The sequence below is a fragment of the Streptomyces hazeniae genome, from assembly GCF_031845485.1.
Taxonomy (GTDB): Bacteria; Actinomycetota; Actinomycetes; order Streptomycetales; family Streptomycetaceae; genus Streptomyces; species Streptomyces hazeniae.
This window is the reverse complement of record NZ_JAVREQ010000021.1, coordinates 1-57,186: the sequence shown is the minus strand read 5'-3', so window position 1 is coordinate 57,186 and position 57,186 is coordinate 1. Positions and strand designations below refer to the sequence as shown.

The window sequence follows — 57,186 nt, the reverse complement described above, 5'->3', positions numbered from 1 at the left end:
CCGGTAGGCGGCCGGCGCGGCGCCGTGCACCTTCGCGTCGGCGCTCTCGCGGCCGCGCCGCACCGCTTCGTCCCACGCCGCGCCGCGGTCCGGTTCGGGCCGCTGCACCTGGAGTTCGCCGCGCAGCACGGCGGAGGTCCAGTGCAGGGACTGCTCCAGGAAGTCGGCGCCCTCGAACAGCGCGTCGGCGATGCCCAGCTCGTGCACCTGGGGGCCCTTGAGCTGCTTGTTCTGGTTCAGGGAGTTCTCGATGACGACGCTGATCGCCCGCTCGGGGCCGATCAGGTTCGGCAGCAGCACGCAGCCGCCCCAGCCGGGGACCAGGCCGAGGAACACCTCGGGCAGCGAGAACGCGGGCGTCGCCCGGGAGACGGTGCGGTAGGTGCAGTGCAGGCCGACCTCGACGCCGCCGCCCATGGCCGCGCCGTTGTAGTAGGCGAAGCTGGGCACGCCCAGGTCGCCCAGCCGGCGGAACACCGCGTGCCCGGCCTGGCCGATGGCGAGGGCGTCCGCACGGTCCTTCAGCACCTCGACGCCCTTGAGGTCGGCGCCGACGGCGAAGATGAACGGCTTGCCGGTGAGGCCGACCGCGACGATCTCGCCGGCCTTCGCCTCCGCCTCGACCTGGTCGATCGCGACGTCCAGGTTGGCCAGCGACTGCGGGCCGAAGGTGGTCGGCTTGCTGTGGTCGAAGCCGTTGTCCAGCGTGATGAGCGCGAACCTGCCGCCGTTCGACGGCAGGTCCAGGTGGCGCACGTGCGCCTGGGTGACGACCTCGTCCGGGAAGGACTGGGCCGCGCCCTTCAGCAGCTCGGCGATGTTCGTCACTTGCCCTCCCAGTGCGGGTTCTCCCAGATGACCGTGCCGCCCATGCCGAAGCCCACGCACATGGTCGTGATGCCGTAGCGGACATGGGGCTGTTCCTCGAACTGCCGGGCGAGCTGCGTCATCAGGCGCACGCCGGAGGAGGCGAGGGGGTGGCCGAACGCGATCGCGCCGCCGTACTGGTTGACGCGCGGGTCGTCGTCGGCGATGCCGTAGTGGTCCAGCAGAGCCAGGACCTGCACGGCGAACGCTTCGTTGATCTCGAACAGGCCGATGTCGTCGATGGACAGGCCGGCCTTCTGCAGCGCCTTCTCGGTCGCCGGGACGGGGCCGACGCCCATCACCTCGGGCTCGACGCCGGCGAAGGCGTAGGCGACCAGGCGCATCCGCACCGGCAGGCCCAGCTCGCGGGCGAAGTCCTCGGCGGCGATGATCGACGCGGTGGCGCCGTCGTTGAGGCCCGCCGCGTTGCCCGGGGTGACGCGGCCGTGCGCGCGGAACGGCGTCTTGAGGCCGGCCAGCATCTCCAGCGTGGTGCCGGGCCGCATCGGCTCGTCCTCGGTGGCCAGGCCCCAGCCGGTCTCCCCGGCCTCCTCGTTGGTGCGCCGGATCGAGATCGGCACCAGGTCCTGCTGGATCTTTCCGTCCGCGTAGGCCTTCGCGGCCTTCTCCTGGCTGCGCACGGCGTACTCGTCGGCGCGCTGCTTGGTCAGGTGCGGGAAGCGGTCGTGCAGGTTCTCCGCCGTCATGCCCATGAACAGCGCGGACTCGTCGACCAGCTTCTCCGACACGAAGCGCGGGTTGGGGTCGACGCCCTCGCCCATCGGGTGCCGCCCCATGTGCTCGACGCCGCCGGCGACGACCGCGTCGTAGGCGCCGAAGGAGAGCGAGCCGGCGGTCGTGGTCACGGCGGTCATCGCGCCGGCGCACATCCGGTCGATGGAGTAGCCCGGCACGGACGAGGGCAGCCCGGCGAGGATGCCTGCCGTACGGCCCAGCGTCAGGCCCTGGTCGCCGATCTGGGTGGTCGCGGCGACCGCGACCTCGTCGATCTGCTCCGGCGGCAGATCGGGGTTGCGGCGCAGCAGCTCGCGGATGCACTTCACGACGAGGTCGTCGGCGCGGGTCTCGTGGTAGATGCCCTTCGGGCCCGCCTTGCCGAACGGGGTCCGGACGCCGTCGACGAAGACGACGTCCCTAGCGGTACGAGGCACGTTGGCTCTCCTCCAGGGGTGCGGTGGTACGCCGTGCGGCGCGCTTCCCACGCCCTATGCTACTTGTCGGTAACCGCCTGGCAAGCAGTCGCCGCACCCCGCGAGGCACACGTCACACTCGGGCCGCACGCGAACGGGCCCGCCCGGCGACGCCGGACGGGCCCGCAACGCGTGCGAGGCGCGGGAACACGCCCGCGCTACATCCCGTACGTCCCCTGGAAGACCAGGAAACCGATGATCATGCCGAGGACCAGACCGGCGGCGGAGACCCCGATCGCGACCTTGGCCAGCCGCTCGCCCTTGGAGTTGGCGATCACGCCGCAGACGATGCCTCCGATGCCGAAGAGCGGCGGGCAGAAGAGGAACGCGACGCAGCCCAGCACGATGCCGATGATGCTCAGCGTGTTGGACGGGGTCTGCTGCTTCGGCTCGTAACCGCCCTGCGGATACGGCTGCCCCGGGTAGGGCTGCCCCTGCGGATACTGCCCCTGCTGGTACGGCTGGCCCTGCTGGTACGGCTGCCCCTGCTGGTAGGGCTGGTCGGACGAGTACGGGTCCTGCGGGTACGACATCTGCTCCCCCATGAGAGTGGTGACGGCTGATCACCCTATGTGCCACGAGGCGCGGGGGGAACTGCGAATTCCGAACAGTGGCCGCATCGCAACCGAGGGCCCTCCCGCACGGGCCGAACCGGCGGCCCGGGGCACCCCCTGCTCCTCCTACTCCTCGGCCGGGGTCGCCGCGAGGGCGACCGTGAGCAGCGGGACCGTCTGCTCGATCTGCCACTCGCGCGCGCCGTGCGCGCGCAGCACCTCGCCGACGGCCGCCTCGGAGGTGTCCGCCGGCGGCTCCCAGCAGACCCGCCGCACCGTGTCGGGCGTGATCAGGTTCTCCTGGGGCAGCGACAGCTCCTCCGCCCGCGCGGTCACCGCCGCGCGGGCCGCCGCGAGGCGGGCGGCGGCCACCGGGTCCCGGTCCGCCCAGGCGCGGGGCGGGGGCGGCCCCGTCACGTGCTGGCCCTGCTGCGGCAGCTCGCGGTCCGGCAGCGCCCGCGCCCGCTCCACGGCCGCGAACCACTGGTCGATGCCGCGCTTGCCCATCCGCTGGGCGAAGCCGGGCAGCGCGGCCATCGCCGGCACGTCCGCCGGCATGGCGAGGGCGGCCTCGACGATCGCGGCGTCCCCGAGGATCTTGCCGGGCGAGAGGTCGCGCCGCTGCGCGATCCGGTCCCGGGTGGTCCACAGCTCGCGGACGACGGCCATCTGCCGACGCCGCCGCACCTTGTGCATGCCGGACGTGCGCCGCCAGGGGTCCTTGCGCGGCGGCGGCGGGGGAGCGGCGGCGATCGCCGCGAATTCCTGGAGCGCCCAGTCCAGCTTGCCCTGCGCGGTCAGCTCCTCCTCCAGCGCGTCGCGCAGGTCGACGAGCAGCTCGACGTCCAGCGCGGCGTACCGCAGCCAGGGCTCGGGCAGCGGGCGGGTGGACCAGTCGACGGCCGAGTGGCCCTTCTCCAGCGCGTAGCCGAGGACGTTCTCCGTCATCGGGCCCAGTCCGACCCGGGCGAAACCGGCGAGCCGCCCGGCCAGCTCGGTGTCGAAGAGCCGCTCGGGGATCATGCCTATCTCGCGCAGGCACGGCAGGTCCTGCGTCGCCGCGTGCAGCACCCACTCGGTGTCGCGCAGCGCGTCGCCGAGCACGGTGAGGTCGGGGCAGGCGACGGGGTCGACGAGGGCGCTGCCCGCCCCGCGTCGGCGCAGCTGGATCAGGTACGCCCGCTGGCCGTACCGGTAGCCGGAGGCCCGCTCGGCGTCGACGGCCACCGGGCCGCTGCCGCCCGCGAACCGCTCGACGACCCGGGCCAGCTCCTGTGCGGTGGCGGTGACGGGCGGGATGCCCTCACGCGGCTCGAGGAGCGGGACCGGCGCCGGACCGGAGTCCTGGGAGGAGGGCTGAACTCTGGCCGTGCGGGTTTCGGTCTCCTGTGCGTCGGTCACCGGTCAAGGGTAGCTGTGTGTCCGCCCGGGGAAACGCCCGCCGACGCCGGAGCGGCGTCGGCGGGCGTTTCCCCGGGGCTCGGGGGCCCGGAATCCGGACCGGGGGACCGTCCGGGTCAGTGGATGATGCCGGTGCGCAGCGCCACCGCGACCATGCCGGCCCGGTCGCCGGTGCCCAGCTTCCGCGCGATCCGTGCCAGGTGGCTCTTCACGGTGAGCGCCGACAGGCCCATGGACACGCCGATCGCCTTGTTCGACTGGCCCTCCGCCACCAGCCGCAGCACCTCCACCTCGCGGCCGGACAGCTCGCGCTGCCCGCCGGGGTGGCCGGGGCCGCCGGGCCCGCCGCCGGGACGGCGGTGCATCCGGGCAGCGGCCGCTCCCATGTGGGCTGCGCCGGGACGGGGATGCATGCCGCCGAGGTTGTTGCGGGTGCCCGTGACGACGTAGCCCTTCACGCCGCCGGCCAGGGCGTTGCGGACCGCGCCGATGTCGTCGGCGGCGGACAGGGCCAGGCCGTTCGGCCAGCCCGCCGCGCGGGTCTCGGAGAGCAGGCTCAGTCCGGAGCCGTCGGGCAGGTGGACGTCGGCGACGCAGATGTCGCGGGGGTTGGCGACTCGGGGACGTGCCTCCGCGATCGACGACGCCTCGATGACGTCCCGCACTCCGAGTGCCCACAGGTGACGCGTCACGGTGGAACGGACTCGGGGGTCGGCGACGACGACCATGGCCGTCGGCTTGTTCGGGCGGTAGGCGACCAGGCTTGTGGGGTGCTCGAGGAGAACAGACACCGGGCCTCCTGGGGGAGTGGCTGGGACGGTGCCGGCTCGGGTGCGGCCCCCGTGGGGAGCGGGGTGCGAGCCGGGGCGTGCCCTGGTGGAAGGGGGTCACCTGATGCTTCGGCAGGTCAGGCGCCCGGCTTTAGGGAATGATCACGAATCAGTGATAACAATTGGTGCAATTCGGACAGTCAATCGACTGGTTGCCGACCTGTTGCGGAACCGGCCGCGCCGGCGGGCTGTTCAGTCCGGCTGTTCAGTCCGGCTGTTCAGAGCGGACGGGGTCCGCGTCGCTGAGGGAGTGTCACCACCGCGCCGCCCTCGCCCTCCCGGGGCGGCAGGCCCGCGCTCTGGCAGAGCAGCTCGCACCACGCCACGAGGTGCGCGCCGACGTCCGGCACCCCTCCACCGCCCGCCGGGGCCACCGGAGTCCAGCTCGCCCGGACCTCCAGCTCCGCGTGCGGCGTACGGTCCTCGAGACCGCCGAAGAAGGAGGAGTCGGAGCGCGTCACCGTCCCGCTCGGCGCGGTGTACGCGACGCCGTGCGCCTCCAGTGCGCCGGTCAGCCAGGTCCACGTCACCTCGGGCAGCAGCGGATCGGCGGCCATCTCGGCGTCCAGCTCGGTACGGCCGAGGGTGACGATCCGGAAGTCGCCCTGCCAGGGCTCCTGTCCCTCCGGGTCGTACAGCAGGACGAAGCGGCCGTCGGCCAGTTCCTCGCCGTCCGCCTCCACCACCGCCTCCATGGCGTGCGCGTGCGGCGCGAGTCGTTTCGGCGCGGGCAGACCGCCGAAGTGCACCTCCGGCCGGTGCGGCGCGACCTCCAGCGCGGTCAGCGCCCTGCGGAACGCCGCCGGAGCCTCACCCCCCGCGCCGCGTGAACCTCCGCCTCCGCCGCGCGTACCACCGCCCGAGGAGCCGCCCGCGCCCGCGCCGCCGTTGCCGGGGCCTCCCGCCTCATGTGTTCGAGCCGCTGCCATGGGGCGAGGGTAGGCGCCCGGCCCGGCGGGCGCCGGTAGGGACACGAGGCGCGGGGGAGCGCGTGGGAGACTTCCTCCTGTGAGTGCCTACGACCGCCCCTCCGGCCCCCCGACCGCCACCCAGGACTCGGCCTTCCTCCGGGCCTGCCGCCGTGAGCCCGTGCCGCACACGCCGGTGTGGTTCATGCGGCAGGCGGGGCGCTCGCTGCCCGAGTACCGCAAGGTGCGCGAGGGCATCTCGATGCTCGACTCCTGCATGCGCCCCGACCTGGTCACCGAGATCACGCTGCAGCCGGTCCGCCGGCACGGGGTGGACGCCGCGATCTATTTCAGCGACATCGTCGTGCCGCTCAAGGCGATCGGCCTCGACCTGGACATCCGCCCGGGCGTCGGCCCCGTCGTCGAGCGCCCGGTGCGCACCCGCGCCGACCTGGAGCGGCTGCGGCCCCTGGAGGCGGGCGACGTCTCCTACGTCACCGAGGCCGTACGCCTGCTGGTCGCCGAACTCGGCGCCACTCCGCTGATCGGCTTCGCCGGTGCGCCGTTCACGCTGGCCAGCTACCTGGTCGAGGGCGGCCCGTCCAAGAACCACGAGCACACCAAGGCGATGATGTACGGCGACCCGCAGCTGTGGGCCGACCTGCTCGACCGCCTGGCCGGCATCACCTCCACGTTCCTGCGGGTGCAGATCGAGGCCGGCGCCTCGGCGGTGCAGCTCTTCGACTCCTGGGCCGGGGCGCTGCGTCCCGAGGACTACCGCCGCTCGGTGCTGCCCGCGTCGAAGAAGGTGTTCGACGCGGTCGAGGGCCTCGGCGTGCCGCGCATCCACTTCGGCGTGGGGACCGGCGAGCTGCTCGGTGCGATGTCCGAGGCGGGCGCCGACGTCGTCGGCGCCGACTGGCGGGTGCGGCTGGACGAGGCGGCCCGGCGCATCGGCCCCGGCAAGGCGGTGCAGGGCAACCTCGACCCGGCGGTGCTGTTCGCCCCCCGGGCGGCCGTCGCGGACCAGGCCGACCAGGTGCTGGAGGCCGCCGCGGACCTGGACGGCCACATCTTCAACCTCGGCCACGGCGTCCTGCCCGCCACCGACCCCGACGCCCTGACCCGGCTCGTCGCGCACGTCCACGAACGGACCGCGAAAAGCTGACCGGCCGTGTCAGGTTTCCGCGGGAGCCTGACGCCATGTCTCACCAGGACCACGACGCCACCGAAGCGCACGCACCGGACGACGGCCGGTGCTCCGGCTACCAGCTCGCCCGCCCGCACCGCCCCGCCCGCATCGTCCCCGCGACGACGGCCGAGCAGGTGCGGCAGGCCGTCGTGGACGCGGCCGCCCGCGGCGTCCCGTACGCGGTGCAGGCGACCGGCCACGGGCGCCGCGCTCCGCTCGACGGCGGCGTGCTGATCTCCACGACGCGGATGAACGGCGTCCGCGTCGACGCCTGCACCCGTACGGCCCGGGTGCAGGCCGGCGCCACCTGGGCGCGGGTGATCGAGGCCGCCGCACCGCACGGGCTCGCGCCGCCGAACGGCTCGGCGCCGGGCGTCGGCGTCACCGGCTACCTGCTGGGCGGCGGGCTGGGCATCCTGGCCCGCGAGCAGGGCTGGGCCGCGGACCACGTGCGGGCGCTGGACGTCGTCACCGGCGACGGCGCGGCCCTGCGGGTGACGGCACACTCGGAGCCCGAACTGTTCTGGGCGCTGCGCGGCGGCGGCAGCGGCCTCGGTGTCGCCGTGACCGGCCTGGAGATCGGGCTGGCGTCCGTCGCGCGGGTGTGGGGCGGGCAGCTGGTCTTCGGCGCCGACCGGCTTCCCGACCTGCTGCGGGCCTACCCGGACTGGGCGCGTTCCGTGCCCGACGCGCTCACCTCGTCGCTGGCGCTGCTGGTCTACCCGGACCTGCCCGTCGTTCCCGCGGCGCTGCGCGGGCGGCACGTCGGCCAGGTCCGCCTCGCCTGGACCGGCGCCCCCGAGGAGGGCGAGCGGCTGGTGGCGCCGCTGCGGGCCGTCGGGCCCCGTCTGGCCGACCGCCTCGCCGGCATGCCGTACGCCGCGTCCCACACCGTCCACAGCGACCCGGACCGGCCGCACGCCTACGACGGCGACAACGTGCTGCTCGACGGCCTGGACGCGGACGCCCTCGCGGCCGTCGCCGAGGAGGCGGGACCGGCCGCACCGATGAGGTGCGTGGTGCAGCTCAATCCCCTGGGCGGCGCGCTGTCCCGGCCCCCGCGGGTACCGAACGCCGTCGGGTTCCGTGGCGCCCGCCACCTGCTGCGCCTCCTCTCGCCGCTGGACGGCACGGACACCCGCGCGGTCCGCGCCCTGCACCGGCGGCTGCTCGGCCTGGTCGCGCCGTGGGCGCTCGGCCGCAGCCCGAACTTCGTCTTCGGCGACCACCCCGGCGACCCCGCCCGCCCGGAGCACGAGCCGGACGCCGCAGCGCGCCTGGAACGGCTGCGCCGCGCCCTGCCGTGAGCAGGGCGCGGCGCGTACGACGGCGACGGTCCCGGCGCGCTGCCGGGCCCGGTCAGCCCTCGTTCTTCTTCGGTTCCCCGGTCTCCTTCGGCTCCGCGGCCTGGGACGGCACGCCCGGCGGGGTCGCCGGCCGGGCCGGCACCGCCGCCGTGGGCGCCGCGACCGGGGCACGCCGCGGCAACCGCCCGTGCAGCGTGCGCCACAGCACGTACAGCAGGCCCAGCGCGACCAGGAACGGGAGCGACGCGCCGATCGCCACGGCGATCCAGCGCAGCATGGTGACGAAGGCGTCCCAGCCGCCGCTGAACGCGCCGCCCACCGACGGGTCCTCGTCCTCCTCCTCGACCGGGGCCGCGTCCGGGGTCCGCAGCTCCATTGTCACGGTGGCCATCCCGCTGCGGGCCTCCAGTGACTTCAGCCGCGCCTGCAGCGCCTCCAGGTCCGCCTGACGGGTGCTCAGCTCCGACTCCAGCGAGACCACGTCGGACAGTTCCGTCGCGTCCTCCATCAGCTTCCGCACCCGGTCGACACTGGCCTTCTGCGTCTTGATGCGGCTCTCCACGTCGACGACCTCGCCGGTGACGTCCTGCGCCGACTGCTTGCGGTCCTCCAGCTCGCCGATCCCGGCGAGAGCGTCCAGCAGACCGTCGTACTCCTCCGGCGGCACCTTGAAGGTGATGCGGGAGCGCTCGTCGCCGTCCGCGTCCCGGTCGGTGGTCTCCTCCGAGACGTAACCGCCGGCCGTGTCCACGGCCCGGCGCGCCTCGTCCAGCCCGTCCTGCACGTCCTCGGTCTCCACCGTCAGCGACGCCGTCTTGATGACGTGGCGTTCGGCGGCCCGGGCGGTGTCGGCGGCCGTGTCGCCGTCGGTGGAGCCGTCCGCCGCCGTGTCGCTCCCGGGGCTGCTCCCCGCTTCGGCCGTGGACCCTCCCGGCTCGCTCTGCGCGTTCTCCTCCGACCGGGTCAGGCCGCCGGCGCCGGACTTGCTGTCCGCGCTGACCCCCGAGGCCCCGTCGCTGCCCGAACCGGACGCCCCGCAGCCCGCCACCGCCAGCACACCGGCCAGCAGCGCCGCGCCCAGCGCCGCCCGGACCCGCGCGGGCCGTCCGCCCGCATGCGCACTCCCGTACTTCCCCTGCATTCCGTACCCCCCAAGGCACTTGATCCGTATGCCCGTTGGACGGAACGGCGGGAGAACCGGTTGCCGCCCGCGGTCGCGGTCCGGTCACAGTCGGGACTCGTTCCGGGCGCGCCCGCGCCGTCTGCGAGAGTGGACGCATGCACGTGATCGTCATCGGCGGCGGCATCTCCGGACTGAGCGCGGCCCACCGCCTGCTGGCGGGCGGCGCCACCGTGACCCTGCTGGAGGGCTCCGGCCGGTTCGGCGGCAAGCTCCGCACCGGCGACCTCGCGGGCACCCTCCGCGTCGACCTCGGCGCCGAGTCGATGCTCGCCCGGCGCCCCGAGGGCGTCGACCTCGCCCGGTCCGCCGGACTGGACGACGCGCTGCAGCCGCCCACCACCGCGCGTGCGGCCGTCTGGACCCGCGGAGCGCTGCGGCCGATGCCCACCGGCCACCTGATGGGCGTCCCCCCGGATCCGGCCGTGCTCGGCGACGTGCTCTCCCCGGACGGCCTCGCCCGGGTCGCGGAGGACGCGGTGCTGCCGCGCACCGAGGTCGGCGAGGACATCGCCGTCGGCGCGTACGTCGCCGCCCGCGTCGGCCGCGAGGTGGTCGACCGGATGGTCGAGCCGCTGCTCGGCGGCGTCTACGCGGGCGACCCTTACCGCCTCTCGCTGCGGGCGGCGGTCCCCGCGCTCTACGAGATCGCCCGCACCGAGCGCTCGCTGCTCGCCGGCGTCCGCGCGTACCAGGAACGCGCCGCGGCCGGGCGCGCCGCCGACCGCGCCCCGGAGCCGGTGTTCATGGGCATCGACGGCGGCGTCGGGCGGCTGGCGGCCGCCGTGGCCGATGCGTGCCGCCGCGCCGGCGCGGACCTCCGTACACGCGCCGCCGTACGCCGTGTGCGGGCTGCCGCCGACTCCGGCCCGGCCTCCGCCCCCGTCTCGGGTGAGGGGCGCTGGCGGGTGGAACTCGACGGCGGCGGGACGCTGAGCGCCGACGCCGTGATCGTGGCCACCCCCGCGCCCGCGGCCGCCCGGCTGCTGGGGGACGCCGCGCCCGCGGCGGCCGCCGAGCTGGACGCCGTCGAATACGCCTCGATGGCGCTGATCACCATGGCCTTCCGCCGCTCCGACCTGCCCGCCGTGCCGCCGGGCAGCGGCTTCCTCGTCCCGCCCGTGGACGGCCGCGGCATCAAGGCCGCCACCTTCTCGGCCAACAAGTGGGGCTGGACCGCCGCCCAGGACCCCGGCCTGTTCGTGCTCCGCACCTCCGTCGGACGCCACGGCGAGGACGACTGGCTGCGCCGCGACGACGCCGACCTGGCCGCCCTCTCCCGCCGCGACCTCGCCGACGCCGTCGGTCTCACCGCGGTCCCCGTCGACACCGTCGTCACCCGCTGGGAGAACGGCCTCCCGCAGTACCCCGTCGGCCACCTGGAGCGCGTCGCCCGCGTCCACCGCGACCTCGACACACTCCCCGGACTCGCGGTGTGCGGCGCCGCGTACGGCGGTGTGGGCATCCCCGCCTGCGTCGCCGACGGCCGTCGCGCCGCCGACCGGACCCTGCGTACGGGCCCGGCCGCGCGCGGGGGAGAATGAGCCCATGACTGCTGAACCGGAGAGGGCCGCGAACGCGGGCAAGAAGGCCAAGGACCTCAACGAGGTCATCCGCTACACGCTCTGGTCGGTCTTCCGGCTGCGCGAGGTGCTCCCGGACGACCGCGCCGGCTACGCCGACGAGGTCGAGGAGCTGTACGCGCAGCTCGCCGCGAAGGACGTCGTCGTCCGCGGCACCTACGACGTCTCCGGGCTGCGCGCCGACGCGGACGTCATGATCTGGTGGCACGCCGAGACCGCCGACGCCCTCCAGGACGCCTACAACCGCTTCCGCCGCACGGAGTTGGGACGGGCGCTGGACCCGGTGTGGTCCAACATGGCGCTGCACCGCCCCGCCGAGTTCAACAAGTCGCACATCCCCGCGTTCCTCGCCGACGAGCGGCCGCGCGACTACCTGTGCGTGTACCCCTTCGTGCGCAGCTACGACTGGTACCTGCTGCCCGACGAGGACCGGCGCCGGATGCTCGCCGACCACGGCAAGATGGCCCGCGGCTATCCCGACGTGCGCGCCAACACCGTGGCGTCGTTCGCGCTGGGCGACTACGAGTGGCTGCTCGCTTTCGAGGCGGACGAACTGCACCGCATCGTGGACCTCATGCGCCACCTGCGCGCCTCGGAGGCCCGCCGCCACGTGCGCGAGGAGGTCCCCTTCTACACCGGCCGCCGCAAGCCGGTCTCGGAACTCGTCGCCGGTCTCGCGTAGCCGGCACGGCCCCCGGGCCTCAGCCGCGGAAGTGGTGGAACGGCGGGCGCGCACCGCCCAGCGCGGCCCGCAGCTCGGCCTGCGGGAGCGCCCGCACCCCGCGCAGGGCCAGCTGCGTCAGCACGGAGCCGCCGGGGGCCGGGCCGTCCCGGCCGTTCCGGGTGGCGGCTGCGTCCTGGGCCCGCAGCAGCCGTTCCCCGGCCGGCGAGGCCCAGTGCGCCGGCGGTGCCACCTCCCAGCGCGCGACGGCGAGCGTCCCGAGCGTCAGCACCAGCGGCAGCGCGAACCACGGCCAACGTGCTCCCGGGTTCGCTCCGGCACCGGCCACCAGTTCCGCGCCCACGGCCGCGGCGAGGACGAGCAGCGCCGCCCGCCGCACCTGCCGGGTCGCCGAGGCCAGACCGGTCCGCAGCGTCTCCGGGACCGCGAGTCCGGCGCCTGTCAGCCGCTCCGCCAGCGACGTCACGGCGTCGGCGGCGGCGAGGGCCGCGCGCACCGGCGGTATCCGGGACTGGCCGCCGGGCCCGATGGCGGTGATCAGGGAGCGTTCGATGTCGTCGTGGCCGTCGGGGTCGACCACGGTGGCCCAGCCGGTGTGCGCCAGGAGCATCCGCCGCTCTTCCGACATGGACACCAGCGTGACGTCGGTGAGCCGTGCGGGGCCGCCCGCGAGGAAGGCGGTCTCGTAGAGGGTGAGTCCCCGGTCACGGTCGCCGGTGCGGCACTCCCGGTCGGCACGGGCGGATGTCGCGGCCACCCGGCACAGCCGCGCGCACGCGGCGAAGGCCGCCACCCAGGCGGTGACGAGGAAGAACACCCACATGGGTGAGTTCTACCCGGGGTGACCGGCACGGCGCCAGACATCGCGCACGACGCGGGCAGAAGGCGACTTCCGCCCCAGCTGCGACGGGAGCCTGAAGTGGCGGCGGGGGCCCGGACGACGTCCGGGCCCCCGCCGCCGTCCGGTCAGTGCCGCCGGAACGGCCCGGTCACGGCGAACGTGGTGCCGGGGTCGTAGCAGTTCACGAACATCGTGCGGTTGTCCGGCGTGAAGGTGACACCGGCGAACTCGCCCCACGCGGGCTCCTCCGGGGTGCCGGTGTTCTGCCGGTTGCGCGCCATCGGGTAGACGTCGCCGCGGTGGGTGAGGCCGTAGACGTGCTGGGCGCCCTGCCCGTCCTCGCAGACCATCAGGCCGCCGCTGGGCGCCAGGCAGATGTTGTCCGGCTCCTCGCCGGGCATGTCCAGGTCGCTGTCCGGCCCGAACACCACGACCAGCGTGAGCCGGTTCCGGTGCGGGTCGTAGCGCCACACCTGGCCGTAGTGGTCGCCGGCCGAGCCTTCCGCGCTCTTGGCGTAGGAGGAGACGAAGTAGACGCTGCGGCCGCCCCAGTAGCAGCCCTCCAGCTTCTGCGCGTGTGTGATGCCGCCGCGCCCGAAGTCCTGGTTGCGGATCGGGGTCTCCCGCGCCAGCGGGTCGGGGACGTCGATCCACTCGATGCCGTCGAAGCTCGCCCCCGGCTCGTCGATCGCCGACAGGTCCGGCACGTCCGGCACCCGCATGGCCTGCAGCGTGCCGCCCGCGCGCAGCGAGTCGAAGCCGCCCTTCGGCCGGTGCGGCAGGAAGCGGTAGAAGAGGCCGAAGGGGAAGTCGAACGCGTCCTCGGTCTCGTACACGACGCCGTTGCGCGGGTCCATCGCGATGGCCTCGTGCTGGAAGCGGCCCATCGCGGTGAGCGGCTCCGGGACCGTGCGGTGCTCCCGGCGGAAGCCGACCTCGAAGATGTAGCCGTGGTCCTTGGTGTAGCCCTCCTCGCCGGCCTTGAACTCGGTCTCCTCACAGGTCAGCCAGGTGCCCCAGAGGGACGGGCCGCCCGCGCAGTTGGTCGAGGTGCCGGCGATGCCGACCCGCTCGTCGCGCACGTCGAGGTCGCCGTCCAGCTCCAGCAGCGTGCAGCCGCCCTCCGCGGCGGGGTCGTAGGTGAGCCCCCGCACCGTGGGCACGGCCTGCCGCGACTCCATGCGGTTCTCGTGGTTGCGGACCAGCCAGGTGCGGTCGCGCCGCCCGCCGCCCCGGCGGTCGTGGTCGTCGCGGCGCCCGGCGGCGAAGGCCGCCATGCCGTCCGCGTTGCTCGGCACCTTGCCCTCGCCGGAGCGCATCTCCTCGCCCTCGCGGGAGAGCACCTTGTAACGGAAGCCGCGCGGCAGGTCGAGGAGGCCGTCCGGGTCCGGCACGAGCGGGCCGTAGCCGTCCCGGCCGTGGCCCGCCGCGGAGGCGGTCCCTGCGAAGACCTCGGAGATCGTTCCGGAGAAGGCGATGCCCACTCCCAAGGCACCCGAGCCGGCCAGTACTTGACGTCGTGAGGTGGACATCGGTCACGCTCCCTGTTGGCGGACAGGACACAGACCACGTGTGTCTACCACGTGTACCCCTCCCGGCACACCAGGCACGGCCGATCCGTTCCCGCCCGTCACCGCCGCGCTCGAGGGCAGGTGGGGACGTCTCCGGACATGCGCGTCACGCCGGGCGCAGGTCCGCGGCGTCCCGGGCCAGGGCGGTGAGCCGGGAGATGGCGCGGAAGTACTTCTTCCGGTAGCCGCCCGCCAGCATCTCCTCGCTGAACAGCCGGTCGAACGGCACCCCGGAGGCCAGCACCGGCACCTCGCGGTCGTAGAGGCGGTCGGCGAGCACCACCAGGCGCAGCGCCGTCGACTGGTCGGGCACCGGCTGGACGCCCGTCAGGCACACCGCCGCGACGTCCTCGCACAGCGCGCCGTACCGGCTGGGGTGGACGGAGGAGAGGTGGTCCAGCAGAGCGGAGAAGTCGTCCAGCGTGGCGCCCGGCGTGGCCTGCGCGGCACGCGTGACCTCCTCGTCCCGCGCCGGTGCCGGGGCCTCGGGCAGCCCGCGGTGGCGGTAGTCCTCGCCGTCGATGCGCAGCGGGCGGAAGTGCGCGGAGAGGCCCTGGATCTCGCGCAGGAAGTCCGCGGCGGCGAACCGCCCCTCGCCCAGCCTGCCGGGCAGCGTGTTGGAGGTGGCCGCCAGCGCCACGCCCTGCTCGACGAGCCGGCTGAGCAGGGAGGACACCAGCACCGTGTCGCCCGGGTCGTCGAGTTCGAACTCGTCGATGCACAGCAGCCGGTGGCCGCCCAGCGTGCGCACCGTCTGCTGGAAGCCGAGCGCGCCGACCAGGTTCGTCAGCTCGACGAACGTGCCGAAGGCCTTCTGCTCCGCGGGCGCGGGGGCCGCGTGCCACAGCGAGGCCAGCAGGTGCGTCTTGCCGACGCCGTACCCGCCGTCGAGATAGACGCCGCGCGGGCCCTGCGCGGCCGTCGCGTCGCCGCGGCGCTCGCGGCGGAACCAGCGCCGCTTCCCGCCGCCCGCCCGGTCGGGCCCGCCGATGCCCGCGGCGAAGCCGCTCAGCACCTCGACCGCCTCCCGCTGGCTCGGCTGCGCCGGATCGGGGAGGTAGTTCTCGAACCGCACCGAGTCGAAGCGGGGAGGCGGCACCATCTCGGCCACCAGCCGCTCCGGCGGCACCCGCGGCTCGCGGGAACTCAGGGAGCCGGGCGCGGACCCGTCGGCGGCGCCGTCGGGGACGTGGGCGGGGTCGGTCGGGCGGGAGGGGGAGGTGGACACGCCCTTCATGCTACGAGGTGCGGGTGCGCGGCCCGGTGCCCGGCGGCCCTCGCGTGCGGCATGCCACACTGCCGCTCATGCGACGCCTGTTCCCCGCCGACACGCCCGGGACCGCCGAGTCCGCAACCCGCGACGAGGAGCGGCCGAACACCGAGTGGAGCCTGGACGCGCTCGCGGCGGCCTACGCCTACCCGGACTGGGCCGGACCGTCCGGCGGCGGCCGTTCGTTCCTGCGCGCCAACATGGTGTCCTCGCTGGACGGCGCGGCCCACCACGGCGGGCGTTCGCAGCCGCTGTCCTCCGCGGCCGACATGCGGATCTTCGGCGTGCTCCGCGCCCTGGCGGACGTGGTGGTCGTGGGGGCGGAGACGGTGCGGCAGGAGGGGTACCGCCCGGCACGCCGCCGCGAGGCCTTCGCAGCCCGGCGCGAGGCGGCCGGGCAGGGCCCCGCGCCCGCCCTCGCCGTGGTCAGCGCGAGCCTGGCGCTGGACTTCTCGCTGCCCCTCTTCGCCGAGCCGCTGGTGCCCACGCTGGTGCTCACCGGTGCCAGGGCCCCGGAGGAGCGGATGCGGGCGGCCCGCGACGCGGGGGTGGAGGTCGTGGTGGCGGGCGACAGCGCCCTGGTCGACCCCGCGCTCGTGCCCGGTGCCCTGGCCGAGCGCGGGCTGACCCGCCAGCTCACCGAGGGCGGCCCGACGCTGCTGGGCCGGCTGACCGCCGCCGGCGTGCTGGACGAGCTGTGCCTGGCGGTCTCGCCCCGGGTGGCGCTGGGCTCCGCCGCGCGGGTGATGAACGGTCCGGTCCTCGACACGCCCGCCGACTTCCGCCTCCACTCCCTCCTGGAGGAGGACGGCTTCCTGTTCTCCCGCTACCGCAAGATCGGCGCATCGGCGGAATGAGACGTTCCGCTTAGGCCGCTGGGGGCAGACTGAACACCGAAGGGCCCCGCGCGTGGCCGGGGAGAATGGTTTCTGTCCGGTTGCGGGCCGTGCGCCCGCGTACGGCAGCGGGCCCGCCGGCCCGCGTACGAGGAGGCGCTCGCCGTGTTCACGACCGTGCTGATGATCGAGAAGCCGCTGGTGTCCGACGACGTCGAGATGGTCACCACGCTGCACGGGGACGAGACCGTCTCCTTCGTCGTCCTGATGCAGCCCCGCGGCGATCAGGACCGGCTGCTGCGCGCCCTCGACGACGTCGCGCTCGGCGCACTGGACCAGGCCGTCCACGAGGGGGAGGAGCCGGAGGGCGGAGCGGCGTCGCAGCCCGCGCGGCGCGCGCTGGAGCACTCGCTCAGAGCGCTGCGGGAGACGGGGGCGGAGGCTGTGGGCCGGATCATCGAGCGGCACCCGCTCGACGTGCTCACCTCCGTCGTCGACGAGACCCGCGCCGACGAGGTGATCGTGCTGACCGCACCCCACCTGGTGGAGGAGTTCTTCCACCGGGACTGGGCCTCGCGCGCCCGCCACAAGGTCGGGGTCCCGGTCCTGAAGCTCTTCGCGCACACCACGTAGCGCGTGGCGGAGGGCCGGGCCGTCGTGCGGGCGGCCCGGCCCCCTGCCAGTCGTGCCGGTCAGACCCGGTCGGCGGCGATCAGGAGGTACTGGAAGGAGCCGTCCCGGTAGGAGTTGATGAACGCCTCCTCGATCCCCGTGACCAGGGAGGAGGTGGCCCGCAGCTCCCAGTAGGGCAGGGTCGCCTCCGTCAGGTCCACGACCGCCGCCGGCACGAGACGGTTGTCGGCCATCGCGCGCAGGTACTCGCGGCGGGAGTGGATGTTGCACTCGAAGTGCGCGTTGATCTGGGAGACCCACTTCGAGGGCTGGCCGTGACGCGGGTTCCAGCAGCCGGTGATCGTCACGTAGCGGCCGCCGGTGCCGAGGACCCGGGAGTGCTCCGCGAACAGGTCGTGCAGGTCGACGTACATGCTCGACTCGTTGTTCCACGAGGCCGCGGCCCGGCCCGACTCGAACGGCATGTCGAGCATGTTGCACACCCGGGCCCGTACCCGGTCCGCGACGCCGAGTTCGCGTGCGCGCCGGTTGGCGAAGTCGGCCTGCTTGGCGGACAGGGTGAGGCCCTCGACCCTGCAGGCGAAGCGCTGGTGGGCCATGACCATCGACCCGCCGCGGCCGCAGCCGGCGTCCACGAGCGTGTCGTCACGTCCCACGGGGCCGAGGTGGTCCAGCAGGACCTGCGTCTGCGCCGACTCCAGCCGGTGCAGCTCGGCGATCAGCCGCTTCTCGTACTCGCCGTCGCCGGCGTCTCCCAGGGCGTCGCGGTCGACCTCGCCGACCCCGTAGTGGTGGTGGTAGAGCCCGTCGACGTCACCGAGACGGAGGTTCACCGGCCGGGCCTCCTCGTCCCAGTACCGGGCGATCTCCCCCTGGTAGGGCGACGCGGGCGCGGGGACGAAGGGGGCGGGAACCTTGAGGTCGGTCGACTGGTTGCTCGTCACAGAGCGGTCCTTTCTCACCAGAAATCAGGCAGGCTGTAGCGGTAGGTGTTGGTCCGGTGCCAGTAGTGGTTGCCGTCCACCCACGCGGCCACGCCGCGCAGGAAGCGCAGCAGGGACGGGACGGGGCAGGCGGCGGCCAGGGCGGCGGCCTCCGTCTCGAAGGCGTGCATGAGCTCGTTGTGGATCCCGATCGCCTTCAGGTACGCCTCCCGTTCGGAGAGGCTTTCCCGCTCGGCGATCACCACGGGCAGGTTGAGGTGCGTGCCCGGGCTCTTCAGCTCCTTGGTGTAGGAGTACAGGTCGTTGACGACGGTGGTGGCGTTGCTGCCGAGCGCGATGACCCGCTGGGTGTCGGGCCGCGCGTGCAGATCCGCCGGGAGCTCGTAGCCGCCGACGGTGTCGGTGATCGTCGGGCAGGGGCGGAAGTTGTTGAACTGGCGCATCGCCAGGTACTCCCACACCTCGGGCACCTGCTCGGCCTGGGCCCAGGCGGCCTCCGCGAGGTATCCCAGGTGGAGCCGGCTCATGTCGTGCCGGTACCGGTCCGTCTGGGAGGGGGTGGCCTGCCGCCGGAAGTACTCCATGGCGGAGCGGTAGGCGCGGCGGGGCCCGTCCGAGGCGAGGGACTCGTCCCACGCCGGCTCGTACTCCCGCACGGTGTGCAGGGGGTCGAGCGCCGTGTGCGCCAGCAGCAGCCGGCTTCCCAGGCCGACCGGGGAGCCGCCGTGGTCCTCGCAGTAGCAGTCGTCCACGGCGTTCTCGGCGACCATCAGCCGCGTGGCGATCATCAGATGGTCCACGGTGGGGGCGTCCGGGTGGCAGGCGACCATGTAGCGCCCGACGGCGAAGCCGTCGAACTGGTCCTCCCACTCCGGTGGATACGCCCGGGCCTCGTCCACGGCCCACGCCTTGATCCTGCGGTCCACCTCCGCCACCCGTGCGGGGTCCGGTTCCGGCACGGGATGGTGGTACAGGCCGGGGATCGCCGCGCCCTCCGCCGGCGCCCCCGCGCCCTCGGGCGGGGCCTCCGGCTCGGCGGAGGCCCCGGCGCGGGCCGGGTGCAGCCCCGCGGTGCCCAGGCCCCGCGGGCCGTCCAGCAGTCCCCCGAGCGCGCCGCCGCCTGCGCCGCCCGTGCCCTCGCCCGGCAGGCCGACCGCGCCGTCGCCGGTGCCGCCGCTCCCGCGGGCGTCGGGCACGGGCACGGGCACGGGCCGGACGAGGGTTCTCGCGGCCCCGCCGGGCCCCGGCGGAGGGCCGGGCAGCGGGGGACCGGTGTCGCGGTCGGACATCCGTGGCTCCTCGGTGAGATCGGTTGCGGCCGCCCCGGCTTCCGGGAGGGCGCTGGGCCCCCCGGATCACGGGGCACGGGGACAATCCGCGGGAATCCGTGCAGTTCGCCGCCACCGTACGGCCGGTTCGTCCCGAACAGTGCGGGTGGACGGCGGAGTTACCTCGATGCGGTGTTCTTGCCGCGCGTCGTGTTTGCGACCGCGCAATCCGGGGTTCCTGCCACCGGCCGACTGCGCGCGCCGGGCGCACGCCGCGGTGAGAACGCCAACGAGGCGGGTGTGGGGCGCCCGCATCCCCGTGGTTCCCTCGATCCGGCTCTCCGGTGCTCCGCCGCGCGGCGCGCTGCGCCCCGGCGCGTGCTCGCCGCCACGAGCCCCCGGCGGGCGTGTGGGGCCCGGTGCCCGCAGGGGCTACTAGGCTGAGCCGCAGACACCGACCGGCTCAGCGGCGCGCAGCGCCCGAGCGTACGACCTGGGAGAACCGCCGATGCCGCCGACGCCGACGACCGCCGCCGTGCCGCCCGCCATGGAACGTCCGCACTTCATCGGCATCGGCGGCGCCGGCATGTCCGGCATCGCGCGCATCCTCACCGCCCGCGGAGCGGACGTCGCCGGCAGCGACGCCCGCGAGTCGCCCACCGTCACCGCGCTGCGCCAGGCCGGCGCCACCGTGCACGTCGGCCACGACAGCGCCCACCTGGCCGCCGACGCGACCTGCGTCGTCGTCTCCAGCGCCATCCGCCCCGACAACCCGGAGCTGCGCGCGGCGGCCGAGCGCGGCCTCCCCGTCGTGCACCGTTCCGACGCGCTCGCCGCGCTGATGGAGGGCCGCCGCGCCCTCGCCGTGGCCGGCACCCACGGCAAGACCACCACCACCTCCATGCTGGCCGTCAGCCTCGGTTCCCTCGGCCTGGAGCCGTCGTACGCCATCGGCGGCGACCTCGACGGCCCGGGCACCAACGCCGCCCACGGCGACGGGGACCTCTTCGTGGCCGAGGCCGACGAGAGCGACCGCAGCTTCCACAAGTACGCCCCCGAGGCGGCGATCATCCTCAACGTGGAGCTGGACCACCACGCCAACTACGCGTCGATGGACGAGATCTACGAGTCGTTCGAGACGTTCGTCGGCCGCATCCGCACCGGCGGCACGCTGGTGATCTCCGCCGACCACGAGGGCGCCCGCGAGCTGACCGCCCGGGTCCGCGGCCGCGAGGGCCTGAACGTGGTCACGTACGGCGAGCGCGACGACGCCGACGTCCGTGTCCTCCGCGTCGTCCCGCACGGCCTCACCAGCCGGGTCGCCGTCGCACTGGACGGCGAGGAACTGGACTTCATCGTCTCGGTGCCCGGGCGCCACTACGCGCACAACGCCGTCGCCGCGCTCGCCGCCGGCGTCGCGACGGGCGTTCCCGCCGACGGCCTCGCGGACGCCCTGCGCACGTACACCGGCGTGAACCGGCGCCTCCAGCTCAAGGGGGAGGCCAGGGGCGTGCAGGTCATCGACACCTACGCGCACCACCCCACGGAGATGACCGCCGACCTGGAGGCCATCCGCAGCGGGCTGCCGGAGGACGCGCGGGTCCTGGTCCTCTTCCAGCCGCACCTCTTCAGCCGCACCCAGGAGCTGGCCACCGAGATGGGGGAGGCCCTCACCCTCGCCGACGCCTCCGCCGTCCTCGACGTCTACCCGGCCCGGGAGGACCCGATCCCCGGCGTGACCAGCGCACTGATCATCGACGCGGCTCTCGCCGCCGGGGCCGACGTCCAGCACGCTCCCTTCCGCGACACCGCTCCGGACCTGCTCGCCGGAATGGCCAAGCCCGGCGATGTCGTTCTCACCATGGGAGCGGGGGACGTGACGGACCTCGGTCCGCTGATCCTCGCCCGCCTCGCCGACTGACGCCCGCCCGCGACCTGGGAGGATGCCACCATGGCCTACGAGATCGACAAGCCGGACGAGCAGTGGCGCGCCGAGCTCTCCCCCGAGGAGTACCGGGTGCTGCGCCAGGCAGGGACGGAGCGCCCGTTCACCGGCGCCTACACGGACACCGAGACCACCGGCGTGTACCACTGCCGTGCCTGCGGGGCGGAACTGTTCCGGTCCGGCACGAAGTTCGCGTCGCACTGCGGGTGGCCGTCGTTCTACGACCCGTCGGACAGCGACGCGGTGGAGCTGATCTCCGACCACTCGATGGGCATGACCCGCACCGAGGTGCGCTGTGCCCGCTGCGGCTCCCACCTGGGCCACGTCTTCGAGGGCGAGGGCTACCCCACCCCCACCGACCAGCGCTACTGCATCAACTCCGTCTCCCTCCGCCTCGAGCCGACCGACGACTGACCGCGCGGCGTCAAGCGGGCAGTCCGCGTTTCACCCGGTGAGCCTCCGCGCCCAAACTCGCCCCAGCGGGAACGAGGGGAGCATCTCGCAGGCCCGCGTCTCGCAGGTCGAACGCGGTGAGATCCACAACCTGGAGACCATGCGGTCGTATGCCGCGGCTCTCGGCGCGCGGATCACGGTGTCCATCGAGTACGGCGACCGGAGGCTCGGCGCCGCGTGACCTTCTCCGAGCGCGGCGCGCCTCGGGCTCCCCGTCCGGCGGGCTGACCGCGCGGGCCTCGTGCGGTGGGCTGCTCAGGCGGCGGGGTCGCGGCACAGCACCTCGCCGTGCAGCACGGCGAACCAGCCGTCCTCGCACGCGCCCCACTCCCGCCACGCGTCCGCGATGCGCGCCAGCGCGGCGCTGGTCACGTGGCCGCCGTCGACGGCCCGGCGGGCGTATCCGGACGACACCGTGCGTTCCGCCCACAGCCCGCTCCACCAGGAGCGTTCCTCCGCTCCGGTGAAGCACCAGGCCGACGCGGTGGCGGACACCTCCGCGAAGCCCGCCTCCCGTGCCCAGGCGTACAGGTGCCGCCCGGCGTCCGGCTCGCCGCCGTTGGCCCGGGCGACCCGGCGGTACAGGTCCAGCCACGCGTCCAGGCCGGGCACCCGTGGGTGCCAGGTCATGGCTGCGTAGTCGGAGTCCCGCGCCGCGACGACGCCGCCGGGCCGGCACACCCGCCGCATCGCGCGCAGCGCACCCACCGGGTCGCCCAGGTGCTGGAGGACCTGGTGGGCGTGCACCACGTCGAACGAGGCGTCCGGGTACGCCGGCGCGTACACGTCTCCGACGGCGAACTCCACGTTCGGCACCCCACGTTCGGCCGCCGCCTCCCGTGCCTGCGTCAGCACGCCGGGGGCGGCGTCGATGCCGGTCACGTGTCCTTCCGGCCCCACGGCCGCGGCGAGGTCGGCCGTGATCGTCCCCGGCCCGCACCCCACGTCCAGCACCCGCATGCCCGGCCGCAGCCGCGGCAGCAGGTACCCCGCCGAGTTCTCGGCGGTGCGCCAGCGGTGGGAGCGCAGTACGGAGTCGTGGTGGCCGTGCGTGTAGACGGCGTCGTCCCGTGCCATGCCGGAACCCTAGACCGTGTCCGCATGGTGGTCGACGTCGTTCCGGATCGTGGACGCCGCCGGGTCAGCCCTGCGGGTCGAACGGGATGCCGTCGGGCTTGGCCTTCGACAGTTCGTGGGCGAAGGAGGAGTCCCGGATGCCGAGTTGGGCGCTGCCGAAGTCCGCCTGGGTGAGCCGGTCTCGGAAGTCGGAGGGGTAGCCGTCCCAGCCGACCAGCGGCGGGTACTGCCAGGCGCCCTTGTGGTTCTCCGGCTGCTCGTCGAAGCCCGCGAAGCGGAACGCGTGGGTGGAGATCCCGTCCTTGTGGTAGACGATCTTCGGGTGGGTCGCGCCCTCCCACGCGACGTCGCCGCGCGAGCGGATCTGGTAGTCGCCGTGCGCCGACGCCGACACGTACTGCGGCGCACCGCCGTCCGGGACCCACACCACGACGTGTTCCCAGTCGTGCCGGTGACCGCCGATCCCGGTGCCGGGGAGCGCCTGGTCCTTCTCGAAGTAGAGCGCGTACAGGTAGGCGCACCAGCCGTTGTTGCACGCGGTGCGCGAGTAGGCGTTGGTGTTGTCCAGGTCCCAGGCGTCGCGGCAGTTGCCGTTGACCGCGCCGCCCAGGTCCAGTCCGGGAGCGATCACGCCGTTGCTGCCGATGGCGGGCGTCGGGTAGCAGCCGTCGCCGTCGTAGTCGAGGGCCGGCTGATAGGACCGGTCCGCTGCCGGCGCGTTGCCGGCGAGCGCGGGAGGCGGCGCGGCGAAGGCCACGCCCGAGGTGGCCAGCAGCAGTGCCGCGACGGAACCCGCCGTGACCGACAGTCTCCCGAACCACCTTCGCCGTCCCGGCCGTTGCTCTCGCATGGGTGCCCCTCCAGTGACCTCGTCGGAATGTGGTGCGCAACCGGCCCGTCGGGCGGCTGCCCCATGAAACACCACATTGACTGCACGCGGTCAATGACGCGGGAAAACCGGGAGCGGGCCCCAGCCCCGGGTCCGTAGGCTCGCCGGATGCGGAGCCACGATTCCGGGAGAGACAGGGCGAGCGGTCCGGCCCACACGTCGGGGGCCGTCCGGGACCGGCTGGTCGTGCGGTTCGGTCCGGAAGCGCTCGCCTGGTGCGACGCGCTGCCCGGCCTCGCGGGAGAACTGGCGGCCCGCTGGGACCTCGAACTCCTCGCATCCCACGGCGGAGGCACCTCACGCGTCTTCCGCTGCCGACGAGGTGGCGCCGGGACGACCGTGTGGCTGAAGGTCACGCCCGCGCCCGCGATCGCGCGCGAGGAGGCGGAAGCCCTGCACCGCTGGGCGGGGTCGCCGTCGGTCGTCGGCCTGCTCGCACAGGATCTCCAGGCCGGGGCCCTGCTGCTGGAGGATGTGGCACCGGGTCTCCCCGTGCAGCGACTCGCCGGGCGTCTGCCCGAAGTGGCCGCCCTGCTCCGCGCCTTGCGGGAGCCGTCGCCCGCTCGGGAAGGACCCTCGGCGCTGCGTCCCCTCTCGGAGCGGGTCGACTTCCTCTGCCGTCTCACCGAGCGCAGAGTGGACGCCGCCGCGGCGCCCGGGTGCTTCGACCTCGCGCTCCTCGAACGGGCCAGGGCCAGGTGCCGGGAGCTGTCCGACAGCGGTCCGGTGGGCCTCGTCCACGGAGACCTCCACCCGGCCAACGTGCTGTCCGGTCCGGGCGGGCGCCTCGTGGCGATCGACCCGAGGCCGGCGTGGGGCGACCCCGACTTCGACGCGGTGGACTGGGTGCTCGACGGAGTCTCGGACCTCGCCGCGCTGAAGCGGCGGGCCGCGGAACTCGCCGCCATGGTGCCCGGCCAGTGTCCCGACCGCGTGCTGGGCTGGTGCCGGGTCCAGGCGCCGCTCGCCGCCGTCCCCCGGATCTGCGCCGGGCGGGACGACGAGCAGACCCGTTTCCTCCTGGCCCTCGCGGGGCGCTGAACTCCGGGGCGTCAGGTGACCGTGAGCGCGGGGCGGCAACCTCCTTGCCGCAGCCGCGCACGACGAGCGGCCGCTCAGCGGAGGACGGCCGCGGACTCCGGCGGGAGGAGCAGCATGCCGTCCTCGTGCTGGGAGGCGGTGCTCCAGGTGGCCAGCATCTCCAGGTGCGCGGGCAGTGGTACGGCCGCCGTCTCGCCCGGATGCAGGTTGACCGCGATGCTCAGCGGCCCGCTGCTCAGCGCCAGCCAGCGGGTGTCCTCGTCGTACGTCACACGGGCCGCGCCCAGCGAGGTGTGGGCGAGGCCGGGGTGGGCGCGGCGCAGGGCGATCAGGTCCTGGTGCCAGGCCAGCAGGGCCGCGTGCGGGTCGCGTTCCGGTTCCGACCAGTCCAGGCAGGAACGCTCCCGGGTCTGCGGTGCCTGCGGGTCCGCGACGTCACCGTCCCAGCCGTGCGCGGCGAACTCCGCGCGCCGCCCCTCGCGCACCGCCCGGGCCAGGTCCGGGTCGGTGTGGTCGGTGAAGTACAGCCACGGCGTACGGGCGCCCCACTCCTCGCCCATGAACAGCATCGGCGTGAACGGCGAGAGCAGGACCAGCGCCGCCGCGCAGGCCAGCAGGCCGGGGGGCAGGGATACGGCGAGACGATCCCCGGCCGCCCGGTTGCCGACCTGGTCGTGGTTCTGCGCGAAGCCGACGAGGCGGTGCGTCGGCGTCATCGGATCCAGCGGAGCGCCGTGCCGCCGCCCGCGGAACGACGAGTACGACCCGTCGTGGAAGAAGCCGCCGGTGAGAGTCTTGGCCAGGGCCGCCATCGGCGCGCGGGCGAAGTCCGCGTAGAGGGCCCCCGCCTCACCCGTGAGCGCGACGTGCAGCGCGTGATGGAAGTCGTCGTTCCACTGCGCGTGCAGGCCGTGGCCGTGCACCGTGCGCGGCGTCGTGGTCCGCGGGTCGTTCCGGTCGGACTCGGCGACCAGGAACAGGGGACGGCCGGTCTCGGCGGCGAGGGCGTCGACGGCCGCCGACAGCTCGTCCAGGAAGTGCCGCGCCCGGTCGTCGGCCAGCGTGTGCACGGCGTCCAGCCGCAGACCGTCCAGGCGGAAGTCGCGCAGCAGCGCGAGAGCACTGCCGCCGAAGGAGGCCCGCACCTCGTCCGAGCCGGCGTCGTCGAGGTTGACGGCGTCGCCCCACGGCGTGCGGTGCCGGCCGGTGAAGTACGGGCCGTAGGCGGGGAGGTGGTTGCCGGACGGACCGAGGTGGTTGTGCACCACGTCCAGGACGACGCCCAGGCCCGCGCCGTGCGCGGCGTCCACGAAACGCGCCAGCCCGTCCGGCCCGCCGTACGGCTCGTGCACCGCCCACGGGGCGACGCCGTCGTAGCCCCAGCCGTGTGTCCCCGGAAAGGGTGACACCGGCATCAGCTCCACGTGGGTGACGCCGAGACGCGCGACGTGCGGCAGCCGCGCCGCCGCGGCGTCGAAGGTGCCCTCCGGAGTGAACGTGCCGACGTGCAGCTCGTACAGGACCGCGCCGGCCAGCGGCCTGCCCTGCCACGGATGCCGCCACTCGTACGCGCCCGGGTCGACGACGGCGCTGAGTCCGTCCGGCCCGTCCGGCTGCCGCCGGGACCGCGGGTCGGGCAGTACGGGGCCGCCGTCCAGCGCGAACCCGTACCGCGTGCCCGGCCCGGCCTCGACGCGCAGCGTCCACCAGCCGGGCCGGGCCGGGTCGCGCTCCATCGGAAGCCCGCGGGCCTCCAGCCGGAGCACCACACCCTCCGCCGCGGTGGGCGCCCACACCTCGAACAGCATGGTTCCCATGCTGCGGCAGGGCACCCCGCGCGGCTAGCTCATGCAGTACCGGTGCTGGACCACCGGGTAGCCCGCACGGGCGAAGTGGGCGGCCATCGGGGCGTTGCCCAGGTCGGTGGCCGCCGCGATCTCGCGCGCCCCCTCGCCGACGAGCTGGTGCGTGCACTCGACGAGCAGGTCGTACGCGTAGCCGTGACCACGTTGCCCGGCCACGACGCCGATGAATCCGACGACCGGCCCGTTCGGATTGCGGCCGGGGATCTGCAGGCCGACGGTCTCGCCGTCCGGCGTGCAGGCCACCCGCCACCAGTCGCGGGGCGAGGGCATCCAGTGGAGGAACTCCAGCTCGTCCCGGGCGGCGGCTTCGACGCCGTCGGTGTCGAGCAGGGCACGGGCGTGGGCGTCCAGCGACCCCTGTTCGACGCCGCGCAGCACGTCGAGGATCACCTCGTCGTCCGGTTCCGGCCGGAAGACGAGCCGTCCCGGACGTTCCGGAAGCCCACAGGCGGGCGTCCACAGGTAGCGGAAGCGCTCCACCAGGGGCCGGTAGCCGGCCTCCCGGGCGGCGTCGATGCGCTCCTCGGCGGCGGCGCGCACCGCCGGGTCGTCGCGCCAGCCGGGCGGCAGCATGATCTCGTACTCGCGGTGCGGCATGGCCCGCAGCAGCCGCACGCCGGCCTCGCGCTCGCCGGGGGCGAAGTCGAACCAGTCGAGGACCTTCGGCTCGTCGTCGCCGGGCGCGCCCCACAGGGCGGCGCGGGCGACGACGACGCCGTCCCGCAGGGCGACCCACGTCCAGTCGGGGCGGTACTCGCCCCCCTCGGCGTGCGTCGCGTACGGGCGGCCGAGCAGCGGACGGCCGACCAGCCCGGGGTCGGACAGGGAGGTGAACAGTGCGCGGGCCTCGTCCTCGACGAGCGCGCGGATGACCAGTGCGGTCATGGGGATCCTTCCGGAAGGCGTGTCGCGCTCCCGGTCAGCGGTGAGAGATCGCCCGGTGGCAGGGGCGGGAGCGCATGGTCGTGGTGCGGTGCATCGCGCTCGCCTCCTTCCTGCGGTCTCGCGGGCGTGAGCGGCACGTTAGTCCGCGCGGCCGCCGGGCGTCCACGGGTTTTCCGCACGACCCGGCGGGGCGGCGTGCGGGAGGTCGTTCGGCACGAAGCCGAGGTGCTCCGGCCCGGCGCCCGGGTGTCCGGCGCGGCGGTCGAGCAGCGCCGCGAGCTGCGGCGGCCACAGGGCCTCCTCGGCCGCGGCCAGTTCGGCGGGAGTCCACCACCGCCAGGTGAGGATGCCGTCCGCGCGGTGCGCGGGGGCGAGGTCGCCGATGGGCTGCCTGCGCGGTCCCCGGCCGAGGTAGACGTGCTCGTGCTGCCGCACCGGCACACCCTCCCGGGTGTAGTCGTGCTCCCAGGTGCACAGCAGCCCGCCGGGCTCGACGTCGGTCCAGCCGGTCTCCTCGCGCAGCTCCCGCACCGCCCCCTCGCGCGGGGTCTCGCCGGGGTCGAGGCCGCCGCCGGGCATCGCCCAGTGCACCCCGACCTCCTCGTTGTCGTAACGGAACAGGAACACTGCACCCTGCGGGTCGAGAACCGCGATACGGGCCGCCTGCCTGGGGGTTCGCATGCGCACGACCCTATCCGGAGGGGTGCTGCGGAACGCCCGGATTCTGGACAGGAGTTCACCGCTTCCGGAGAATGGAGGCATGACGTCTCTCGAGTTCAGCGCGTATCCGCCGCGCTTGTCCGACGGCGACCGGGAACGCGCGCTCGAGGTGCTCCGGGAGAGCGCGGCGGACGGCAGGGTGTCGCAGGACACCTTCCTGCGGCGCATGGAAGTCATCCTGCACGCCCAGCGGCACGACGAACTCGACCTGGTCCTGGGCGACCTGCACCACCGCCGGTCCGGCGGCACGCACTGGCTGTACCGGATGGTGGGCAGGGCGTCGGCCTTCCCCGTGCTGCTGCGCCGCGCCTGGCAGCGGGAACGGCTGCCGGAGCTCATGCTGCCCGGGCCGGGCCCGTACCCGTTGTCGATCGGACGCGCGCCGGGTTCGATGCTGCGGCTGACGCACCACACCGTCTCCCGGGCGCACGCCCAGCTCCGGCACACCGGCGCCGGCTGGAGCCTGCGCGACCTGGGTTCCAGCAACGGCACCTGGGTCAACGGGCGGCGTGTCACCGGCAGTGTCGCCGTACGCCCCGGCGATCACGTCCAGTTCGGCCAGGCGGGCTTCCGTCTGACCGCTCCGTGACGCCGTGACGGTCGCGCCGGCGCGCGCGAGCGGCGTGCGCCGGAACGGCGGGGCGCCGGGCGTCTGGGCGCCCGTTCTCGCCAACCTGCTGCTGGGCGTCCTCGCCGTCGCTCCGCTGTGGTGCCTGCAGTGGCTCCTGGTGGTGTACCCGGCGGTGGACTGCGGCGGCGGGGTCGGCTGCGACAAGGAGGCGGGCGGTGACGCGCTCGGGGCGGCGATCGGCGCGCTGGTGGGTGGCGTGATCGTCCTGGGCCTCCTGCTCGTCGTCGACGTGCTGATGCCCCGCCAGGAGCGGTGGCCGGTCCACCACTGGCTCGGCGCGGCGGTCCTGATTCCCCTCCCGTACGTCGCCGGGCAGGCCATGGGCCTGCTCTGAGGCTCCGCGTGTCCGCGTGGCTCAGCCGTCCTCGGGGCCGAGGATGAAGCGCTGGATCGCCGTGGCGGCCGCCCCGCGTGCCCAGAGGGAGAAGTCGATCGGCTGGATCTCGTACGAGGTGGGGGTCGCGGCGGCGTGGCGGTCGGCGCGCATGCCGTCCTCCAGGGCCTCGCGGCCCACCTCGGCGAGGCCGATGCCCTCGCCGGTGAGGACGACGCGGCGCGCCATGGTGAGCGAGGAGACGACGGTGATCAGGCGTCCCAGCGCGTGCGCGGACGCCGCCACCACCGGCGAGGCGACCCGGTCGCCGTCGGCGGCCATCCGCAGGCACTCCTCGTAGGAGACCGGTCGGCGCACCCCGGTGGAGACGGCGGCGGCGATGCTGGGCGCGGCGAGCATCGCGGTGGCGCAGCCGCGGTGTCCGTCCGGGCAGTAGGGGCCGTAGGGGTCCAGCGGCAGGTGCGCGATCAGGCCGAGTCCGGCGTCGGGGCTGTCGACGATGCGGTCGTGCACGACCAGCCCGTAGCCGACGCTGATGCCGGTCGTGAGCACGGCGAACCGGTCGTGGCCGCGGCCGGCGCCGAACCAGTGCTCCGCACGGGTGAGGGCGAGCAGGTCGTTGTCGACCACGCTCGGCACGCCCAGCGCCTCGGTGAGCAGGGCGCCGAGCGGCACCTCGCGCGTCCAGTGCAGGAACGGCGCGGCGGTGACCGTGGCGTGGTCGGCGACCTGTCCGCCGAGGCTGAGCCCCGCCGCGGTCAGCTCCGGTACCCGCCGGGCGAGGGCTTCCGCCTCACGCCGCACGGTCGCCACCACGTCACCGGGGGAGTGCCCGGGCAGTGCGGCGCGGGCGCCGGCCACGATCTGCGCCCGCAGGTCGGTCACCACCAGGTGGGCGTCCTCGTCGGTGACCTTCACGCCCAGGAAGTGGTGGGCGTCGGCCGCGATGTCCAGCGGCCGGGTGGGACGGCCGGCGCCGCTGCGACTGGGGCCGGCCTCGACCAGCAGGCCGCTCTCCAGCAGCGGCGCGGTCAGCCGGGTGAGGCTGCCGGCGGACAGCCCGATCCGCCGGGCGAGTTCGCTGCGCGGGGTCGGGCCGCGCATGAGCACCGCGAGCATGATGGCCCGCGCCGCGTCGGACAGCGGCGCCCAGGGGGGCTGCGGGAGCGCGGTCACCTTCGCGTGCCTCCGGGGGCGGTAGGGGGCGTGTCCGGACGGGGCTCATCCTTGCAGCGGGCCTCCGGGACGGGCTCCGTGCACCCGGCGGCGCCACCCGGCGCGGCACCCCGACTCACCGTGCTTATTTCCATATCAGAACTTACCCCAGGCCCTCCGTGCGCGAAATCGTCACCCGACCCGTCCGGCGCAAGGTGTTGACGCGCCGAAGCTTCTGCGCCAAAACTAACCGCGACATCACGCACCACACCCATCCCGAGGACCGATCGATGCGCGACAGCGGCACCGCCGGCGACGGCACCCCCTCGAACGCCCCCTCGTACGTCCACCTCCGTGCCGGCGGCGTCTCCCTCGTCCTCGACCGCACCGGGGACGGCCTGCCACGGGTGCTGCACTGGGGCGCCGACCTCGGCCCGCTCTCCGACGACGCGCTGACCGCGCTGGCCGTCGCCGCCCGGCCGCAGGTGGTCTCCAGCTCACTGGACGTACGGGTCCCGCTGTCGTCGGTGCCCGAGCAGTCCGCCGGATGGCTCGGCACTCCTGGCCTCACCGGCCACCGCGACGGCGCACACTTCTCCACCGCCTTCACCGTGGCGGACGTCGCCACCCGCGCCGACGGGCTGACCGTCGACGCGGTGGACCCGCAGGCCGGCCTCGCCCTGCGTCTGGAGGTCGAGATGAGCGCGTCCGGCCTGGTCCGGCAGCGCGCCACCGTCACCGACACCTCCGGCGACGGCGCGGCGCCGTACACCGTCGACGGCCTGCTCCTCGCGCTGCCGCTGCCCGCCCGCGCCACGGAACTGCTCGACCTCGCCGGACGCCACCTGCGTGAACGCAGCCCGCAGCGCCACGACTTCACCCTCGGCACCCACCTGCGGGAGAACCGGCGCGGCCGCACCGGCCTGGACGCCACCCTCGTGCACGTCGCCGGGGAGGACGGCTTCGGCTTCCGGCACGGCGAGGTGTGGGGCCTGCACACCGCCTTCAGCGGCAACCACCGCTCCCTCGCGGAGCGGACGGCCGCCGGGGTGCGCATGCTCGGCGGGGGCGAGACCCTGCTGCCCGGGGAGGTGCGCCTCGGGCCCGGCGCGTCGTACACCACGCCCTGGGTGTACGGCTCCTACGGCCGCGGTCTGGACGAGATGGCCGGCCGCTTCCACCGGCACCTGCGGGCCCGGCCGCACCACCCGCGCACCGCCCGCCCGGTCACCCTCAACACCTGGGAGGCCGTCTACTTCCGCCACGACTTCGACAAGCTGTGCGCGCTCGCCGACGCCGCCGCCGAGGTGGGCGCCGAGCGGTTCGTGCTGGACGACGGCTGGTTCCTCGGCCGCCGCGACGACCGGGCCGGCCTCGGCGACTGGTACGTCGACCCGGAGGTGTGGCCCAAGGGCCTGCACCCGCTCGTCGACCACGTCCGGGGCCTGGGTCTGGAGTTCGGCCTGTGGGTCGAACCGGAGATGGTCAACCCGGACTCCGACCTCGCCCGCGCCCACCCAGACTGGGTCCTGGCGGCGGGCGGCCGGACGCCTCCCGAGGCCCGGCACCAGCAGGTTCTGGACCTCGGCCACCCCGACGCGTACGCGTACATCCTCCAGCGGCTCGACGCCCTGATCGCCGAGTACCGGCTCACGTACCTGAAGTGGGACCACAACCGCGACCTGGTCGACGCCGGACACGGTCCCGACGCCCGGGCCGGCGTGCACGCGCAGACCCTCGCCGTGTACCGGCTGCTCGACGCACTGCGGACCCGCCACCCCGGACTGGAGATCGAGTCCTGCTCCTCCGGCGGCGGCCGTGTCGACCTCGGCGTGCTGGAGCGCACCGACCGGGTGTGGACCAGCGACTGCATCGACGCACTGGAACGCCAGGGCATCCAGCGGTGGACCGGCCTCCTGCTGCCCCCCGAACTCCTCGGCGCCCACGTCGGCGGCCCCCGCGCGCACACCACCGGCCGCCGCCACACACTCGCCTTCCGCGCCGGCACCGCCCTCTTCGGCCACTTCGGCATCGAATGGGACCTGACGAAGGCCTCGGACGAGGAACGCACCGCACTCGCCCGCTGGGTCGCCCTGCACAAGGAGCTGCGCGACCTGCTGCACACCGGCGACGTGGTGCGCGGCGACCACCCCGACCCGGCCCTGTGGGTGCACGGCGTCGTCGCCGCCGACCGCTCCCGGGCCGTGTACGCGCTCGTGCAGACCGAGACGTCCGTCCAGTCCGCCGGCGAACGCGTCACCCTGCCCGGACTCGACCCGGACGCGGTGTACCGGCTCGCGCCGCTGCCGCCCGGCGACCGCCCCGAGGGTCCGACCCGCGACGCGCTGCCCTGGTGGCGGGACGGCGTCGAACTGCCCGGCCGCGCGCTGGCCGCCGCCGGCGTCCACGCGCCCACCCTCTACCCCGAACGCCTCGTCCTCCTCGAAGCCCGCCGGGTCGGCTGACCGCGCACCGGACACGCACGCCCCGGGGGTCCCGGAGCCGGTCCACACCCGGAGCCGGCCCACCCGGAGCCGGCCCACACCGGAGACGAGCGCCACCGAGAACGCCCGCGCGCCGCCTCCGCGAAAGGAAGCAGATGATACGCAGCAAAGCCGTCGCCGCCCTCGCGGCCACCACCCTGCTGGTCGGCGGGTGCGCCGGAGCCGAAGGCAGCGAAGCAGGCACCGTCAGCCTGGACTTCTTCCAGTTCAAACCGGAGGCCGTCGGCACCTTCGACCGCCTCATAGCCGACTTCGAGAAGCAGCACCCCCGCATCGACGTGGTCCAGCACCACGTGCCGGACGCCGAGACCGCCCTCCGCACCCGGCTGGTCAAGGACCGGGTCCCCGACGTCATGACCCTCAACGGCAACGGCACCTTCGGCGAACTGGCCTCCGCCGGCGTCTTCCACGACTTCTCCGGCCATCCCGCGGCCGACCGCGTCACCCCCGGTGTCCAGCAGGTGCTGAACGACCTCGGCACCGCCGCCCCCGGCGAGGTCAACGGGCTCCCCTTCGCCTCCAACGCCGGCGGGGTGATCTACAACGAGGACCTGTTCGCACGGCACGACGTGGACGTGCCCCGCACCTGGGACCAACTCCTCACCGCCGCCGACACCTTCGAGAAGGCCGGCGTCACCCCCTTCTACGGCACCCTCGCCGACGCGTGGACGGCGCTCCCGGTCTTCAACCAGTTCGCCGCGAACATCCCCCCGGACGACTTCTGGGACGAGCGCCGCGCCGGCCGCACCAGCTTCGCCGAGGCCTACCCCGACGTCGCCGCCAAGCTCACCGAGGTCTACCGGCACACCCAGAAGACCCGCTTCGCCCGCAACTACGACGCCGGCAACAAGGCGTTCGCCGACGGCGAGGCCGCCATGCTCGTCCAGGGCAGCTACGCGCTCCCCGCCATCCGGGCCCACGAGCCCGCGTTCGAGATGGGCACCTTCCCGATGCCCACCGGCGACGACCCCGGCGCCACCCGCCTGGTCTCCGGCGTCGACGTCGCGCTCACCATGGGCCGCGACACCGAACACCCCGACGAGGTGCTGGAGTTCATCGACTTCCTGATGACCGAGGACGTGGTGACGTCCTACGCCGAGGAACAGAGCGCCGTCCCCACCCTCGACGGGACCGACCCCGCCGACCCCGCCCTCGCGCAGCTGGAGCCGTACTTCGCGCGGGGCCGCGTCACCGGCTTCCCCGACCACCAGATCCCGCTCGCGGCCGGGCTGGAACCGCTGCTCCAGCAGTTCCTCCTGGACGGCCGCACCGACGCCTTCCTGCGCGCCCTCGACGACAGCTACGACCGCGTCCTCGCCCGCACGTCCTGACCGCGCCCCTCATCCGGAAAGGAGGAGACATGACCGTACTCACCGACCCGAAGGCCGCGCCCGAGACCACCCCCGCGCGGGAGGCCGCCCCCGCCCCGCGCCGCCGCCCGCGCACCGAAGCCGCGTACTACTGGATGGTGCTGCCCGCGCTGGCGCTGTTCCTGCTGCTGCACACCACCCCCGTGCTGCGCGGCATCTACTACAGCTTCACCGACTTCGCGGGCTACGGCTCCTACGAGTTCGTCGGCCTCACGAACTACCTCAACCTGTTCGAGGACGCACGGATCGCGGAGAGCTACCTCTTCACGTTCCAGTTCGCCGCCGTCGCGACCGTGCTCACCAACGTCGTGGCCCTGGCCGTCGCCCTCGGACTCCACGCCAGGATCCGGTTCCGCGCCACGCTGCGCGGCGTCTTCTTCACCCCCAACGTGCTGTCGATCCTCATCGTCGGCTACGTCTTCAACTACCTGTTCACCTACTCGCTGCCCGCCATCGGCGAGCACCTCGGCATCGACGCACTCAGCACCAGCATCCTCGCCGACCCCGACCTGGCCTGGGTGGGCGTGGTGATCCTCGCCGTGTGGCAGGCGGCGGCGTTCAACATCATCATCTACCTGGCCGGCCTCCAGACCGTCCCCGAGGACCTGCACGAGGCCGCCACCCTCGACGGCGCCGGGCCCTGGCAGCGCTTCCGTTCCGTCACGCTGCCGCTGATCGCGCCGTTCGTCACCATCAACACCGTGCTCTCGCTGCGCAACTTCCTCCAGGTCTTCGACCACGTCGAAGCGCTCACCGCAGGCGGACCGGGCAGCGCCACCACCTCGGTCTCGTACCTGATCTACAAGGGCGGCTTCAAGGGCGGCGAGTACGCCTACCAGACCGCCAACGCGGTGCTGTTCTTCGCCGTCATCGTCCTGATCTCCGTCTTCCAGATGCGCCTGCTCCAGCGCCGCGAGGTGAACCTGTGATGCCGTCGACCTCCACCCCCGCGCCGATACGCGGGGACGAGCACCCCGCCCGGGCGAAGCGCGCCCGGCCGCGCGTCAACTGGTGGCTCACCGGTGTGATGGCGGCCCTGTCCCTGACGGTGCTCGTCCCGCTGTACTTCACCGTCGTCACCGCACTGAAGACCACCGACCAGCTCGGCGGCTCCGGCTTCGGCCTGCCCGACACCGTGCGCTGGGCCAACTTCGCCGACGCCTGGACCCTGACGAACTTCCCCAGCGCCCTGCTCAACAGCGCGCTCATCACGGTCGGCGCCGTCGCCGTCACACTGCTCACCAACTCGCTGGTGGCGTACGCCATCGCCCGCAACATGCACCGCAGGCTGTTCCGCGGGCTGTACTACTACTTCGTCTCGGCGCTGTTCGTGCCGTTCCCGATCATCATGCTGCCGGTCGTGAAGCAGACCTCGCTGCTGGGCCTCGACAACCAGGCCGGACTTGCCCTGCTCTACGTCGTCTACGGCCTCGCGCTCAACATCTTCCTCTACGTCGGCTACCTGCGGTCCGTGCCCCGCGAACTGGAGGAGGCCGCCCGCACGGACGGCGCCGGCACCTGGACCATCTTCTGGCGCATCATCTTCCCCCTGCTGAAGCCCATGAACGCGACCGTCGGCATCCTCACCTGCCTGTGGGCGTGGAACGACTTCATGCTGCCGCTCGTCGTCCTCTCCGACCCCGCCGAGCAGACGCTCCCGCTCGCCCAGTACGTCTTCCAGAACCAGTTCAACACCGATTACCCGGTGGCCTTCGCGTCCTACCTGATGGCGATGGCACCCGTCCTGCTCGTGTACGTCTTCGCCCAGCGCTGGGTGATCTCCGGAGTCATGCGAGGTTCCGCCAAGTGACCCTGCCCACCGCCGTGTCCCCCTCCGCGCAGCCGTCCGGACCGCCCCCGCCCGGTGACGAGGCCTGGTGGAAGTCGGCCGTCGTCTACCAGATCTACCCCCGCAGCTTCGCCGACAGCGACGGCGACGGCGTCGGCGACCTGCGCGGCATCCTCGGCCGCCTGGACCACCTGCACGACCTCGGCGTCGACGTGCTGTGGCTGTCGCCCGTCTACCCCTCCCCGCAGGACGACAACGGCTACGACGTCGCCGACTACCAGGACATCGAGCCCGTCTTCGGCACCCTGGCCGACTTCGACGAACTGCTGGCCGCCGTGCACGCGCGCGGCATGAAGCTCGTCATGGACCTCGTCGTCAACCACACCTCCGACGAGCACCCCTGGTTCGCCGCCTCGCGCGGCGACGGTCCGGGCGGCCCGAAGCGCGACTGGTACGTCTGGCGCCCCGCCCGCGACGGCATGGAGCCCGGCACCCCCGGCGCCGAGCCCAACAACTGGGGCTCGGCGTTCTCCGGCCCCGCCTGGACCTGGGACGAGGCGAGCGGCGCGTACTACCTGCACCTCTTCTCGCCCAAGCAGCCCGACCTGAACTGGGAGAACCCCGAGGTCCGGCAGGCGGTGTACGCCATGATGCGCTGGTGGCTCGACCGCGGGGTGGACGGCTTCCGGATGGACGTCATCAACCTCATCTCCAAGGAACCCGGCCTGCCCGACGGCCCGGTCACCGGCGGCGCCCCCTACGCCGGCGGGCTCGCCGCCTGCATGGGCGGCCCCCGGCTGGAGGAGTTCCTGCAGGAGATGCACCGCGAGGTCTTCGCCGACCGCCCGCAGCGCACCCTCACCGTCGGCGAGATGCCCGGGGTCACCGTCGACCAGGCCCGCCGCCACACCGACCCCGGGCGGCGGCAGCTCGACATGGTCTTCCAGTTCGAGCACATGGGCCTCGACCAGGACGGCGACAAGTACACCCCCAAGCCCCTGCGCCTCACCGACCTCAAGGCCTCGCTCGGCCGCTGGCAGTCCGGCCTCGACCAGGTCGGCTGGAACAGCCTCTACTGGTGCAACCACGACCAGCCCCGCATCGTGTCCCGCTTCGGCGACGCCACCGACGAGCCGTCGCGGGTCCGGTCCGCGACCATGCTCGCCACCGTCCTGCACCTGCACCACGGCACGCCGTACGTCTACCAGGGCGAGGAACTGGGCATGACGAACGCGCCGTTCACCCGGATCGAGGACTACCGGGACGTGGAGGCCCGCAACCACTACGCGCACGCCGTCGCCGCGGGCGCCGACCCGGCGGACGTCCTCGCCGGGCTCGCCGCGATGAGCCGCGACCACGCGCGCACCCCGATGCAGTGGACCGCCGGGCCCAACGCGGGCTTCACCACCGGCGAACCCTGGATCGCCGTCAATCCCGACCACGTGCGGGTCAACGCCGAGGCGGCGGTGGCCGACCAGACGTCCGTCTACCACCACTACCGGCGCCTCATCGCCCTGCGCCACGACGAACCGGCGGTGGCGCGCGGCCGCTTCGAGATGCTGCTGCCCGACGACGAGCGCGTGTACGCGTTCCTGCGGCACGACGAGGCCGCAGGGGTGGAGCTGCTGGTGCTCGGCAACTTCACGGGCTCCGCCGCGGAGGTCCCCCTCCCCGCCGGCTGGGCCGGCGCCGAGCTGCTACTCGGCAACGTCCCCGACCCCGCCCCGGCCGCCACGACCGTCACCCTCGCCCCCTGGGAGGCCCGCATCCACCGCCGCACCGTGTCCACCTGACCGCGGCCAGCCTCCCCGGCCGGTCTCCTCGAGCCCACGACCCTTCAATGGTGGAGGCGAAGGGGAACTCGTCGAACTCGCGCTGGCCGTCCTGCGGGTAGTCCGCTCCCCAGTGCCGGCCGTGGGCCCGGATGGCCTCGGCGGTTGGCGTCTCAGCGGTCGGTGTCGTCGTACAGGCGGTGCAGCGGCCGGCTGGCGGTCTGGCGGGGGATGTCCTTGGCCTCGTTGGGCGGCCTCGTGCTCGCCGGGTCCTGGTAGGCCCGCTGGATGTGTTCGGCTGCGGCCGCTTCCATGGTGCCGTCGGCGGTGTTGAAGGGCATTGCCATCACGTGGCTCATGGCAGCTGCACCGCTTTGCTGGCCATTGGCGAGGTAGGGGAACTTTGTCCCAACGGGGTGCGAGGAAGCGATACATACCCCACCGCAGCAATCATCAACGAAAGCGACAGACCTCCACGACATGTTTGAAACTATGTGAATACGAACACAAGCCCCCCGGAGAGGCAGCCCACCGCAGCGACAAGGGAAACGACTCCGAAAATCCACGAGAGCGTCTTGTTCTCTTCCTGCGGGCGCGGGGAGAAGCCTTGAATCACTCTCATGTCATTGAGGTATTGTCCATTCTCCTTTCGGGCGTTCACGATGGCGTGAATGCCCGACACCAAGAAGCCCAGACCCACCACAAAGAGCAAGGTTATGTCAAAACCCTGCGACGATGCTGCTTTAGCTACATCAAACACGACTTCCTCCTGAACTGAAGGGAACAGCTTCCATGCCTGCCTCCGCCACGGAGTCAGTTATGGGCGCCCCGATGGGTGTGCACGGAGCCCGGGGCGCGGGTGGAACGAGTAATTTCAACGGTGAGCCTGCCGGCGAGTTCTGCTGGCACAGAAGGGCATTGATGGTGCCGAAGGTTCGCTCGACGATGCGTTTGGCAACGATGCACGGGCAGCCTGCTTCTCGTCGTCCAGCTGCAAGACCTGCTGGACGACTGAGGGACTTGAGGTTGACCACCGTTCCGGTGAAGTGCGGGTTGGTCACAATGGACAGGGCTCCCGTGCCGTTGGTTGAGATATTCGACGTCTCAACTTCGCAGTCCAGGAGCCTTGTTGATTTTCCATCATGCCGCACTGGACCTCCCGCACGCGCTGTTAAGGCGGTGACGAGGCTGACCGTCACCCGTGAGGGTGACCACGATTGCGAACTCCGTCTCTCCGGCCGCGCACTGATCACGGCTCGCGTACCTCCGAAAGCACGACACCCGCCTACGTCACCACCGTCGTCCAGCACCTAGCGGACAAGGCGCCGGGACTGCTGAAGACGCTGCGCAATTCGGGCCCGGAGTCCCACTGGGTATCTGCGCTGGCTGCCGTCAATGGATGCAAGCTAGATCAGAACCCCTTACGCGCACGCACAGCCGCCAAGATCTCACAAGAAATCTCGTCTGCTTGCGTCCTGCGCTTAAACCACGTCGCATAATTTGATTTCTGCGAAGCCAGACTAAGAAGACATCCACCCGATGAATACCGGACCACAATTCCGTAATACCCGGGGGAAACTGAAGCAATAGCGTCTAGTGGAATCACTCGCCACTTGTAGAAGTTTCGCACACAGACAGCCTCTGACGTTATACTGATCGAAGACTCTGCAAACGCAAAGAGGCCGACCCCGGCAGAGAGGAAGAAGACCGGGGCGAATACATCCTCCAAGTCCACATTAGACTGTGCAAAGAGACCGACCGTACTAAGCAACGTCATAGCAAGCGCGAATACGGCGGTCAAAAAAAACAAGGCTCGCTCCCAACGAGGATGCTTCCAAGCCTGGATCACCTTTCCAGGTTGAGCTTTAAGTCTGCCTCGCTCACGCGACCAAGTACTGCGCCCCATAAGGACCCCACACCTCCATCAGCTTCTGTGAATTCAGCACCAACCCGGGGAGTGCTGGTGAGCATGTCCGCGTCCGGGGCGACGGACAGGGTGTCGTCCTCCACCTGCACATCCACCTTGGCCATCTCATCGCCGGGCGCCGGACCTGCGCTGCGGTCGTGCTCCCCGGGGCCGGCCGGGCCCGCGTCCAGGGCGGCGACGCTGCCCCTGCGCGGCTTGGCCTTGGCGGGACTGGGGGCGCTGGCCTGGTTACCGGAGGAGTCCCACATGAACGCCGCCGGCGCCTTGAATACACCGCCTTGCCGTTCCCGTCCACCGCGTCCAGCCCGGCGGCAGCGGCCTCACGAACCTTCAGAACCCGAGCTTGAAGGGAGAAGGATGTGGAGATGACTTCATAAGTGGGGGGACGCCGTGTATCTGATCAACCACAAGGTGCTCATGTCAACAGACGCCCGGAACCTGACGGGCTCTCATCTGCGGAAATGCGGACAACTACCGCAGCAGGAGCGCCTTCGCCCTGCCGCAGTCAGGACACGGGAGATGAGCGACACGGGACGCCTTCTGTTGGGTGCCGTTGAGTCCTGTGCGTCGTCGAGGCCATGGGTCGCCCCGCCCCACCCGTCTCGAGTAGAAACGGGGGTCACGTGGGCGTCGGAGAGGGCGACGCTCGTGCTCAATCCGGCTCAGGCGCGGCGCAGGAGGGCGACGGGGCCGGTCGCCAGCAGGTCCGCAAGGGCCACCGTGCCCTCGAAGGTGTCGCCGCCTCGCAGGGTGTCCCGCCATACCCCGGGCGGCAGGGCGAGCGTGGTGTCGCTCCAGCCGCCGCCGAGGGCGAGGCGCAGCGACAGCCGGGTCGCGACGGCGACCACCGCGCCGGACCGGGCGAACGCCAGGCAGTGCGCCGCCGCCTCGCCGCGCGCACGCAGCGGCTCGTACGTCGAACCCGCGAGAAACCACTCCGGGTGCTCGCGCCGCATCCGCAGGGCCGCGCGTGTGACCCGCACCTTGGGGTCGTCGTCCGCCCCGCCGTCATCGCCGTCCCCGAGGACGGCGGGGATGCGCCTGTTGTCCGGGTCGACCAGAGTGGGGGACCACCGCTCTCCGCCCCAGTAGACCTCCGGCACCCCCGGCATCATCAGCTGCACCAGCGCCATGCCCAGGGACGTCGCCCGCACGTGGGGTGCCAGCTCCGCCGTCAGCTCGCCCATCACGGCCCACGGAGCCCCGCAGACCGCGCCCTCGACGAACCGGACGAGCGCCGCCTCGTAGTCCTCGTCGGGCTCGGTCCAGCTCGTGCGCACCCCCGCCTCCCGGGCCGACTTCCGCAGCGCCGCCGTGAGCCGTTCCGCATCCGGCGCGCCCAGCCCGTACGCCGTCTGCCAGGCCGTCCACTCGCTGTGCGCGTCCGGCGGCCGGTGCCCGTCGTCGGGCAGGGCCGCCGCCTTCTCCCGTGCCGCCTCCAGCGCCGCCCGCCACCGCTGCGGACACTCGGACAGGACGAGCAGCGCCGCCCGCACGTCCGCGCTGCGCTTGGTGTCGTGCGTGGACAGCACCGTCCCGCCCTCGGGCCACGCGCGCTGCATGCGGGCGCAGTAGGCGTGGAACTCCTCCGGCGGTACGGCCGGGCGGGCCGGGTCGCCGCCGACCTCGGCGGCGCTGAGCAGCGGTGTGAACCGGTAGAAGGCGGTGTCCTCCACCGCCTTGGCCCGCAGCGCCGAGGCGACCTGCGCGAAGCGTGCCGCGAAGTCCCGCCCGTCCGCGTCCCCGTCCCCATCCTCGCCGCCCAGCCGCCCCAGGGCGAGGTCGCGCACCACCTCGACCGCGTCGCCCTCCTCCGGGACCGTGAACGCGGCGCGGGCGCCTTCCGCCGCCGTCTCCAGCCGTTCGGCGTCCACGGCGCGCGCCGGGTGGCCCGGGACGGCGTACGGCCGGTACACCGGCAGCCGTATCAGTACCTCGCACAGCGCGCGGCGCAGCGCCCAGGGCGCGTGGTCCCGGAGCCGCAGGCCGGGTGCGGTCGCGCAGATCCGGGAGGCGACCCGGGTGAGCCGGTCGACCTCGGTGGCCAGGTCGTCGCCGATCACCTCCCGCGAGGCCCGCCGCACGGTGTCCGCCCAGGTGCCGCCGAGGTCGTCCGGGGCCCCGACGGTCTCCTGGCAGGCGGTGACCAGCTCGGCGTACCCCTGGGGGTCGGTGAACAGGCCGTCGACGTGGTGCAGCGCGTCGTACCCGGTGGTGCCGGCCACCGGCCAGCTCTCGGGCAGCGTCTCCTCGCGGGCGAGGATCTTCTCCACTACGGTCCAGCGGCCGCCGCCGGCGTCCTGGAGCCGCCGCAGGTAGGTCTCCGGGTCGGCGAGACCGTCCGGGTGGTCCACCCGGAGCCCGTCGACCACGCCCTCGCGCAGCAGCCGCAGCACGGTGGCGTGCGTCGCGTCGAACACCTCCGGGTCCTCCACGCGCACGCCGATCAGTCCGGAGACCGTGAAGAACCGTCGGTAGTTGAGTTCGGTGCGCGCCAGGCGCCACCAGGAGAGCCGGTAGTGCTGGGCGTCCAGCAGCCGGGGCAGCGGGAGGCCGGCGGTGCCCGGCCGGAGCGGGAGCACGTGCGGTCCGCAGCGCAGGGTCCCGTCGCCGGGCGTGGCCAGCTCCTCGGCCGCGCGGTGCAGCGGCCCGCCGAGGACGGGCAGCAGTATCCGGCCGCCGCCCGCCTCCCAGTCGACGTCGAACCAGCGGGCGTACGAGGAGTCCGGGCCGTCCCGCAGCGTCTCCCACAGGGGGCGGTTCAGCCGCAGGTCGGCGGGCACGGCCATGTGGTTCGGCACGATGTCCAGCACGAGACCGAGGCCGTGCGCACGGGCGGTCGCCGACAGGCCGCGCAGCCCCGCCTCGCCGCCCAGCTCCTCGCGCACGGTGCGGTGGTCGGTCACGTCGTACCCGTGGGCCGAGCCCGGGACGGTGGTCAGCACGGGGGACAGGTGCAGGTGCGACACGCCGAGCTGCGCCAGGCGTGGGACGGCCTCCTCGGCGGCGGCGAACGGGAAGGCCGGCTGGAGCTGGAGCCGGTAGGTGGCGGTCGGCGTCATACCTGCGTCGTACCCGGTCCGGGGTGCACCGCATGTCCCCCGGTCGGGCGGTGTCGCGGCCCGCGGCGGCGTGTCGCCTGGCGTCCCGGCTCGTCCCGCCCCGCCCCGCCCCGCGTGCCGCTGCCGGGCGGCTACGCGGGCCGCTGGAGGACGACGAGGCTGCGGTCGGTCAGCGTCAGCCGGTCCCCGGCCTGGACCTTGCGCGTCTCGTCGGGCGTACCGCCCTCCTCCGCGGTGTCCACGACGACCTCCCACTGCCGCCCGTGGTGGACGGGCACCACGAAGTCGCGGGCGGTGTCCTGCGCGTTGAACAGCAGCAGGAACGAGTCGTCCAGGATGCGTTCCCCGCGTACGCCCGGCTCGGAGATCGCGCTGCCGTTGAGGAACACCGTCAGCGCCCGGGCCTGCGCCTCCTGCCAGTCACGCTGCGCCATCTCCCGGCCGTCCGGGGTGAACCAGGAGATGTCGGAGAGGTCGTCGTGCGTGCCCTCGACGGGCCTGCCGTGGAAGAAGCGGCGGCGCCGGAAGACCGGATGGTCGCGGCGCAGCCACACCATGGTGCGGACGAACGCGCACAGCTCCGGCGCGCCCGGATCGCCGTCCCCGTCCGGCCAGTGCACCCAGGACAGCTCGCCGTCCTGGCAGTACGCGTTGTTGTTGCCCTGCTGGGTGCGGGCGAACTCGTCGCCGTGGCTGAGCATCGGCACGCCCTGCGACAGCATCAGCGTGGCGACGAAGTTGCGCATCTGGCGGCGCCGCAGCCGCAGCACGTCGCGGTCGTCGGTGTCGCCCTCGGCGCCACAGTTCCAGGAGCGGTTGTGGCTCTCGCCGTCCTGGTTGTTCTCGCTGTTGGCGTCGTTGTGCTTGCCGTCGTAGGACACCAGGTCGTGCAGCGTGAAACCGTCGTGGCAGGTGACGAAGTTGATCGAGGCCAGCGGACGGCGTCCGTCGTCCTGGTACAGGTCGGAGGAGCCGGTCAGCCGGGACGCGAACTCCGCGAGGGTCCGTGGTTCGCCCCGCCACATGTCGCGGACGGTGTCCCGGTACCGGCCGTTCCACTCGGTCCACAGCGGCGGGAAGTTGCCCACCTGGTAGCCGCCCTCGCCGACGTCCCACGGCTCGGCGATCAGCTTCACCTGGCTGACCACCGGGTCCTGCTGCACCAGGTCGAAGAACGACGACAGCCGGTCCACCTCGTGGAACTGGCGCGCCAGCGTCGCGGCCAGGTCGAAGCGGAATCCGTCCACGTGCATCTCGGTCACCCAGTACCGCAGCGAGTCCATGATCAGCTGGAGCACGTGCGGGCTGCGCATCAGCAGCGAGTTCCCGGTGCCGGTGGTGTCCATGTAGTACCGGGGGTCGTCGGCCAGCCGGTAGTAGGAGGCGTTGTCCAGGCCGCGGAAGGACAGCGTCGGGCCCAGGTGGTTGCCCTCGGCGGTGTGGTTGTAGACCACGTCGAGGATCACCTCGATGCCCGCCTCGTGCAGCGCCCGCACCGCCTGCTTGAACTCCAGCACCTGCTGGCCGCGGTCGCCCCAGGAGGCGTAGGCGTTGTGCGGGGCGAAGAAGCCGATGGTGTTGTAGCCCCAGTAGTTCGACAGCCCGGCGTCCGCCAGCCGGTGGTCGGTGACGAACTGGTGGACCGGCATCAGCTCCAGCGCCGTCACCCCCAGCCGGGTGAGGTGGTCGATCACCGCCGGGTGGGCGAGGGCCGCGTAGGTGCCGCGCAGGTCGTCCGGCAGGTCCGGGTGCAGCATGGTGAGGCCCTTCACGTGGGCCTCGTACAGCACGGTGTGGTGGTACTCCGTCCGGGGGAGGCGGTCGTCGCCCCAGTCGAAGTACGGGTTCACCACGACGGAGGTCATGGTGTGCGGCGCCGAGTCCAGGTCGTTACGTCGTTCGGGTGACCCGAAGTGGTACCCGTAGACGGCCTCGTTCCAGTCGACCCGTCCACTGATCGCCTTCGCGTACGGGTCCAGCAGCAGCTTGGCGCTGTTGCAGCGCCGGCCCTGTTCCGGCGCGTACGGGCCGTGGGCGCGGAAGCCGTACCGCTGCCCCGGCATCACCCCGGGCAGGTACGCGTGCCGCACGAAGGCGTCCGATTCGCGCAGCTCGACGGCGGTCTCGGAGCCGTCGTCGTGCAGCAGGCACAGCTCCACCCGCTCCGCCGCCTCGGAGAACACCGCGAAGTTCGTTCCCGCGCCGTCGTAGGTGGCACCGAGGGGATACGCCTGTCCCGGCCAGACCTGCATGCGCCTCGTCTCTTCCCTTCCCGGCCGTGTCGCCGCGCGGCGGGCGCCGCGTGCGGATGCTGCCGCCCGAAGCATCCTCGCGCAGGATGGGCCCGCCCGGCGGACCCAGGCGCTATCTTCGCCCGTACGGTCGTACGCGGCAGGGAAGTTGATAGGTGAACCGGGTGCACCTCGCACCGGCTCCGCAGTAGTCTTCCTTGATCGAACAACGGGGTCGGGGAAGGCGGTGCACAGGTGGGGTCGGGAGGGCTTGAGCTCCCCCCGGGTGAGAGCGGGCAGGACGGCGAGACCGCCGTACCCTCCGGCGCGGTGTCGCTGGCCAGGCCCATGGAGATCGGTGCCGACCTCGACTGGGGCGACGAGGCCTGGGCCGAGGTGAGGCGCCGTGCCCAGCGGGCGGGACGCGCCTACATCTGGCTCAACCTGGTCGAACAGCGGCTGCGGGCCGTCGTCGCCGCCGTGCTCCGCCCGGTGTACGAGCCGGTGCACGGCGACGAGTGGGTGATCGCCGCCGCGGGGCCGGCCGGTCAGGAATGGGTCCAGCGCGCGGTGGCCGTGCGCGAGGTCAGCCGCCGCAAGGGATACCTGCTCGACCCGGCCGACGACACCATCCTCTCCTTCCTCACTCTGCCGCAGCTGCGCGAGCTGATGGTCCAGCACTGGCCCTGCTTCGAGCCGTACTTCGACGACCGCCGCGAGGTCGAGCTGGCACTCGACGAGCTCGAGGTGGCGCGCAGCGCCGTCGCCCGCAACCGGGCCCTCTCCGAGACCGTGCTGGCCCAGGCGGAACGCATGTCGGCTCGCCTGCTGGAGCTGCTCGGCACCTCCCGCGGCGCGCCGCCGTCCGCGGACCGGCTGCCGGTGGACGCCGTCGAGGACCTGGTCGGCGACCGTTTCGCCGACGTCGTCGGCGTCCACCCGGACCGGGTGCGGCTCCAGCGGCAGCTCCCCGCCGAGGACCTGTTCGGCGGGGCGCGGAGGCTGGACGCGATCGGGATAGGGCTCAACCTGCTCGTCCAGAACTACAGCGGACGCCGTCTCGTCCGCCTCGCCGAGTCCGGCTGCCGGGTGCGGCTGCTCTTCCTCAACCCGGCCAGCAGCGCCGTCCGGCGCCGCGAGCGCGAGCTGGGCCTGAAGAAGGGCGAACTGAGCCGCACCGTGGAGATGAACATCCTGCACATGCGGCGGGTCCGCTCCCGGCTGCGCGACCCGGGCGCGTTCGAGATCCACGTGTTCGACGAGACGCCCCGCTTCACCGCCTACCTGGTGGACGGCGACGGACCGGACGGCCTCGGCGTCGTCCAGTCCTACCTGCGCCGCGTGCGCGGCATGGAGGCTCCGGTCCTGGTGCTGCGCGGCGGCCGCCGCGACCTGGTCCAGGGCGGGCCCACCCGGGCCGACGCCGGCGAGCACGGCCTCTTCGGCACCTACCGCGAGGAGTTCGAGTCGGTCTGGACCGACTCGCGCCCCGTCTCCTGACCGGGGCGGTCCGTGGGCCGGGCACCCGCCGCGGGCCGGGTACCCGCCGCGGGCCGCCCCGGAAGGCCCTCTGCCCAGGTCACAGCTCGATGACCATGTCCACCCGTATGCAACCCTTTCCCTCCCTCACCTGTCTACACAGGTGCTTCCGGACGAATCCGGAATGCGGCAAACGGTGGGGAGTACGGGCAGTGACAGTGCGATCGTTCGTTCGGCGCATGACTCCACGGGCGAAGCGGAAGGCCGCCGACCAGGTCTGGCAGCTGCGCCACGGACGGGACCGACGCCGGACCGCGGCAGCCGACGACCGGCTGCGGTCCGTCGTGGTCGGCGGGCGCGAGACCTACGGCCGGGTCGTGGACGGCTTCACCGCCGCCGGTGCGGCCGACCGCAACCTCGACATCGCGGTCGGCGCCCTGGAGACGGCCGGAGCGGCCTACTTCCTGATCCCCTCGGCCCGCATACGCCACACCGTCGGCGTGCACGAGTGCCACCGTCCCGCCTTCCTCGCCGCACTGCGGGAGCAGAACGCGGCGACCGCCGTCTTCGTGGCCCAGCCGCTGCTGGGCGGTCGCCTGAAGAACACCTCGCTCTGCATGGACGGGGCGCTGCGGGAAGGACTGGAGTCCTCCCGTGTGCTGCGCGTGGGCGAGATCCAGCTCGGCCCCGCCGGGCAGGTCCTCGCCGGGACCGCGCTCGGCTGCGACGTCGAGTTCTGGCAGGACGGCGCCGACGTCCTGGCCGGCCCCCGCGCCGAGGCCGAGCTGGCCCGGGTGTCCCCGCAGGCGTCCGAGGACGTCTTCGGACGGTCCCTCGTCGCCCCGCGCCGGAACCGGGTCGCCGACGTCGTGCCGTCCGACGAGCAGACGCCCGCGGTCCTGGAGGTACGAGGGCGGGAGATCCCCACCTTCGCCGCGTTCGCCACGCCCACGGTCTCCGACGTCACCTTCCCGGTCGACGTCGTCTACACCTGGGTCGACGGCGAAGAGCCCGCCATGCGGCGCAAACGCGCCCACTACAAGGGCCTGGGCACCGCGGACATCCTCGACAAGGAGGTCAACGCGTCGCGGTACACCAGCCACGACGAACTGAAGTACTCGCTGCGCTCCCTCCAGATGCACGCCGACTTCGTCCGCCACGTGTACGTCGTGACCGACGGGCAGAAGCCGGACTGGCTGGACGACGAGGCCGACGGCATCACCGTCGTCGACCACCGCGACATCTTCCCCGCCGACGTGCTCCCCGTGTTCAACTCGCACGCCATCGAGACCCGGCTGCACCACATCCCCGGGCTGTCGGACCACTACCTGTACTTCAACGACGACGTGTTCGTCGGCCGCCGGGTGACCCCGGAGCACTTCTTCCACGGCAGCGGCGCCATGCGTGTGCCCGTGTCCCCGCTCAAGATCGGGGTCGGCAAGCCCCATGCGGAGGAGACCGCGACCAACTCCGCCAGCAAGAACGTACGGCGCCTGATCCAGCAGCGCTTCGGCCGCATCACGACGAACAACTTCATGCACACCCCGCTCCCGCAGCAGCGGGAGACGCTCCGGGAACTGGAGCAGATGTTCGCGGAGGACGTCGCCAGGACCACGGCCACCCGCTTCCGGTCGCCGCAGGACATCGCCATGACCGCGCCGCTGCTCTACCAGTACGCCCTCCTCACCGGGAAGGGCTACGCCGCGGGCTTCACCTTCCGCTACGTCAACATCAGCCGCGAGGACGCCGACCGGAGACTCGACGACCTGCGACGCCGCAGACGCTTCGACTTCTTCTGCCTCAACGACGTCGACGTGCCGGCCGAGGAGCGGGAGGCCGTCCTGGGGCGCATGCACGCCTTCCTCGAGGACTACTTCCCGTTCCCGAGCACGTTCGAGAAGAAGCCCGAACGGTAGGGGCGATGAAGCACCGCGCGTACACCAGGCTGAAGGACCACCTGTTCCGTCCCGCCAAGCGGGCCCTGCTGGTCCTGCGCATCCGGCTGCTCGCCTGCTGCTGGGCGCTGCGCTGCGCTCTGCCCCGCCGCCGGGTGCGCGGGGAACTCGGGGACGTCCGCCGGGTCGCCGTGGGCCCCTTCCGCGCGCACGGCCGCGTCGTGGACCACTACACGGCGGCAGGGGCGGCGGCGGAGGACCTCGCGGCGGTCACCGGCATGCTGGAGGACGCGGGCCTGCCCTACTTCCTGGTGTCCGGGCCCGGTGCGCGGCGGCACGTGCTGGGTGTGGAGGAGGTCCACCGCCGCGCGCTGCTCGAACTGGCCGCGCGGCGCTTCCGGGACACCCCCGGCTACGTCGGGGCGGTCGGCGACGGCGGGCGGCTGCTGTCGCTCGCACTCTGGGCCGACGGCGGTGTGCCCCGCGCGGTGCGCCGGGCAGCGGTGCTGCGCACCGGCACCGTCCGGCTGGGTCCGGGCGGACAGGTCCTGCACGGTGTGGAGGGCGGCTGCGAGGTCGAGTTCTGGCGCCGCGGCGCCTCCCTCGCCCCGGCCTACCCGGAGAACCGCCCCTGGCTGTCCGTGCCCGCACGCCAACTCGGCGACGACTTCGCCGAGGCGCTTCTCTCCCCGCGCCGCAACCGCGTCTCCGAGGTCGTCCCGGCAGCGGCGCAGCGGCCCGCCGCCACCATGGTGGGCGGCCACCGGATCGCGACCTTCCAGCCGTTCGCGGACCCCGGGGTGGACGAGGTGCGGTTCCCCGTGGACGTCGTCTACACGTGGGTGGACGGCGACGATCCCGCGATGGCGGCGAAGCGCGGCGCCTACGGCGGCGAGGACCGCGGGGGCATCGCCGACCGCGAGACCGGGCCGTCCCGCTACACCAGCCACGACGAACTGCGGTTCTCCCTGCGCTCTCTCGACATGTACGCCCCGTTCGTGCGGCACGTCTATCTCGTCACGGACGGGCAGATACCGGAGTGGCTCGACCCGGCGTCCGACTGGGTCACCGTGGTCGACCATCGCGAGATCCTCCCGGCCGACGCGCTGCCCGTGTTCAACTCGCACGCCATCGAAAGCCGGCTGCACCACATCCCGGGTCTCTCCGACCGCTACCTCTACTTCAACGACGACGTCTTCGTGAACCGCCCGGTCCGGGCCGAGAGCTTCTTCCACGGCAACGGCCTGGCCAAGCTGCCCTTCTCGCCCTACAAACTCGGGCTCGGCCAGCCCTATCCGCTCGAGCCCGCTCCCAACTCTGCGGGGAAGAACGCGCGCGAACTCGTGCGACGCACCTTCGGACGCCACATCGCCGCCAAGTTCCAGCACGTGCCGCACCCCCAACTGCTGGCCGTGCTCAGGGAGATCGAGGCAGCCGGCTTCGAGGAGCTGCGGCGGACCGCCTACTCGCGGTTCCGCTCGACCCGTGACGTGGCCTCCGCCGCCACCCTCCACCACCACTGGGCGCTGCTCACCGGCCGCGCGGTCCCCGCCGAGTACTCCCTGCGGTACGCGGACCTGGGCAGCCCCGACCTGCGCGAGCGGCTCGCCCGTCTGGAGCGGGGTGAGGACGTCGACTTCTTCTGCGTCAACGACGTGGACACCACCCCCGGGACCAGGGCGGCGGCCGGCCCGGCCGTCCACGCGTTCCTCGAACGCCGGTTCCCCTTTGCCGGTCGTGCCGAGCGATCCGGGCCCGCCGTACGGCTGGACGGGCCCGGGGCGGCGACGCGGCTGGTCACCCGGCACATGGACGGCGGACGCCCGGTGCGGCTCCAGGCCTCCGCCTGACGGCCGCGGGCGCGGAGCGCACGCCACCGGGCGCGGAGCCCATGGCACCCCGACCCACCGGGCCCGCAGAGCCGACCCTGCGGAGATCCCGCTGAGCCGTTGTGGTGTTGCTGTGAGTGACCGGCCTGTCGGAGTGAGGCGCGCCGTCCTGCGCGGGAACAATCGCGCCTCATGGAGGGAACACGCACGCCGTTCTTCGACAACGCGAAGTACCTGGCGATCGTGCTGGTGGCCTGCGCCCACTTCTGGGAGCCGTACCGGGCGGACAGCCGTACCGCGCTGGCGCTGTACCTGTTCGTCTACGCCTTCCACATGCCGGCGTTCATCGTCGTCTCGGGGTACTTCAGCCGGAGCTTCACGCTCGGTCCGCGACGGGTGCGGCGGCTGATCGCCGGCCTGCTGGTGCCGTACTTGCTCTTCGAGATCGCCTACACCCTGTTCCGGCGGTGGGCGGAGCCGGACCCCGGCTATCCGGTCAACCCGGTCGACCCGCTGTTCCTCAACTGGTTCCTGCTCGCGCTGTTCCTGTGGCGGCTCACCGCGCCGCTGTGGCGGGCGGTGCGGTGGCCGCTGCCCCTCGCGGTGGCGCTGTCCGTGCTGAGCACGGTCACCCCGGGCGTCGGGCCGGACCTGGACCTGCAGCGGGTGCTGCAGTTCCTGCCGTTCTTCGTGCTCGGCATGCTCCTGGAGCCGCGCCACTTCGCACTGCTGCGCGACCGGCGGGTCCGCTGGGCGGCGGTACCGGTCGCGGCCGGCGCGCTGGCCTTCGCCTACTGGGCGGCTCCGCGGATGAGCCACGTCTGGCTCTACCACCGCCAGAGCGCGCAGGACCTCGGCGTCCCCGCCCCTGCCGGGGCCGCCATGGCGCTGGCCCTGTTCGGCTGCTCGCTGCTCCTCACCGCCTGCTTCCTGGCGTGGGTGCCGAGCCGGCACACCTGGTACACCGCGCTCGGCACCGGCACGCTGTACGGCTACCTGCTGCACGGCTTCCTGGTGAAGGGGTCGGTCTACTGGGGCTGGTACGGGCCTCCGTGGGTGGGCAGCCCGGCCGGCATGGTCGCCGTGACCCTGGCAGCCGCCGTGCTGGTGACGCTGCTGTGCACGCATCCGGTCCGGCGGGTCTTCCGGTGCGCCGTGGAGCCGCGGCTGGACTGGCTGTTCCGCGACGACCGCGGCGAGCGCACCGGTACCGCCGGGCGGCAGCCCACCGGCCGACCGGAGGCGGAGCCGTCGTCGGTGCCGGAGCATAAGGTGCGGTCATGACGACGGGGACTGGGACGACGTACGTCGCGCTGTTGCGCGGCATCAACGTGGGCGGGCGCCGCAAGGTGCCCATGGCCGAGCTGCGGGAGCTGATCGACGGGCTGGGCTGGACGGGCGTGCGCACCCACCTGCAGAGCGGCAACGCGGTGTTCACCGTGCCGCCGGAGGGGTCCGGCCCGCCGCCCCGGGAGCGGCTGGAGCGGGCGATCGCCGACCACTTCGGCTTCGACGTGCCGTGCCTGCTGCGGACCGGCCGGGAGCTGCGGGACGTCGTCTCCGCCTGCCCGTTTCCCGCCGCCGACCTGGACCCGGCGAAGCTGCTGGTGCTGTTCGTCGAGGAGACACCGGCGGCCGGCCACTTCGCCGGCGTCGACGCGGCGGCCTACGCCCCGGACGAGTTCCGGCACATCGGCAGGGCCGTCTACTGCTGGTTCCCGGACGGCATGGGCCGCAGCAGGCTCCCCGCCGCGCTGGAGGCCGTACGGCCGAAGCTCACCGCCACCGGGCGGAACTGGCGCACCGTCACCAAGCTCGTCGAGATGACGGAACAGCCCGCCTGAACGGGTCAACGGGCCCCCGGGCCCGAACCGAGCCGAAGAACCTGCCAAGATCGGCTGACTCCAGCGGGCTCGGCACCGCCGTTCCCGGCAGGGATTCTGTGGGGTCACGTTGCCAGTCGGGGCACTTCTGGTCAGCACGTCCTTGGCAGCCTGGGCGGTCAGGCTTCGCTGGCTAGCAGATGGGGGAAGTGTGGGAGACGTTGCGGTGCGGGTGGACAGTGTCTTCGCCGGCCGGTTGAAGTGGCGCTCTCGCTACCTCATCCGCAGGGCCCGCCAGCGAGACAGGACCGGTCTGCTGGTCCAGGTGGACCTGCGCGATCCTCCCCGCAGCATGTCACCCAAGTGGTGCCTGGTTTCCGTCATGGAAGGTGAGCGACAGTTCTGCAGCGTGGATCGAAGCACCTTCAGGGCGGTTCGCTTCGTGCCCCTTCTTCCAGGTCTGCACTGACTACGGCTTGAGGTACTGAGAGCACGCAAGCGACGTTCCACGCGAGTCGAGCGGACCGTTGTGCTCGGTCCGGGAGACATTCTGCTGGCGACCTGCGACCCGGTTCAGCCGAACGTCTTCTACCGGCGCAGTCCCGATGCGGATACCTGGAGTCTCCAGATCCTGGAGTAGCGCACTTCGAACCTGCAGCTACCCGTCTCGACGGCCCCTTTCCAGGAGTACGACTCGATCGCTCGCGCCGTCGAACCCGAGCACGGGACGTTCGGCGTCACCCTCCGGGGCCATCAGCACCGGCTTGCCCAGCTGCCGCCCAATCAGCCGCAGGAAACCGCAGAACACATCGAGCCGCCCCTGGCCCTGAAGCTCCCGCAGGTCAGCGTCGAAGTCGATCTGCTCCACCGCACAGAAACGGAAGATCGCCAGCACCTCGTCTGTCAGCCAGACCCGCAGTTCAGGGCACTCGGCGTCAGCCGAGCGGGCGAGCACTGCCTCCGCCCGGGGCAGGGGCAGAAGCACGTCCCCTTCGGAGTACTGACACCTCCAGCCACTCTCACCGATGAGATCAAGAACCGCCTGCCAGTCTTCTACCGACGCATCAGGGACGCGCACGTCCGGCAACGCCCCCATCAGGTCAGGGTCGAAGAAGTACGCGACGTCATCCCACAGCAGCTCAGACACCTCGCCATGCTGCCCGGCATCCCATCCCACCGCAGCCCGATTCTCCAGACGAACCCCACAGGGCCACCCTCCCCGAAGCCGCAGGCCGGCCGCGGGTTCGCCCAGGGCGATTCCGCTGACGGCGAGCGCGCCTTTCACCGCCGCCCCGGCCGGGGCAGGCTCGGGCCATGAAGCTGCTGATGCTGGGTGGGACGGGTTTCGTCGGGCGCGCCGTCGTGGAGGACGCGCTGGCCAGAGGCTGGGAGGTGACGGTCCTCAACCGCGGCCTGCGGCCACCGGTCGAGGGTGTGCGGGAACTGCACGGCGACCGTACGGAGGAGGGCGGCCCGGAGGCGCTGCGGGCGGGGGAGTGGGACCTGGTCGTCGACACCTGGTCCTCCGCCCCGACGGCCGTGCGCGACGCGGCGCGGCTGCTCGCCGGCCGCGCCGGCCGGTACGGCTACATCTCCAGCGGGTCCGTCTACCGCTTCCCGCCTCCGGCGGGCAACGACGAGCGGGGCCCGGTCGTGGACGCGTCCCCGGACGACGGCGCCACCGACTACCGGCAGGACAAGCGGGGCGGAGAGCTGGCCGCCCAGCGCGAGTTCGGCGCGGACCGCACGCTGCTGGTGCGCGCCGGGCTCATCCTCGGCCCGTACGAGGACGTCGGCCGGCTGCCGTGGTGGCTGAACCGCATCGACCGGGGCGGGCCGGTCCTCGCCCCCGGGCCGCGCGACCTGGGGATCCAGTACATCGACGCGCGGGACCTGGCGCGCTGGACGCTGGACGCGCTGGCAGCCGGCCTGCACGGGCCCTACAACACCATCTCCCGGCCCGGACACGCCACGATGGGCGAGCTGCTGGCGGAGTGCGTGGCGGCCACCGGTTCCGACGCGGAGCTGCGCTGGGCGGACCCCGCGGTGATCGAGGCGGCGGGGATCGAGGGATGGACGGGGCTGCCGGTGTGGCTGCCGCCGGGCGAGGTGTACGACGCGATGCACCGGGGGGACGTGTCGCGGGCCCATGCGGCGGGGCTGGTGTGCCGGCCGGTCGCGGAGACCGTACGCGACACGTGGGCGTGGCTGCGGTCCCTCGGCGGGGACGCACCCCAGCGTGCCGACCGCGCGGCCAAGGGCATCTCTCCCGCGCAGGAGGCCGCGGCTCTCCGCGCCCTCGGCGCCTGACGGCCCGTCCGGGGCCGCGCCGCTATGCGGCGAGCGAGCCGGGCGGCGCTGCCGCCGCCGTGTCGAAGCGGCGCAGCAGCAGCCGCACCAGCTCGGGCGCGGCCCCCAGCACGGGAGCGAGCACGTCGGCGCGGGCCTCACGCGCTCCGGCGACGATGCGGTCCGGCAGCCGCCCCGGGGCGATCACGTACGGCGCCACGGCCACCCGCCGCACCCCGGGCTCCGCGCGCAGCTCACGCACCGCGTCCGCGGTCCGCGGGAGGTCGGCCGACGCGTAGGCGGTCCGTACGGCCGCCCACCCGGCGTCGCGGCGCCACCGGTCGGCGAGCGCCTCGATGGAGGCCACCGCCCGGGCGTCGGAGGAGCCGGCCGCCGCGAGCACCATCCCGGTGCCGGAGGCGGCCGGGCCGCCGAGTCCGGCTTCGGTGAGCCGCCGCTCCAGGGCGGTGAGCAGCAGGGGATCGGGCCCCAGCACGTCGGCCTGCCGTACGTGCACGCGCGCCGGTCGCGGCAGTCGCGCCGTCGCCTCCCGCAGCGTGCGCGGGATGTCGGTCCTGGCGTGGAAGGCGCTGCTGAGCAGGAGCGGCACCGCGACGACGTCGCGGAAGCCCTCGCCGTCCAGCCGCTCCAGCGCCTCGCCCACGCGCGGCGCGTCGAACTCCAGGTAGCCGACCTCGACCCGCAGGCCGGGCCGGTTCCGGCGGACGGCCTCGCACAGCGCCGTCGTCGTCGCGGCGTGCCGGGCGTCGCGGCTGCCGTGCGCGACCAGCAGGAGAGCCGTCGAGGGGGCGGTGAGGGCAGGTCGCGGGTGTCGCATCGCTCTCCTCCTCACCGCCCCCTCGACGGGTGGGTGCGTGGACGGGTCAGAAGTCCCAGCCGTCGTCGTCGGCCGTGCCGCCCCGGGCCTCCTTGGTCTCCTCCGCCGCCTCGGCGAAGGCGTCGCCCGCCATGCCGGCGGTCAGCGTCGTCCCGTCGGCCGGGTCGATGAGCAGGAACGACCCGGTGCGCCGGGAGTCGGCGTAGGCGTCGACCGGGAGGGCCTGCGCGGTGCGCAGCACGACACGGCCGATGTCGTTGGCGACCAGCTCGCCCGGCGCGGGGTGCTGGGAGAGGTCGGCCAGCGTCAGGCGGGACGGGATGTCCTTGACGATGGCCTTCACCGTGCGGGTGGCGTGCTTGAGCAGCACCCGGTCGCCGACCTTCAGCGGACGGTCGTGCAGGTGCGCCACGGTCGCCGTCAGGTCCTGGCTGGGCGACAGCTTCGCGTCGGCCGGGGCGATCATGTCGCCGCGGGAGATGTCGAGGTCGTCGGTGAGCCGGAGCGTGACGGACTGCGGGGCCCAGGCGACGTCGACCGGCTCGCCGAGCGCGTCGATGCCCTCGATGGTGCTGGTGCGTCCGGAGGGCTGGACGGTGATGCGGTCGCCGACGCGGAAGATGCCGGAAGCGATCTGGCCGGCGTAGCCGCGGTAGTCGCGGTGCTCGTCGGTCTGCGGGCGGATCACGACCTGCACCGGGAAGCGGGCCGGGTCGTCGCTGGGGTCGTGGCTGACCTGCACCGTCTCCAGGTGCTCCAGGACGGTCGGGCCGCCGTACCAGTCCATGTTGGCGGAGGCGGTGACCACGTTGTCGCCGACCAGGGCGGAGATCGGGATGGTGGTGATCTCCGGGACGCCCAGCGAGGCGGCGTAGGCGGTGAACTCCTCGGCGATCGAGGCGAACACCTTCTCCTGGTAGTCGACCAGGTCCATCTTGTTGACGCACATGACGACGTGCGGGACGCGGAGCAGGGCGGCGACGGCCGCGTGGCGGCGCGTCTGCTCGACGACGCCGTTGCGCGCGTCGACCAGCACCACGGCGAGTTCGGCGGTGGAGGCGCCGGTCACCATGTTGCGGGTGTACTGCACGTGCCCGGGCGTGTCGGCCAGGATGAACCGGCGCTTGGTGGTCGCGAAGTACCGGTAGGCGACGTCGATGGTGATGCCCTGCTCGCGCTCGGCGCGCAGACCGTCGGTCAGCAGCGCCAGGTCGGGCGCGTCCTGGCCGCGGTTGCGGGAAGCGGTCTCCACGGCCTCCAGCTGGTCGGTGAGCACCGACTTGGAGTCGTGCAGCAGCCGTCCGACGAGGGTGGACTTGCCGTCGTCCACGGAACCGGCGGTGGCGAAGCGCAGCAGGGAGGTGGCGGCGAGCGCCGCGGCGGTGTCGATGGTGGGGGATGTGCTCATGGGTCTAGAAGTATCCCTCGCGCTTGCGGTCTTCCATGGCGGCTTCGGACATCTTGTCGTCGGCGCGGGTGGCGCCGCGTTCGGTGAGGCGGGAGGCGGCGATCTCGGTGATGATCGCGTCGTTGGTGTCGGCGTCGGAGTCGACGGCGCCGGTGCAGGACATGTCGCCGACGGTGCGGTAGCGCACGGTGCGGGTCTGCAGGGTGGTCTTCTCGGTGTCGGTGGGGCCGCCCCAGTCGCCGGCGGAGAGCCACATGCCGTTGCGGGAGAAGACCTCGCGCTGGTGGGCGTAGTAGATGGCGGGGAGTTCGATCTTCTCGTGGCCGATGTACTGCCAGACGTCGAGTTCGGTCCAGTTGGACAGGGGGAAGACGCGGACGTGTTCGCCGGGGGAGTGGCGGCCGTTGTAGAGCTGCCACAGTTCGGGGCGCTGGCGGCGGGGGTCCCAGCCGCCGAATTCGTCGCGGAGGGAGAAGACGCGTTCCTTGGCGCGGGCCTTCTCCTCGTCGCGGCGGCCGCCGCCGAAGACGGCGTCGAAGCGGTTCTTGTCGATGGCGTCGAGGAGGGGGACGGTCTGGAGGGGGTTGCGGGTGCCGTCGGGGCGTTCGCGGAGGGTGCCGTCGTCGATGAAGTCCTGGACGTGGGCGACGTGGAGGCGGAGGTTGTGGCGTTCGACGGTGGCGTCGCGGTGGGCGAGGACTTCGGGGAAGTTGTGGCCGGTGTCGACGTGGAGGAGGGAGAAGGGCACCGGGGCGGGGGCGAAGGCCTTGAGCGCCAGGTGCAGCATGACGATGGAGTCCTTGCCTCCGGAGAAGAGGATCACGGGGCGTTCGAACTCCCCGGCCACCTCCCGGAAGATGTGCACCGCCTCCGACTCCAACGCGTCCAGATGCGACA

49 protein-coding genes and 1 pseudogene (1 of these 50 only partly in view) are annotated in these 57,186 nt (G+C 73.1%); 24 read left to right on the top strand and 26 right to left on the bottom strand.

Going from position 1 to position 57,186, the window contains the following annotated elements; all coding sequences use genetic code 11:
* The 6 genes from RM572_RS21335 to RM572_RS21310 form a co-directional block, all read right to left on the bottom strand.
* Positions 1–828, bottom strand: the 5' end (the start) of a protein-coding gene (locus tag RM572_RS21335) for a 3-hydroxyacyl-CoA dehydrogenase NAD-binding domain-containing protein (RefSeq protein WP_311674990.1). Its footprint begins 1,302 nt before the window's first position; only the first 828 of its 2,130 coding nucleotides appear in the window; the start codon lies at positions 826–828; the stop codon falls past the left edge of the window.
* The gene (locus RM572_RS21330; protein ID WP_027764404.1) at positions 825–2,039 is read right to left on the bottom strand and encodes a thiolase family protein; all 1,215 of its coding nucleotides are present in this window, start codon (positions 2,037–2,039) and stop codon (positions 825–827) included. Before RM572_RS21330 ends, RM572_RS21335 begins: the two co-directional genes overlap by 4 nt.
* A 197-nt stretch (positions 2,040–2,236) precedes the next feature.
* A complete protein-coding gene (locus RM572_RS21325; protein WP_311674989.1) occupies positions 2,237–2,611 on the bottom strand; it encodes a hypothetical protein in 375 nt (124 codons plus the stop codon).
* Between the two features lie 147 nt (positions 2,612–2,758).
* Positions 2,759–4,033, bottom strand: a complete 1,275-nt coding sequence (locus RM572_RS21320) for a ribonuclease D (RefSeq protein ID WP_311674988.1) — start codon at positions 4,031–4,033, stop codon at positions 2,759–2,761.
* Positions 4,034–4,149: 116 nt separating this feature from the next.
* On the bottom strand, positions 4,150–4,824 hold the full coding sequence (locus RM572_RS21315; protein ID WP_136181835.1) for a response regulator transcription factor: 675 nt from the start codon (positions 4,822–4,824) through the stop codon (positions 4,150–4,152).
* Positions 4,825–5,081: 257 nt separating this feature from the next.
* The gene (locus tag RM572_RS21310) at positions 5,082–5,792 is read right to left on the bottom strand and encodes a DUF3000 domain-containing protein (RefSeq protein ID WP_311674986.1); all 711 of its coding nucleotides are present in this window, start codon (positions 5,790–5,792) and stop codon (positions 5,082–5,084) included.
* A 79-nt stretch (positions 5,793–5,871) separates the two neighbouring features.
* Between RM572_RS21310 and hemE the strand changes: the two genes are divergently transcribed.
* Both hemE and RM572_RS21300 read left to right on the top strand, forming a co-directional pair.
* The gene (gene hemE / locus RM572_RS21305) at positions 5,872–6,939 is read left to right on the top strand and encodes a uroporphyrinogen decarboxylase (protein ID WP_311674985.1); all 1,068 of its coding nucleotides are present in this window, start codon (positions 5,872–5,874) and stop codon (positions 6,937–6,939) included.
* 35 nt (positions 6,940–6,974) lie between these two features.
* On the top strand, positions 6,975–8,270 hold the full coding sequence (locus tag RM572_RS21300) for an FAD-binding oxidoreductase (RefSeq protein ID WP_311674984.1): 1,296 nt from the start codon (positions 6,975–6,977) through the stop codon (positions 8,268–8,270).
* Between the two features lie 52 nt (positions 8,271–8,322).
* Here RM572_RS21300 and RM572_RS21295 read toward each other — a convergent pair whose 3' ends face one another.
* The gene (locus tag RM572_RS21295) at positions 8,323–9,411 is read right to left on the bottom strand and encodes a DUF4349 domain-containing protein (protein ID WP_311674983.1); all 1,089 of its coding nucleotides are present in this window, start codon (positions 9,409–9,411) and stop codon (positions 8,323–8,325) included.
* A 137-nt stretch (positions 9,412–9,548) separates the two neighbouring features.
* On the opposite strand from RM572_RS21295, the gene hemG reads away from it, so the two are divergent.
* Positions 9,549–10,994, top strand: a complete 1,446-nt coding sequence (hemG, locus tag RM572_RS21290; protein ID WP_311674982.1) for a protoporphyrinogen oxidase — start codon at positions 9,549–9,551, stop codon at positions 10,992–10,994.
* A 4-nt stretch (positions 10,995–10,998) separates the two neighbouring features.
* Positions 10,999–11,715: a hydrogen peroxide-dependent heme synthase gene (gene hemQ, locus RM572_RS21285; protein ID WP_311674981.1), complete on the top strand. Its 717-nt coding sequence runs from the start codon at positions 10,999–11,001 to the stop codon at positions 11,713–11,715.
* A gap of 19 nt (positions 11,716–11,734) precedes the next feature.
* Here the strand turns inward: hemQ and RM572_RS21280 are convergent, their stop codons facing one another.
* From RM572_RS21280 to zapE, 3 genes are all read right to left on the bottom strand, one after another.
* Positions 11,735–12,538, bottom strand: coding sequence for a TIGR04222 domain-containing membrane protein (locus RM572_RS21280; protein ID WP_311674980.1), 804 nt, complete (start codon positions 12,536–12,538; stop codon positions 11,735–11,737).
* A 143-nt stretch (positions 12,539–12,681) separates the two neighbouring features.
* Entirely contained in the window at positions 12,682–14,088 is a 1,407-nt protein-coding gene (locus RM572_RS21275) for an alkaline phosphatase PhoX (protein WP_311674979.1), read from the bottom strand.
* A gap of 145 nt (positions 14,089–14,233) precedes the next feature.
* Positions 14,234–15,364 carry a cell division protein ZapE gene (zapE, locus tag RM572_RS21270; RefSeq protein ID WP_394813667.1) on the bottom strand — a complete coding sequence of 377 codons (1,131 nt, stop codon included), beginning with the start codon at positions 15,362–15,364 and terminating at the stop codon, positions 14,234–14,236.
* Positions 15,365–15,432: 68 nt separating this feature from the next.
* Here zapE and RM572_RS21265 point away from each other — a divergent pair, with 68 nt between their 5' ends.
* Positions 15,433–16,254, top strand: a complete 822-nt coding sequence (locus RM572_RS21265) for a pyrimidine reductase family protein (RefSeq protein WP_311674977.1) — start codon at positions 15,433–15,435, stop codon at positions 16,252–16,254.
* Positions 16,255–16,398: 144 nt separating this feature from the next.
* Entirely contained in the window at positions 16,399–16,866 is a 468-nt protein-coding gene (locus RM572_RS21260; RefSeq protein WP_311674976.1) for an indole-3-glycerol phosphate synthase, read from the top strand.
* A 59-nt stretch (positions 16,867–16,925) separates the two neighbouring features.
* On the opposite strand, the gene RM572_RS21255 is transcribed toward RM572_RS21260, so the two are convergent.
* Together RM572_RS21255 and RM572_RS21250 are read right to left on the bottom strand one after the other, a co-directional pair.
* Positions 16,926–17,810, bottom strand: a complete 885-nt coding sequence (locus tag RM572_RS21255) for a geranyl diphosphate 2-C-methyltransferase (RefSeq protein WP_311674975.1) — start codon at positions 17,808–17,810, stop codon at positions 16,926–16,928.
* Positions 17,811–17,824: 14 nt separating this feature from the next.
* Positions 17,825–19,099, bottom strand: a complete 1,275-nt coding sequence (locus RM572_RS21250; protein ID WP_394813666.1) for a family 2 encapsulin nanocompartment cargo protein terpene cyclase — start codon at positions 19,097–19,099, stop codon at positions 17,825–17,827.
* 487 nt (positions 19,100–19,586) lie between these two features.
* Between RM572_RS21250 and murC the strand changes: the two genes are divergently transcribed.
* The 3 genes from murC to RM572_RS21235 are packed head-to-tail and all read left to right on the top strand — an operon-like array spanning position 19,587 to position 21,657.
* Entirely contained in the window at positions 19,587–20,999 is a 1,413-nt protein-coding gene (gene murC / locus RM572_RS21245; RefSeq protein ID WP_311674974.1) for a UDP-N-acetylmuramate--L-alanine ligase, read from the top strand.
* Positions 21,000–21,029: 30 nt separating this feature from the next.
* A complete protein-coding gene (msrB, locus tag RM572_RS21240) occupies positions 21,030–21,437 on the top strand; it encodes a peptide-methionine (R)-S-oxide reductase MsrB (RefSeq protein ID WP_311674973.1) in 408 nt (135 codons plus the stop codon).
* Positions 21,438–21,474: 37 nt separating this feature from the next.
* A complete protein-coding gene (locus tag RM572_RS21235) occupies positions 21,475–21,657 on the top strand; it encodes a hypothetical protein (RefSeq protein ID WP_311674972.1) in 183 nt (60 codons plus the stop codon).
* A gap of 74 nt (positions 21,658–21,731) precedes the next feature.
* On the opposite strand, the gene RM572_RS21230 is transcribed toward RM572_RS21235, so the two are convergent.
* Positions 21,732–22,553: a methyltransferase domain-containing protein gene (locus tag RM572_RS21230; protein ID WP_311674971.1), complete on the bottom strand. Its 822-nt coding sequence runs from the start codon at positions 22,551–22,553 to the stop codon at positions 21,732–21,734.
* Between the two features lie 64 nt (positions 22,554–22,617).
* The gene (locus RM572_RS21225) at positions 22,618–23,403 is read right to left on the bottom strand and encodes an NPP1 family protein (protein ID WP_311674970.1); all 786 of its coding nucleotides are present in this window, start codon (positions 23,401–23,403) and stop codon (positions 22,618–22,620) included.
* Between the two features lie 147 nt (positions 23,404–23,550).
* Here RM572_RS21225 and RM572_RS21220 point away from each other — a divergent pair, with 147 nt between their 5' ends.
* Positions 23,551–24,483 carry an aminoglycoside phosphotransferase family protein gene (locus tag RM572_RS21220; RefSeq protein ID WP_311674969.1) on the top strand — a complete coding sequence of 311 codons (933 nt, stop codon included), beginning with the start codon at positions 23,551–23,553 and terminating at the stop codon, positions 24,481–24,483.
* A gap of 74 nt (positions 24,484–24,557) precedes the next feature.
* Here RM572_RS21220 and treZ read toward each other — a convergent pair whose 3' ends face one another.
* The 3 genes from treZ to RM572_RS21205 form a co-directional block, all read right to left on the bottom strand.
* On the bottom strand, positions 24,558–26,291 hold the full coding sequence (gene treZ / locus RM572_RS21215; protein WP_311674968.1) for a malto-oligosyltrehalose trehalohydrolase: 1,734 nt from the start codon (positions 26,289–26,291) through the stop codon (positions 24,558–24,560).
* A gap of 33 nt (positions 26,292–26,324) precedes the next feature.
* A complete protein-coding gene (locus RM572_RS21210) occupies positions 26,325–27,233 on the bottom strand; it encodes a GNAT family N-acetyltransferase (RefSeq protein ID WP_311674967.1) in 909 nt (302 codons plus the stop codon).
* A gap of 138 nt (positions 27,234–27,371) precedes the next feature.
* On the bottom strand, positions 27,372–27,914 hold the full coding sequence (locus RM572_RS21205; RefSeq protein WP_311674966.1) for an NUDIX hydrolase: 543 nt from the start codon (positions 27,912–27,914) through the stop codon (positions 27,372–27,374).
* A gap of 79 nt (positions 27,915–27,993) precedes the next feature.
* On the opposite strand from RM572_RS21205, the gene RM572_RS21200 reads away from it, so the two are divergent.
* Together RM572_RS21200 and RM572_RS21195 are read left to right on the top strand one after the other, a co-directional pair.
* Positions 27,994–28,542: an FHA domain-containing protein gene (locus RM572_RS21200; protein ID WP_027764424.1), complete on the top strand. Its 549-nt coding sequence runs from the start codon at positions 27,994–27,996 to the stop codon at positions 28,540–28,542.
* Between the two features lie 4 nt (positions 28,543–28,546).
* Positions 28,547–28,918: a hypothetical protein gene (locus RM572_RS21195; protein ID WP_311674965.1), complete on the top strand. Its 372-nt coding sequence runs from the start codon at positions 28,547–28,549 to the stop codon at positions 28,916–28,918.
* 21 nt (positions 28,919–28,939) lie between these two features.
* Here RM572_RS21195 and RM572_RS21190 read toward each other — a convergent pair whose 3' ends face one another.
* A complete protein-coding gene (locus RM572_RS21190; RefSeq protein WP_311674964.1) occupies positions 28,940–30,094 on the bottom strand; it encodes an ROK family transcriptional regulator in 1,155 nt (384 codons plus the stop codon).
* A gap of 269 nt (positions 30,095–30,363) precedes the next feature.
* Here RM572_RS21190 and RM572_RS21185 point away from each other — a divergent pair, with 269 nt between their 5' ends.
* The 5 genes from RM572_RS21185 (at position 30,364) to RM572_RS21165 (ending at position 37,529) form a co-directional block, all read left to right on the top strand.
* Positions 30,364–32,538, top strand: coding sequence for an alpha-galactosidase (locus RM572_RS21185; protein ID WP_311674963.1), 2,175 nt, complete (start codon positions 30,364–30,366; stop codon positions 32,536–32,538).
* A 134-nt stretch (positions 32,539–32,672) separates the two neighbouring features.
* Positions 32,673–33,908, top strand: a complete 1,236-nt coding sequence (locus RM572_RS21180; RefSeq protein WP_311674962.1) for an ABC transporter substrate-binding protein — start codon at positions 32,673–32,675, stop codon at positions 33,906–33,908.
* 29 nt (positions 33,909–33,937) lie between these two features.
* Positions 33,938–34,876: a carbohydrate ABC transporter permease gene (locus RM572_RS21175; protein WP_311674961.1), complete on the top strand. Its 939-nt coding sequence runs from the start codon at positions 33,938–33,940 to the stop codon at positions 34,874–34,876.
* A complete protein-coding gene (locus RM572_RS21170) occupies positions 34,876–35,757 on the top strand; it encodes a carbohydrate ABC transporter permease (RefSeq protein WP_311674960.1) in 882 nt (293 codons plus the stop codon). The genes RM572_RS21175 and RM572_RS21170 overlap by 1 nt, the downstream gene beginning before the upstream one ends.
* On the top strand, positions 35,754–37,529 hold the full coding sequence (locus tag RM572_RS21165; RefSeq protein WP_311674958.1) for a glycoside hydrolase family 13 protein: 1,776 nt from the start codon (positions 35,754–35,756) through the stop codon (positions 37,527–37,529). The genes RM572_RS21170 and RM572_RS21165 overlap by 4 nt, the downstream gene beginning before the upstream one ends.
* 152 nt (positions 37,530–37,681) lie before the next feature.
* Here RM572_RS21165 and RM572_RS21160 read toward each other — a convergent pair whose 3' ends face one another.
* Positions 37,682–37,855 carry a hypothetical protein gene (locus RM572_RS21160; RefSeq protein ID WP_311674957.1) on the bottom strand — a complete coding sequence of 58 codons (174 nt, stop codon included), beginning with the start codon at positions 37,853–37,855 and terminating at the stop codon, positions 37,682–37,684.
* Positions 37,856–37,998: 143 nt separating this feature from the next.
* The gene (locus tag RM572_RS21155) at positions 37,999–38,268 is read right to left on the bottom strand and encodes a hypothetical protein (protein WP_311674956.1); all 270 of its coding nucleotides are present in this window, start codon (positions 38,266–38,268) and stop codon (positions 37,999–38,001) included.
* Between the two features lie 369 nt (positions 38,269–38,637).
* On the opposite strand from RM572_RS21155, the pseudogene RM572_RS21150 reads away from it, so the two are divergent.
* Positions 38,638–38,872: pseudogene (locus tag RM572_RS21150) on the top strand (IS5/IS1182 family transposase); the annotation flags it as partial.
* Positions 38,873–40,097: 1,225 nt separating this feature from the next.
* On the opposite strand, the gene treY reads toward RM572_RS21150, so the two are convergent.
* Positions 40,098–42,497, bottom strand: coding sequence for a malto-oligosyltrehalose synthase (gene treY / locus RM572_RS21145; RefSeq protein WP_311674955.1), 2,400 nt, complete (start codon positions 42,495–42,497; stop codon positions 40,098–40,100).
* A 131-nt stretch (positions 42,498–42,628) separates the two neighbouring features.
* A complete protein-coding gene (gene glgX / locus RM572_RS21140; protein WP_027764432.1) occupies positions 42,629–44,749 on the bottom strand; it encodes a glycogen debranching protein GlgX in 2,121 nt (706 codons plus the stop codon).
* Between the two features lie 234 nt (positions 44,750–44,983).
* Between glgX and RM572_RS21135 the strand changes: the two genes are divergently transcribed.
* The 5 genes from RM572_RS21135 (at position 44,984) to RM572_RS21115 (ending at position 51,775) form a co-directional block, all read left to right on the top strand.
* Positions 44,984–46,228, top strand: a complete 1,245-nt coding sequence (locus RM572_RS21135; protein ID WP_311674954.1) for an SAV2148 family HEPN domain-containing protein — start codon at positions 44,984–44,986, stop codon at positions 46,226–46,228.
* A 218-nt stretch (positions 46,229–46,446) separates the two neighbouring features.
* A complete protein-coding gene (locus RM572_RS21130; protein WP_311674952.1) occupies positions 46,447–48,123 on the top strand; it encodes a stealth family protein in 1,677 nt (558 codons plus the stop codon).
* 5 nt (positions 48,124–48,128) lie between these two features.
* The gene (locus tag RM572_RS21125) at positions 48,129–49,952 is read left to right on the top strand and encodes a Stealth CR1 domain-containing protein (protein WP_311674951.1); all 1,824 of its coding nucleotides are present in this window, start codon (positions 48,129–48,131) and stop codon (positions 49,950–49,952) included.
* 171 nt (positions 49,953–50,123) lie between these two features.
* A complete protein-coding gene (locus RM572_RS21120) occupies positions 50,124–51,215 on the top strand; it encodes an acyltransferase family protein (protein ID WP_311674950.1) in 1,092 nt (363 codons plus the stop codon).
* Positions 51,212–51,775, top strand: coding sequence for a DUF1697 domain-containing protein (locus tag RM572_RS21115; protein ID WP_311674949.1), 564 nt, complete (start codon positions 51,212–51,214; stop codon positions 51,773–51,775). Before RM572_RS21120 ends, RM572_RS21115 begins: the two co-directional genes overlap by 4 nt.
* A 637-nt stretch (positions 51,776–52,412) precedes the next feature.
* On the opposite strand, the gene RM572_RS21110 is transcribed toward RM572_RS21115, so the two are convergent.
* Positions 52,413–52,901, bottom strand: coding sequence for a hypothetical protein (locus RM572_RS21110; protein WP_311674948.1), 489 nt, complete (start codon positions 52,899–52,901; stop codon positions 52,413–52,415).
* 167 nt (positions 52,902–53,068) lie between these two features.
* On the opposite strand from RM572_RS21110, the gene RM572_RS21105 reads away from it, so the two are divergent.
* Entirely contained in the window at positions 53,069–54,064 is a 996-nt protein-coding gene (locus RM572_RS21105; RefSeq protein ID WP_311674947.1) for a Rossmann-fold NAD(P)-binding domain-containing protein, read from the top strand.
* Positions 54,065–54,086: 22 nt separating this feature from the next.
* Here RM572_RS21105 and RM572_RS21100 read toward each other — a convergent pair whose 3' ends face one another.
* The 3 genes from RM572_RS21100 to cysD form a co-directional block, all read right to left on the bottom strand.
* A complete protein-coding gene (locus RM572_RS21100) occupies positions 54,087–54,881 on the bottom strand; it encodes a sirohydrochlorin chelatase (RefSeq protein WP_311674946.1) in 795 nt (264 codons plus the stop codon).
* 46 nt (positions 54,882–54,927) lie between these two features.
* Positions 54,928–56,289, bottom strand: coding sequence for a sulfate adenylyltransferase subunit 1 (locus RM572_RS21095; RefSeq protein ID WP_311674945.1), 1,362 nt, complete (start codon positions 56,287–56,289; stop codon positions 54,928–54,930).
* Between the two features lie 4 nt (positions 56,290–56,293).
* A partial coding sequence (cysD, locus tag RM572_RS21090) for a sulfate adenylyltransferase subunit CysD (RefSeq protein WP_311674944.1) occupies positions 56,294–57,186 on the bottom strand: 893 nt, incomplete at its 5' end.

Excerpts from the sequence above, each read along its gene's own strand:
- RM572_RS21325 (WP_311674989.1), bottom strand. The coding sequence starts at position 2,611 with ATGTCGTACCCGCAGGACCCGTACTCGTCCGACCAGCCCTACCAGCAG.
- RM572_RS21310 (WP_311674986.1), bottom strand. The coding sequence starts at position 5,792 with ATGGCAGCGGCTCGAACACATGAGGCGGGAGGCCCCGGCAACGGCGGC.
- RM572_RS21300 (WP_311674984.1), top strand. The coding sequence starts at position 6,975 with ATGTCTCACCAGGACCACGACGCCACCGAAGCGCACGCACCGGACGAC.
- RM572_RS21295 (WP_311674983.1), bottom strand. The coding sequence starts at position 9,411 with ATGCAGGGGAAGTACGGGAGTGCGCATGCGGGCGGACGGCCCGCGCGG.
- hemG (WP_311674982.1), top strand. The coding sequence starts at position 9,549 with ATGCACGTGATCGTCATCGGCGGCGGCATCTCCGGACTGAGCGCGGCC.
- hemQ (WP_311674981.1), top strand. The coding sequence starts at position 10,999 with ATGACTGCTGAACCGGAGAGGGCCGCGAACGCGGGCAAGAAGGCCAAG.
- RM572_RS21280 (WP_311674980.1), bottom strand. The coding sequence starts at position 12,538 with ATGTGGGTGTTCTTCCTCGTCACCGCCTGGGTGGCGGCCTTCGCCGCG.
- RM572_RS21275 (WP_311674979.1), bottom strand. The coding sequence starts at position 14,088 with ATGTCCACCTCACGACGTCAAGTACTGGCCGGCTCGGGTGCCTTGGGA.
- zapE (WP_394813667.1), bottom strand. The coding sequence starts at position 15,364 with ATGAAGGGCGTGTCCACCTCCCCCTCCCGCCCGACCGACCCCGCCCAC.
- RM572_RS21265 (WP_311674977.1), top strand. The coding sequence starts at position 15,433 with ATGCGACGCCTGTTCCCCGCCGACACGCCCGGGACCGCCGAGTCCGCA.
- RM572_RS21250 (WP_394813666.1), bottom strand. The coding sequence starts at position 19,099 with ATGTCCGACCGCGACACCGGTCCCCCGCTGCCCGGCCCTCCGCCGGGG.
- murC (WP_311674974.1), top strand. The coding sequence starts at position 19,587 with ATGCCGCCGACGCCGACGACCGCCGCCGTGCCGCCCGCCATGGAACGT.
- msrB (WP_311674973.1), top strand. The coding sequence starts at position 21,030 with ATGGCCTACGAGATCGACAAGCCGGACGAGCAGTGGCGCGCCGAGCTC.
- RM572_RS21230 (WP_311674971.1), bottom strand. The coding sequence starts at position 22,553 with ATGGCACGGGACGACGCCGTCTACACGCACGGCCACCACGACTCCGTA.
- RM572_RS21225 (WP_311674970.1), bottom strand. The coding sequence starts at position 23,403 with ATGCGAGAGCAACGGCCGGGACGGCGAAGGTGGTTCGGGAGACTGTCG.
- RM572_RS21220 (WP_311674969.1), top strand. The coding sequence starts at position 23,551 with ATGCGGAGCCACGATTCCGGGAGAGACAGGGCGAGCGGTCCGGCCCAC.
- treZ (WP_311674968.1), bottom strand. The coding sequence starts at position 26,291 with ATGCTGTTCGAGGTGTGGGCGCCCACCGCGGCGGAGGGTGTGGTGCTC.
- RM572_RS21210 (WP_311674967.1), bottom strand. The coding sequence starts at position 27,233 with ATGACCGCACTGGTCATCCGCGCGCTCGTCGAGGACGAGGCCCGCGCA.
- RM572_RS21205 (WP_311674966.1), bottom strand. The coding sequence starts at position 27,914 with ATGCGAACCCCCAGGCAGGCGGCCCGTATCGCGGTTCTCGACCCGCAG.
- RM572_RS21200 (WP_027764424.1), top strand. The coding sequence starts at position 27,994 with ATGACGTCTCTCGAGTTCAGCGCGTATCCGCCGCGCTTGTCCGACGGC.
- RM572_RS21185 (WP_311674963.1), top strand. The coding sequence starts at position 30,364 with ATGCGCGACAGCGGCACCGCCGGCGACGGCACCCCCTCGAACGCCCCC.
- RM572_RS21180 (WP_311674962.1), top strand. The coding sequence starts at position 32,673 with ATGATACGCAGCAAAGCCGTCGCCGCCCTCGCGGCCACCACCCTGCTG.
- RM572_RS21175 (WP_311674961.1), top strand. The coding sequence starts at position 33,938 with ATGACCGTACTCACCGACCCGAAGGCCGCGCCCGAGACCACCCCCGCG.
- RM572_RS21170 (WP_311674960.1), top strand. The coding sequence starts at position 34,876 with ATGCCGTCGACCTCCACCCCCGCGCCGATACGCGGGGACGAGCACCCC.
- RM572_RS21160 (WP_311674957.1), bottom strand. The coding sequence starts at position 37,855 with ATGGCAATGCCCTTCAACACCGCCGACGGCACCATGGAAGCGGCCGCA.
- treY (WP_311674955.1), bottom strand. The coding sequence starts at position 42,497 with ATGACGCCGACCGCCACCTACCGGCTCCAGCTCCAGCCGGCCTTCCCG.
- glgX (WP_027764432.1), bottom strand. The coding sequence starts at position 44,749 with ATGCAGGTCTGGCCGGGACAGGCGTATCCCCTCGGTGCCACCTACGAC.
- RM572_RS21130 (WP_311674952.1), top strand. The coding sequence starts at position 46,447 with ATGACTCCACGGGCGAAGCGGAAGGCCGCCGACCAGGTCTGGCAGCTG.
- RM572_RS21125 (WP_311674951.1), top strand. The coding sequence starts at position 48,129 with ATGAAGCACCGCGCGTACACCAGGCTGAAGGACCACCTGTTCCGTCCC.
- RM572_RS21120 (WP_311674950.1), top strand. The coding sequence starts at position 50,124 with ATGGAGGGAACACGCACGCCGTTCTTCGACAACGCGAAGTACCTGGCG.
- RM572_RS21115 (WP_311674949.1), top strand. The coding sequence starts at position 51,212 with ATGACGACGGGGACTGGGACGACGTACGTCGCGCTGTTGCGCGGCATC.
- RM572_RS21105 (WP_311674947.1), top strand. The coding sequence starts at position 53,069 with ATGAAGCTGCTGATGCTGGGTGGGACGGGTTTCGTCGGGCGCGCCGTC.
- RM572_RS21100 (WP_311674946.1), bottom strand. The coding sequence starts at position 54,881 with ATGCGACACCCGCGACCTGCCCTCACCGCCCCCTCGACGGCTCTCCTG.
- RM572_RS21095 (WP_311674945.1), bottom strand. The coding sequence starts at position 56,289 with ATGAGCACATCCCCCACCATCGACACCGCCGCGGCGCTCGCCGCCACC.